Consider the following 41,049-nt stretch of genomic DNA (forward strand, 5'->3'; position numbering starts at 1 on the left):
ATTATAGGGAGTTATTTCAGGCTGACAAGTTAAAAATACAAAAAACTTATCAAACGATTACTTTTCACTCAACCCTTCTATTTTTGCCTGGTTTTTAAACAAAAACGAGCCCCGCAGGGCTCGTTTATTATCGTTTTGTGACTTACTGCACTGCCACGATACGGTCGTCGTTCACTTCCAGGCGAATGGCTTTGCCAGGAATCAGCTCCCCAGACAAAATTTGCTGCGCCAGCGGGTTTTCGATCTGTTGCTGGATAGCGCGTTTCAATGGACGCGCGCCATATACCGGATCGTAACCATTTGCACTCAGCAGTTTGAGCGCTTCGTCTGAGATATGGATTTCATAGCCACGCTCTTCCAGACGTTTATACAGACGCTGCAGTTGGATCTGAGCAATAGAAGCAATGTGCTGCTCACCCAACGGATGGAATACCACAACCTCATCTATACGGTTGATAAATTCCGGACGGAAGTTATGGCTCACAACGCCCAGCACCATATCCTTCATGTGGCTGTAATCGAGCTCGCCAAAACGTTCCTGGATCAGATCGGACCCCAAGTTCGAAGTCATGATGACCACCGTATTACGGAAGTCGACCGTTCTCCCCTGCCCGTCGGTCAGACGACCATCGTCAAGCACCTGCAACAGAATGTTGAACACATCCGGATGCGCTTTCTCCACTTCATCCAGCAGGATGACGGAGTAAGGACGACGGCGCACTGCTTCAGTGAGATACCCCCCCTCTTCGTAGCCGACATATCCCGGAGGCGCACCGACCAGACGAGACACCGAGTGTTTCTCCATAAACTCGGACATATCGATACGCACCATTGCATCGTCACTGTCGAACATAAAGTTTGCCAGCGCTTTACACAGTTCAGTTTTACCGACACCGGTCGGCCCAAGGAACAGGAATGAACCAATCGGACGGTTCGGGTCAGACAGCCCAGCACGGCTACGGCGAATCGCGTTAGATACCGCTTCAACCGCTTCGTTCTGGCCAATCACACGGCTGTGCAACTCCTGCTCCATACGCAACAGTTTTTCCCGTTCGCCTTCCAGCATGCGGGCAACCGGGATCCCCGTCCAACGCGCCAGCACTTCAGCAATTTCTGCATCGGTCACTTTGTTACGCAACAGACGCATAGTTTTACCTTCCGACTGGGTAGCGGCTTCCAGCTGTTTTTCCAACTCCGGGATTTTACCGTACTGCAGCTCGGACATCCGCGCCAGGTCGCCCACACGACGCGCCTGCTCGATGGCGATCTTCGCCTGCTCCAGCTCAGCCTTAATCGTCTGAGTACCGGAGAGCGAGGCTTTTTCCGCTTTCCACTCTTCTTCTAACTCAGAATACTGGCGCTCTTTGTCGTCCAGTTCTTCGTTGAGCATATCAAGACGTTTTTTACTCGCCTCATCAGACTCTTTCATTAATGCCTGCTGTTCCAGTTTGAGCTGGATAATACGGCGGTCGAGTCTGTCCAGTTCTTCCGGCTTGGAGTCAATCTGCATACGAATGCTGGATGCCGCTTCATCGATCAGGTCGATGGCTTTATCCGGCAACTGACGGTCGGCAATATAGCGGTGAGACAGCGTCGCTGCCGCAACAATCGCCGGGTCAGTGATCTGCACATGGTGGTGCAGCTCATAACGTTCTTTCAGACCACGCAAAATGGCGATGGTGTCTTCTACTGAAGGTTCAGCCACAAACACTTTCTGGAAACGGCGTTCCAGCGCCGCATCTTTTTCGATGTACTGACGATATTCATCGAGCGTGGTTGCGCCTACGCAGTGCAGTTCCCCACGCGCCAGCGCCGGTTTCAGCATGTTACCGGCGTCCATGGCACCATCGGCTTTACCTGCGCCAACCATAGTATGCAGCTCATCAATAAACAGAATGACGTTGCCTTCTTGTTTAGAGAGATCGTTCAGCACACCTTTTAAACGTTCTTCAAACTCGCCACGATATTTTGCCCCGGCCACCAGCGCGCCCATATCCAGCGCCAGTACGCGGCGGCCTTTCAAGCCTTCCGGCACTTCGCCGTTGATAATACGCTGCGCCAGCCCTTCAACGATGGCGGTTTTACCGACGCCAGGTTCACCAATCAACACCGGGTTATTTTTAGTACGACGTTGCAGCACCTGAATGGTGCGGCGGATTTCTTCATCACGGCCGATAACCGGATCGAGCTTGCCCTGTTCGGCGCGTTCGGTCAGATCGACGGTATATTTTTTCAAGGCCTGACGTTGGTCTTCAGCTCCCTGATCATTCACGCTTTCACCTCCACGCATTTGTTCAATTGCCTGAGTGATATTGGCGGTCGTCGCCCCTGCTGATTTTAATAAATCGGTCAGCGTACCGCGTGACTCAAGCGCCGCCAGAACGAACAGTTCTGACGAAATAAAGTTGTCCCCTCTTTTTTGCGCCAGCTTGTCGCAAAGATTCAGTACACGCACCAGATCCTGAGAAGGCTGCACATCACCGCCGGTACCTTCTACCTGCGGCAAGCGGCTCAACGCCTGGTCAATGGCTGTACGTAACTGGCCGGCATTAATGCCAGCTGAGGTTAATAAAGGACGTACCGATCCCCCTTCCTGATTCAGCAAGGCGCTCATTAGATGAAGTGGTTCGATGAATTGATTGTCGTGCCCCAATGCGAGTGACTGGGCATCGGCAAGAGCAAGCTGGAATTTATTAGTAAGACGATCCAGACGCATAACTCCTCCCATAACAGGTCAAAATTGCTACTGGAGATTAAATGAGGTCATCCCTCAATTATTCAAGGTGAATGACCTGAATTATGTGAAAAGAAAATTACACGTACCGGATCGTCTTGATTCTTTAGGTTATATCAGCCAAATAAAACTTGCCATACGACCCGTGGTATTGTCGCGACGATAAGAGAAGAAAGTCTCACTTTCGCTGAAGGTGCACCGGTCACCGCCGTAGAGGTGCGTCACGCCGACATTTGCCAGACGCTGGCGCGCAAGCTGGTAGATATCCGCCAGATATTTGTCTGCGCGCGGTACAAATGCGAGGTCCGCCTGCGGATCATGCGCCATGAACGCTGCGCGGACTTCTGGCCCCACTTCAAACGCGTTCGGGCCAATCGCCGGGCCTAGCCAGGCAATAATGTTTTCAGGTTTGTCGGCAAAACACGCCACCGTCTCTTCCAGCACACCGGCGCATAATCCGCGCCAACCTGCATGGGCCGCCGCGACTTCCGTACCTGCACGATTACAAAATAGTACGGGCAGACAGTCCGCCGTCATCACCGCACACACGGTACCAGGCGTATTGCTGTATGACGCATCCGCACGTTTGGAGGAGTACGGCTCGCCCGTCAGTTTCAGGACGTCCTTACCGTGGACCTGTTCCAGCCAGACTGGCTTTGAAGGCAGATTGCCCGCAGCAAACAGTCGTTTGCGGTTCTCTTCGACATGCTCCGGGTTATCGCCGCAATGGGCGCCCAAATTCAGCGAATCATAAGGCGGCATACTGATACCGCCAATACGGGTAGAACTACATGCCGCAACACCTTGCGGTAGCGGCCACTGCGGGACAATTAGCTTACTCATAACCAGGCAATATCATCCTTATGTTCTTCGAAATCAGCGCGCATCACTTCAATCAATCCCACCATATCTTGCGGAATTGGCGCATGCCATTCCATTTCGATACCGGAAATCGGGTGATACAGACGCAGCATGGTCGCGTGCAGCGCCTGACGGTCGAACTTACGCAATACGGAAATAAATTCGTCAGAAGCGCCTTTTGGTGGACGCGGACGACCACCGTAGACCGGATCTCCCACCAGCGGATGAGTGATATGCGCCATGTGCACGCGGATCTGGTGCGTACGTCCGGTTTCCAGACGCAACCGCAGACGCGTGTGCACACGGAAGTGTTCCATAATACGATAGTGCGTCACCGCCGGTTTACCCATCGGGTGTACCGCCATGTGTGTACGCTTGGTCGGGTGACGGCTAATCGGCTCTTCAACGGTTCCGCCCGCTGTCATATGGCCAATCGCCACGGCTTCGTACTCACGGGTAATTTCACGCAGCTGTAATGACTCCACCAGACGCGTCTGCGCCGGAACGGTTTTTGCCACCACCATTAATCCGGTCGTGTCTTTGTCCAGACGATGGACGATACCCGCGCGAGGAACATCCGCAATTGGCGGGTAGTAATGCAGCAACGCATTCAATACCGTGCCATCAGGATTGCCTGCGCCCGGATGCACCACGAGGTCACGCGGTTTGTTGATAACAAGAATATCGTCATCTTCATACACGATATCCAGCGGGATATCCTGAGGCTCAAAACGAACCTCTTCGTCAATTTCTGCATTGATGGAGACCTGCTCTCCACCCAACACTTTTTCTTTCGGTTTATCGCAAAGATTGCCATTTACCAGCACGCGCTGGTCGAGGATCCATTCTTTTATGCGCGATCGCGAATAATCAGGGAACAATTCGGCCAAAGCTTGATCTAAGCGTTGACCGAGCTGATTTTCGGAGACTGTTGCGGTGAGTTCTACTCGTTGTGCCATAAACTGCTTCTTTGTTTAACGTTGGGTTTTACGGCTTTGCCGTTTAATATAGTGTGCTATTGTAGCTGGTCTTAACCGGGAGCAGGAACAGAGAATCTCCCGTAAAACATTTTGAGGAAAGTCAAAACGTCATGACGCGCATGAAATATCTGGTGGCAGCAGCCACGTTGAGCCTGTTTTTGGCGGGTTGCTCTGGTTCAAAGGAAGAGGTGCCCGATAATCCGCCAAATGAAATCTACGCGACTGCTCAGCAAAAGCTGCAGGACGGTAACTGGAAACAGGCAATAACGCAATTGGAAGCGTTGGATAACCGTTATCCATTTGGACCGTATTCTCAGCAGGTGCAATTAGATCTCATCTACGCCTACTACAAAAACGCCGATCTGCCACTTGCTCAGGCTGCCATCGATCGTTTTATCCGTCTTAATCCGACACACCCTAACATTGATTATGTCATGTATATGCGTGGCCTGACCAATATGGCGTTGGATGATAGCGCACTGCAAGGATTCTTTGGGGTTGATCGCAGCGATCGCGATCCACAACATGCCCGAGCTGCGTTTAATGACTTTTCCAAACTGGTACGTGGCTATCCGAACAGCCAGTACACCACTGACGCCACTAAACGTCTGGTGTTCCTGAAAGATCGTCTGGCGAAGTATGAATACTCCGTTGCGGAATATTACACTGCCCGTGGCGCATGGGTGGCGGTGGTAAACCGTGTGGAAGGCATGCTGCGCGACTACCCGGATACCCAGGCAACACGTGATGCTCTGCCGTTGATGGAAAACGCTTATCGCCAGATGCAAATGAATGCGCAGGCAGAAAAAGTAGCGAAAATCATTGCCGCCAACAGCAGTAACACCTGATTTACCTCAGAATGCAAAACGGCAGCCCCAAGGGCTCGCCATAACTGAAGCGGTTTAGCTCCAACGCATCTCATCAAATATGGCCTGCTTTCTGCTATTCCTCAAGTAAAAAATCGCTTGTTCCTGCGGTGCCTCACAAAAAGGTTTTCTTGACAAAAAGCGACAAAATAATGTGATTTAAATCACACATTTTGACATTAGGAACGGTATGCTGGAATCACCAAGACGGGAAAGACAAGAGGTAAAATTTATGACAATGAACATTACCAGTAAACAAATGGAAATTACTCCGGCAATTCGCCAGCATGTCGCAGACCGTCTCGCCAAACTTGAAAAATGGCAAACTCATCTGATTAATCCACATATCATTCTGTCTAAGGAGCCACAGGGTTTCATTGCTGATGCCACCATCAATACACCGAACGGACATCTGGTCGCCAGCGCAAAACACGAGGATATGTACACCGCAATTAACGATTTGATCAACAAGCTGGAACGGCAGCTCAATAAAGTGCAGCACAAAGGCGAAGCCCGTCGTGCAACAACTTCAGTCAAAGACGCCAACTTCGTCGAAGCAGAAGAAGAGTAGTCCCTTACATTGAGTGTATCGCCAACGCGCCTTCGGGCGCGTTTTTTGTTGACAGGGTGAAAACAGTACGGGTACTTTACTGACGTAGCCAAAGGAAAATTACATGAAACTTGTCCCGTTCTTCTTCGCATTCTTTTTTACCTTCCCCTGAATGGGAGGCGTTTCGTCGTGTGATAAAGAATGCGAAGACGAACAATAAGGCCTCCCACAACGGGAGGCCTTTTTTATTGATAACAAGAAAGGCAACACTATGACATCGGAAAACCCATTGCTGGCGCTGCGCGATAAAATCAGTTCGCTGGATGAAAAATTACTGGCCCTACTGGCTGAACGGCGTGGGCTGGCCGTAGAAGTCGGCAAAGCTAAACTGCTTTCACATCGTCCGGTACGTGATATTGACCGCGAACGCGATCTGTTAGACCGGCTGATTCAGCTTGGCAAAGCGCATCATCTCGACGCGCACTATATCACCCGCCTGTTCCAACTGATTATCGAAGACTCCGTCCTGACGCAGCAGGCACTGCTCCAGCAACATCTGAACAAAATTAACCCCCATTCCGCGCGCGTCGCATTCCTTGGGCCAAAAGGCTCATACTCACACCTCGCCGCACGTCAGTACGCTGCCCGTCATTTTGAACAATTCATTGAAAGCGGCTGCGCGAAATTTGCCGATATCTTTAATCAGGTCGAAACCGGACAAGCTGACTATGCGGTGGTCCCGATTGAAAACACCAGCTCCGGTGGGATTAACGACGTCTACGACCTGCTGCAGCACACCAGTCTGTCTATCGTTGGCGAGATGACTATTACAATTGACCACTGCGTACTGGTATCCGGCACAACCGATCTCGAGACCATTGATACGGTATACAGCCACCCGCAGCCGTTCCAACAGTGCAGCAAGTTCCTGAGCCGTTACCCACACTGGAAGATTGAGTACACCGAAAGCACCTCAGCGGCGATGGAAAAAGTTGCACAAGCTAACTCACCGCGCGTAGCCGCATTGGGGAGCGAAGCCGGAGGCGTACTGTATGGTTTGCAGGTTCTCGAGCATATCGAAGCTAACCAGACACAAAACATCACCCGCTTTGTGGTACTGGCACGCAAGGCTATCAATGTTTCCGACCAGGTTCCGGCGAAAACCACGCTGCTGATGGCAACAGGCCAACAGGCCGGTGCGCTGGTTGAAGCGCTGCTGGTACTGCGCAACCATAATCTGATTATGACTAAACTGGAGTCACGCCCGATTCACGGCAATCCATGGGAAGAGATGTTTTATCTTGATATCCAGGCGAATCTGGAATCCCCCCAAATGCAAAAGGCGTTAAAGGAATTGGGGGAGATTACGCGTTCGATGAAGGTGCTGGGATGTTACCCGAGTGAGAACGTGGTGCCGGTCGATCCGAGTTAACGTGACAATGCCGGATGGCGCTAGGCTTATCCGGCATCTTAGTTAAGGACGGCTGTCATTCGCCTGGCGCAACAAAGTACGGCTTTCGCTCTGGAAGCGTTTCGCATAATCGCCAAACCAGTGCTCCACCTTACGGAAGCTGTCGATAAACGCTTGCTTATCGCCCTGCTCCAGTAAACCAATCGCCTCACCAAAACGTTGATAGTAGCGTTTGATCAGCGCAAGGTTGCTCTCAGACGACATAATGATATCGGCATACAGCTGCGGATCCTGGGCAAACAGGCGTCCAACCATCGCCAGTTCAAGGCGGTAAATCGGCGAAGAGAGCGCCAGCAATTGTTCCAGTTGCACGTTTTCTTCCGCCAGGTGCAGACCATAGGCGAAGGTCGCAAAGTGACGCAAGGCCTGAATAAACGCCATATTCTGGTCGTGTTCAACGGCGCTGATCCGATGCAGCCGCGCGCCCCAGACCTGAATCTGTTCCAGGAACCACTGATAGGCTTCCGGCTGACGTCCATCACACCAGACAACCACCTGTTTTGCCAGACTGCCGCTGTCCGGACCAAACATGGGATGTAACCCCACCACCGGACCATCGTGCGCTGCCAGCATCGCCTGTAAAGGACCATTTTTCACCGATGCCAAATCGACCAGGATACAGTCAGACGGCAGACGCGGTAATTTAGCGATCACCTGCTCGGTGACGTGGATCGGCACGCTGACGATCACCATGCCTGCATCAGAGACGATCTCCGACGCGCGATCCCAGTCCTGCTGTTCCAGGATCCGCACCTGATAACCTGACAGAGTGAGCATTTTTTCGAAAAGACGCCCCATCTGACCACCGCCGCCGACGATCACTACCGGTCGTAGGGAAGGACAAAGCGTTTTAAATCCTTTGTCATTTTCACTGGAGTAGGACTCGCGCATAACCCGGCGCAGCACATCTTCAATCAGATCCGGCGGTACGCCAAGGGCTTCCGCTTCCGCGCGGCGTGAAGCCAACATAGAGGCCTCCCGCTCCGGCACGTAAATCGGCAGCCCAAAGCGGCTTTTTACTTCACCGACTTCAGCAACCAGCTCCAGGCGGCGTGCCAGCAAATCCAGCAGCGCCTTGTCGACTTCATCAATTTGATCGCGTAATGCGGTCAATTCAGCAACCATAACCAACCTCTTATGCTACACGCGCCGACAGCTGGCCGTTTAAATCCTGGCTAATTTCACGCAGTAGCGCATCCGTCATTTCCCAGCTAATGCATGCATCGGTTACGGACACGCCGTATTTCATTGCGCTGCGCGGCTGTTCGGAAGACTGGTTGCCTTCATGAATATTACTTTCAATCATCAAACCAATGATCGAGCGATTGCCATCTTTGATTTGCGCAATCACGGATTCAGCCACGGCAGGCTGACGGCGGTAATCTTTATTGGAGTTACCATGACTGCAATCTACCATCAGGGAAGGTCTTAGTCCCGCCTGTTCCATCTCTTTTTCGCACTGGGCAACATCTGCCGGGCTGTAGTTCGGCGCTTTGCCGCCACGCAGGATCACATGACCGTCCGGATTGCCCTGAGTTTGCAGCAGCGCTACCTGCCCTGCCTGGTTAATACCGACAAAACGGTGTGACTGCGCCGCGGCACGCATGGCGTTGATCGCGGTTGCCAGGCTACCGTCAGTGCCGTTCTTAAAGCCAACCGGCATCGAAAGACCAGAAGCCATTTCACGGTGAGTCTGTGATTCCGTGGTACGCGCACCGATTGCCGACCAGCTAAACAGATCGCCCAGGTATTGTGGGCTATTAGGATCCAGGGCTTCAGTTGCCAGCGGGAGTCCCATATTTACCAGTTCAAGCAGCAGTTGACGCGCAATTTTCAGTCCAGCTTCAACATCAAAAGAGCCATCCATATGAGGATCGTTAATTAACCCTTTCCAACCAACGGTAGTACGGGGTTTTTCAAAATAGACGCGCATCACCAGGTAGAGGTTATCGCTGACCTCTGCGGCAAGGGCTTTAAATCGACGAGCGTACTCAATTGCCATTTCAGGATCGTGAATGGAGCACGGACCACATACCACCAGCAGACGCGGATCGCGACCGGAGATAATATCTGAAATGGTTTTACGCGACTGGGCGATTTGCGCCTCTTGTGCCTGGCTCAGCGGAAATTCAGCTTTCAGCTGTTCCGGAGTCATCAGAACCTGTTCGTCGGTAATATGTACGTTGTTCAGCGCGTCTTTTTGCATGATGGTGATCCTGTTTAGCTCGTTTGCGATAGTTGATCCTCAGCGAGGAGGAAATAACGATATCACAACAGGTAAAGATTTCAATCCATAATCCGTAAATTTTAATTTACAGCGCGCTATTAAGTACTAAATAAAGCCTATCTGAGTGTACATTTAAATTTACATCATCCTGATATCAGATCCACTATGCTTAAAAAAACGCGGGAGCACAGGCAATGAAGCAACTCATCAGCACCTTATTAATACTACTTCTTAGCGGATGTCAGATAGACCCCTATACTCACGCCCCTACCTGGACTGGCACCGACTGGTACGATGCCGGGATACGCGATGCCATTTCAGGCTATGCGGTTAAAGATAATGAAATTCTTGCCGACAATTACAATGATCCAGAAGTCGATCGTACGGAATATCTTAAGGGTTACGCCGAGGGACAACGTAAAACCTGCCAGCAGGATTTTGTTTACGCCAGGGGTCTGGCCGGGAAAACCTTTCCCCCAAGTTGCGATACTGTCGAAAATGTTGACCAGTTACACAACGCCTGGCAAAAAGGGGCAAACGAAGGTAATGCCGCTATAAGATTAAATTAAACAATAACTTATATTTTATATGCACATAAGATTTAACTTAAATTATCCATAGCTTTATACCCGGAATAATGACGACTTAGGAAAATAATGTTATTTTGTCTCAAACAATCTTGAGTGTATTTCGACGCTTTACGGCAACCGCTGGTAGGTAACTATTCATGAGCTATTCTTACCGACTCATACTTCTACTGGCACTGCTCCTGACCGGATTACCGCTGTACGCCCAGAGCGTTACGGAAGAAGCAAAATCTGTACGCGCGATGGTTTCCGGCATCGTCAGTTATACACACTGGCCTGCACTTTCCGGGCCACCAAAACTGTGTATTTTCTCTTCATCGCGTTTTTCCAGTGTACTGGGAGATACCAGTACTGGTGCTTTACCCTATCTTCCCGTCATCATTCGTACGGAACAAGAAATATTAGTTTCGCAGTGTGATGGTTTTTATTTTGGAAAAGAATCCCCTGGTTATCAGGTGGAATTAAAGAATAAATATCCGACAAAGGCACTGTTATTAATCGCTGAACAGAATCCCGAATGCGTTATTGGCAGTGCCTTTTGCCTCATAATTAAAGATGAAGATGTGAGATTTTCCGTAAATATGGATTCCCTTTCACGCAGTGGCGTAAGGGTCAGTCCAGACGTATTGATGCTTGCACGGAATAAAAAGCATGGATAAGGGCCATTCTCCCATAACACGCCCGACGTTTAAGCGGACATTACGGCGTATCAGCATAATCAGCGTCCTGGTCACCATGACGTTGATCTGGCTACTGCTTAGCATTTCCTCCGTGCTGGCATTAAGACAGTATGCGCAAAAGAACCTGGACCTGACCGCAGCCACGATGACTCGTACACTTGAAGCTGCATTAGTCTTTTCTGACAGTGTTGCGGCAACAGAAACTCTGGCGGCGCTAGGGCAACAAGGGCAGTTTTCCGTAGCGGAAGTGCGTAATAAAAATCAGAACGTGATCGCCACCTGGCGCTATGACGCGCAGGACACCACTGAAAAGATCAGCGGTTTGATCAGCCACTGGCTGTTTCCGCAACCGGTCACACAGCCCATTTTGCATAATGGCAATGTTATTGGTGAAGTGCGCCTGACTGCCCGCGATAGCGTGATCAGCCATTTCATTTATTTGTCGCTGGCCGTTCTTACCGGATGCATTCTGCTGGCATCAGGCATTGCATTAATGCTCACTCGCTATTTGCACAATGGCGTAGTAGAAGCCCTGCAAAATATCACCGAGGTGGTACATGATGTCCGTACCAACCGTAACTTTTCACGACGTGTTTCAGAAGAACGTATCGAAGAATTTCATCTTTTTGCTCAGGATTTTAATAGCCTGCTGGACGAAATGGAGGAATGGCAACTTCGGTTGCAGGCAAAGAACGCTCAGCTTTTGCGTACCGCGTTACATGATCCTCTGACAGGACTGGCAAATCGCGCCGCATTTCGCAGCAGCATTAACGCCCTGATGAACGACGATGCTGCCCGCAGCAGTTCTGCATTGCTATTCCTTGATGGTGATAATTTTAAATTTATTAACGATACCTGGGGCCACGCAGCGGGCGACCGTGTCCTGATTGAAGTTGCAAAAAGGCTGTCCGAGTTTGGAGGTGATCGACATCACCCCTACAGGCTTGGCGGCGATGAGTTTGCCATGGTGCTGTATAGCGTTCACTCAGAATACGAAGTTCAGCGTATCTGTGCCGCACTGTCACAAGCGTTTAACCGACCTTTTGACCTGCACAATGGTCATCTGGCAAGCATGACACTCAGCATTGGCTTTGCGCTGACGTGGGAACATGCCTCTGCCGAAAAATTACAAGAACTTGCCGATCAAAATATGTATCAGGCCAAACATTTGCGTTCTGAACGCATTATTAAATAAGGAATTACACACATGTTAAAACGTCTATTTTCACCGTTTTTTCTGCTTTTACTGATTGTGGCAGGCTGTCAGGCACCTCAGGGAAAATTTACCCCAGAGCAAATTGCAGCTATGAAATCGTACGGATTTAGCGAAGTTTCAGGAGACTGGTCTCTTGGCCTGTCTGACAATATCCTGTTTGATAAAAACGACTATAAGCTACGTCCGGAAAGTGAAAAGCAGATTCAGGAAATGGCATCCAAACTGGCTGCTACCGGGCTAAACCATGCTCGTCTGGATGGTCATACGGATAACTACGGCGAAGACAGCTACAACGAGGCTCTGTCGCTCAAACGCGCGAATGTCGTGGCCGATGCCTGGGCACAAGGCGCTAATATTCCCCGTACCAATCTGACCACCCAGGGACTCGGGAAGAAATACCCTATCGCCAGTAACCAGACCTCTAAAGGTCGTGCTGAAAACCGCCGTGTCGCGGTGGTGATCGCCACACCGTAATCATCCCGGGCTGACTGTATCCAGAGAGTATGTAAAGTTCCCCGGCAGTCAGTCTGTTCCCATCAGTAAATATCGCGATAAAAAAAGGGCCAGCCTTTCGGCCAGCCCTTTTCTAACAGGATGTCGCTTGCGCGAATCTTAGTTAAGACGCTCTTTGATACGAGCAGACTTACCAGTGCGCTCACGCAGGTAGTACAGTTTAGCTTTACGAACAGCACCACGACGTTTAACAGCAATGCTGTCAACTACCGGAGAGTGAGTCTGGAAGACACGCTCAACGCCTTCGCCGTTGGAAATTTTACGAACAGTGAATGCAGAGTGCAGACCGCGGCTACGAATAGCGATAACCACGCCCTCAAATGCCTGCAGACGTTTTTTGGAACCTTCAACAACCCATACTTTCACTTCCACGGTATCACCCGGACGGAAGGAAGGTACGTCCTGCTTCATCTGTTCTTGTTCAAGTTGCTTAATAATGTTGCTCATAATTTAATCTCTTATCCTGGGTAAACTGATATTGGGGGCTTACGCCTGCCCATCATGTTTATGTTGCTGTTGTGCGTGTTCCTTTTTGAACTCCGCCAGCAACCTTGCTTGCTCTTCAGTCAGAGCCAGGTTTTCCAGAAGTTCAGGTCTTCTAAGCCAGGTCCGGCCCAGCGACTGTTTCAAACGCCAGCGACGTATCTCAGCGTGGTTCCCCGACAGTAACACTGCCGGTACTTCCATCTGCTCTAACACTTCAGGTCGGGTATAGTGTGGACAGTCCAGCAACCCGTCAGCAAACGAATCTTCGATTGCTGATGCTTCATGACCCAGAACCCCCGGAATAAACCGGGAAACGGAATCGATCAGCGTCATTGCTGGTAACTCACCACCGCTGAGAACGTAATCGCCGATTGACCATTCTTCATCAATTTCGGTTTGAATCACGCGCTCATCGATACCTTCATAGCGACCACACACCAGAATCAGCTTTTGATTCGTGGCCAGTTCGCTGACGCCCGCTTGATCAAGCTTGCGTCCCTGAGGTGACAGATAAATCACCTTTGCGCCTTCACCAGCCGCAGCTTTTGCTGCATGAATGGCGTCCCGTAAGGGTTGCACCATCATTAACATCCCCGGTCCGCCGCCGTATGGACGATCGTCCACGGTACGGTGCCGGTCATGAGTAAAGTCTCGAGGACTCCAGCTCTGGATGTTCAGCAGGCCATTTTTTACTGCCCGGCCAGTTACCCCGTAATCGGTAATTGCGCGGAACATTTCAGGAAACAGGCTAACGATACCTATAAACACAAGCCAATCCCCATAACGCCGACTTTTACCGTTTATCCGGTGGTTTAAAAACCAGGATCCCAATCTACTTCGATAGTACGAGTAGCGAGATCGACTTTCTTGATAACCTGCCCATCGAGGAACGGTACAAGACGTTCCTTGATACCAAACGCATCTTTCAGGTTTGCCTTGATGACGATAACGTCATTCGAACCGGTTTCCATCATATCGACGACTTTACCGAGATCGTAGCCTTCAGTGGTCACTACCTGGCAGCCCATAAGGTCTTTCCAGTAGTAGGAACCATCTTCCAGCGCTGGCAACTGCGAGGAATCCACGACAATTTCACAATTGGTCAGTAGATTCGCCGAATCACGATCGTCAACGCCTTTCAGCTTGATGATCAGATCCTGATTGTGGTGCTTCCAGCTTTCCAGCTGTACTTGCTGCCACTGACCCGCCTTCTGGATAAACCAGGGCTGATAGTCAAAAATGCTTTCGGCGTCTTCAGTGGAAGAAAACACTCTGAGCCAACCACGAATACCGTAAGAAGACCCCATTTTCCCCAAAACGATGGGTTCCACAGGAGCCTGCGCGGCGAGTTGCTTGCTCATCATGACCACCGTGACAGATTAAGCTGCTTTGTTTGCTGCTTTGATCAGCGTAGCTACGCGATCAGAAATAGTCGCGCCCTGGCCAACCCAGTGAGCGATGCGATCCAGATCCAGGCGAGTGCCTTCTTCTTTTTCGCTAGCGATTGGGTTAAAGAAGCCAACGCGCTCGATGAAGCGACCGTTGCGTGCATTACGGCTGTCGGTGACAACAACCTGGTAGAACGGACGCTTTTTAGCGCCGTGACGAGCTAAACGAATAGTAACCATAACATCCTCTTGTGTGAATAAAACACCGGGCCCCATCGAGGGAAGGGACCCGGTGTCATATTAAAAGCCCGAAAATTTTACTGATTTCTGGGAAAAAAGCAATCAACATGTGATGAAGCTTGATTCCAGGGCGTGACCGTTGCAGCCAGTTTGGCGTCGGCGTGCGCGCAGAAAGCGGAGCGTACACGCAGTACGTGAGCATTTCGAGCACACCCCGGTGCCGAAGTAGCAAGTGAGCCTGGCCGGGAAATTAGCGGCCCGGGAAGCCTGGCGGCATCATCCCCTTCATACTCCGCATCATCTTCGCCATCCCGCCTTTCTTCATTTTCTTCATCATGCGCTGCATGTCGTCGAACTGTTTCAGAAGGCGGTTAACGTCCTGTACCTGCATACCGCAGCCGGTAGCAATACGGCGTTTACGGGAACCTTTGATGATTTCCGGCTTAGCGCGTTCTTTCATCGTCATCGAGTTGATGATGGCTTCCATACGCACCAGCACTTTATCGTCCATCTGCGATTTCACATTGTCAGGGATCTGCCCCATACCCGGCAGTTTGCCCATCAGGCTTGCCATACCGCCCATGTTTTTCATCTGCTTGAGCTGCTCAAGGAAATCGTTGAGATCGAAGCCGTCGCCTTTTTTCAGCTTGCTGGCTAATTTCTCTGCCTGCGCGCGGTCAACTTTGCTTTCGATATCTTCGATCAGCGACAGCACGTCGCCCATGCCGAGAATACGTGAAGCAATACGATCCGGGTGGAACGGCTCCAGCGCTTCGGTTTTCTCGCCGACACCGAGGAATTTAATCGGCTTGCCGGTGATATGACGAATAGAAAGCGCCGCACCGCCACGAGCATCACCATCAACTTTGGTCAGCACCACGCCGGTTAATGGCAGCGCTTCGTTAAAGGCTTTTGCGGTATTGGCGGCATCCTGACCGGTCATCGCATCGACGACAAACAGCGTTTCTACCGGCTTGATAGAAGCGTGGACCTGTTTGATTTCGTCCATCATCGCTTCGTCAACGTGCAGACGACCGGCGGTATCCACCAGCAGCACGTCGTAGAATTTGAGTTTGGCTTCTTTCAGCGCGGCGTTGACGATATCGACCGGTTTTTGACCGACATCCGACGGGAAGAAGTCCACACCAACCTGCTCGGCCAGCGTTTCCAGCTGTTTAATCGCCGCCGGGCGATAAACGTCCGCGGAGACCACCAGCACTTTCTTCTTGTGCTTCTCACGCAGGAATTTCCCCAGCTTACCCACGCTGGTGGTTTTACCTGCCCCCTGCAAGCCCGCCATCAGCACGACGGCAGGCGGCTGAGCAGCCAGATTCAGGGTCTGGTTTTCTTCGCCCATTGCCGCAACCAGCTCGTTACGGACAATCTTGACGAATTCCTGACCCGGCGTCAGGCTTTTGTTAACTTCATGACCAACCGCTTTCTCTTTTACGCGATTGATAAACTCACGCACTACCGGCAGCGCTACGTCAGCCTCCAGCAGCGCCATGCGCACTTCGCGCAGCGTCTCTTTAACGTTGTCTTCAGTAAGGCGTCCACGGCCACTGATATTGCGCAGCGTGCGCGACAAACGATCGGTTAAATTATCAAACATTGTCTCTCGCCTGGGGTGGAAACGGTCGGTCGCGACAGCGACACATCAACAGAAATTTGTCGCAGTATAACATGAAGCCGCCTTTGTTGTTATGCAACGGTTGGAGCAGCGGTCACGTAACGCTATACTGCTTTTCTTTATCACTGGCCAACTGTCGACACCTAATATGCCCGTTTTTGCTCTGCTCGCCCTTGTCGCCTACTCAGTCAGCCTCGCGCTGATTATTCCCGCTCTGCTGCAAAAAAACAGCGGCTGGCGGCGTATGGCTATTCTTTCTGCGGTCGTCGCGCTGGTAAGCCATGCTATCGCCCTGGAAGCGCGTATCCTGCCCGGCGGTGAAAGCGGACAAAACCTGAGCCTGTTGAACGTTGGCTCGCTGGTTAGCCTGATGATCTGCACGGTAATGACTATCGTCGCTTCACGCAACCGTGGCTGGCTATTACTGCCCATTGTCTACGCCTTTGCTCTGATCAACCTCGCCTTCGCGACGTTTATGCCTAACGAGTTCATCACCCATCTCGAAGCGACACCGGGCATGATGATTCACATCGGGCTATCGCTGTTTGCTTACGCCACGCTGATTATCGCCGCGCTGTATGCACTACAGCTGGCCTGGATCGATTATCAATTGAAAAACAAAAAACTGGCGTTCAGTAATGAAATGCCACCACTGATGAGCATTGAGCGGAAAATGTTTCATATCACCCAGATCGGCGTGGTTCTGCTGACGCTCACTCTGTGTACTGGCCTGTTTTACATGCATAACCTGTTCAGTACTGAAAATATTGATAAAGCCGTTCTTTCTATCGTGGCATGGTTTGTCTATATCGTTCTGTTGTGGGGGCATTACCATGAAGGCTGGCGCGGACGTCGCGTCGTATGGTTTAACGTCGCAGGCGCAGTCATTCTGACGCTGGCCTATTTCGGCAGCCGTATACTGCAGCAGTTCGTGAGTTAAATCTTTAAGGAACCCTACGTGGAACACATCTCCACCACCACGCTCATTGTCACGCTTCTCATCATGGTGGTCATTTCCGCCTATTTTTCCGGTTCTGAAACCGGAATGATGACTCTGAATCGCTATCGTCTGCGGCATCGGGCCAAGCAGGGTAATCGTCAGGCAAAACGCGTTGAAAAGTTACTTCGCAAGCCGGATCGCCTGATAAGCCTGGTACTGATCGGGAATAACCTGGTGAATATTCTGGCCTCCGCGCTTGGCACGATTGTCGGTATGCGCCTGTATGGCGATGCCGGCGTCGCCATCGCCACCGGGGTGCTAACGTTTGTGGTGCTGGTTTTTGCCGAAGTACTGCCAAAGACCATTGCCGCGCTGTATCCAGAAAAAGTCGCCTACCCGAGCAGTTTTTTGCTGGCCCCCCTGCAAATCATCATGATGCCGCTGGTCTGGTTGCTTAATACCATCACCCGTCTGCTGATGCGCATGATGGGTATCAAAACGGATATCGTGGTGAGCGGTTCGCTGAGTAAAGATGAACTGCGAACGCTGGTGAATGAATCACGCTCCCAAATCTCACGTCGTAATCAGGATATGCTGCTGTCCGTGCTGGATCTGGAAAAAGTCAGCGTCGATGACATCATGGTGCCGCGCAGTGAAATCATCGGCATTGATATTAACGACGACTGGAAATCAATCGTGCGCCAGCTTTCGCACTCCCCCCACGGTCGTATTGTGCTGTACCGCGACTCACTCGACGATGCCATCAGTATGCTGCGCGTACGCGAAGCCTGGCGATTAATGGCGGAGAAAAAAGAGTTCACCAAAGAGACCATGTTACGCGCGGCTGACGAAATTTATTACGTCCCGGAAGGTACGCCCCTCAGCACCCAGCTCATTAAATTTCAGCGCAATAAGAAGAAAGTGGGTCTGGTGGTCAATGAATATGGCGATATTCAGGGGCTGGTCACGGTCGAAGATATTCTGGAAGAGATTGTCGGCGATTTCACCACGTCAATGTCACCGACGCTTGCCGAAGAGGTGACGCCGCAGAATGATGGCTCAGTGATCATTGACGGCAGTGCCAACGTTCGTGAAATCAATAAGGCGTTTAACTGGCACCTGCCGGAGGATGACGCACGTACCGTGAACGGTATTATTCTTGAAGCGCTGGAAGAGATCCCGGTTGCCGGCACGCGAGTGCGTATTGGGCAGTACGATATCGATATTCTCGACGTGCAGGACAATATGATCAAACAGGTACAAGTGTTGCCGGTTACACCGCTGCGCGAGAGCGTATCGGACCAGTGAGAGGAGTCCGGACCGGGTAGCGCATCAGCATTACCCGGCCCGAGGCTGATTAGCCTTTGGCTTTCGCCACGGAGACCATCGCCGCACGGATGGTACGTCCGTTCAGGGTATAGCCTTTCTGCATGACCATCAGCACATTACCGGCAGCAACGTCGTCAGACTCTACCATTGCAATGGCCTGATGCACGTTCGGGTCCATCGGCACATCGATATCCGCAACCACCTGCACACCAAACTTCGCCACCACATCCAGCATTGACTTACGCGTCAGCTCAATACCTTCAATCATCGGTGCCATCGCATCATTGTCTTTGTCCGCTACTTCCAGCGCACGATCCAGACTGTCCAGCACCGGCAGCAGCTCGTTGACGAATTTTTCCAGCGCAAATTTATGCGCTTTTTCTACGTCCAGTTCGGTACGACGACGCAGGTTTTCCATTTCCGCTTTGATACGCAACACGCTGTCGCGTTCGCGAGTTTCGGCCTCAGCAAGCTGAGCTTCCAGATTCGCAATTTTTTCATCGCGCGGATCCACCTGCTCAGCAGAAGCGTCTGGTTCAACCGCCTCAACTTCTTCGTGCTGATCCATGATAATTTCTTCCGGGGCTTGCCCCTCAGGCGTTTTCTGTTCTTTACTACTCATGAATTTCTCCGCGTTTTTTTCGCATTCATCTCGCTAACCTGGATTATTATGGGGATAAGATTCAGGGTTTCAAGGGAAGTACTCACATTGTCACTAATCTTCGTTACAAGGACCTCGAGAAAATGAACAATCATTTCAAGTGTATTGGCATTGTGGGGCATCCACGTCACCCCACTGCACTGACAACACATGAAATGCTCTACCGTTGGCTGTGCACCAAAGGTTATGAGGTTATCGTGGAGCAACAAATCGCTCACGAGCTACAGCTGAAAAATGTGAAAACCGGTACGCTCGCGGAGATTGGCCAGCAGGCAGACCTCGCCGTAGTCGTCGGTGGCGACGGCAATATGCTGGGCGCTGCGCGTACCCTGGCACGTTATGACATCAAGGTTATCGGCATTAACCGTGGTAACCTCGGTTTCCTCACCGACCTCGATCCAGACAATGCCCACCAACAATTAGCCGACGTGCTGGAAGGCCACTACATCAGCGAAAAACGCTTTTTACTCGAAGCCCAGGTATGCCAGCAGGATTGCCAGAAGCGCATCAGCACCGCAATCAACGAAGTGGTACTGCATCCAGGCAAAGTGGCGCACATGATTGAGTTCGAAGTGTATATCGATGAAATCTTTGCCTTCTCTCAGCGTTCCGACGGGCTAATTATCTCCACGCCTACCGGCTCTACCGCCTACTCGCTCTCTGCCGGAGGCCCAATTCTGACGCCATCTCTGGATGCTATTACGCTGGTACCGATGTTCCCGCATACGCTTTCTGCGCGTCCGTTGGTAATCAATAGCAGCAGCACCATTCGCCTGCGCTTTTCTCATCGCCGTAGCGATCTGGAGATCAGCTGCGACAGCCAAATCGCCCTGCCGATACAGGAAGGGGAAGACGTATTGATCCGCCGCTGTGATTATCATCTGAACCTGATACATCCAAAAGATTACAGCTATTTCAATACATTAAGTACAAAACTGGGCTGGTCAAAAAAATTATTCTAATTTAACGCCAACCTCTTTACTGTATAAAAAACCAGTTTATACTGTATGTAATTACAGTTATGGTTTTTCATACAGGAAAACAGCTATGTTGGCACAACTGACCATCAGCAATTTTGCTATCGTTCGTGAACTTGAGATCGATTTCCAGAACGGCATGACCGTCATCACCGGTGAGACAGGTGCGGGTAAGTCCATTGCCATTGATGCTCTCGGTTTGTGCCTGGGCGGGCGCGCAGACGCTGACATGGTGCGCGCAGGCGCTGCGCGAGCCGACCTCTGCGCCCGTTTCGCCTTAAAAGACACCCCAGCAGCTCTGCGCTGGCTGGAAGAGAACCAGCTTGAAGATGGCCGTGAGTGCTTGCTGCGTCGCGTGATCAGCAGCGACGGCCGCTCCCGTGGCTTTATTAACGGTACCGCCGTTCCGCTGTCACAGCTTCGTGAGCTGGGCCAGTTGCTGATTCAAATCCACGGCCAGCACGCGCACCAGCTTCTGACGAAATCCGAACACCAAAAATTCCTGCTTGATGGTTACGCCAATGAAGCATCCCTGACCCAGGAAATGACCGCGCGCTATCAGCTATGGCACCAAAGCTGCCGCGATCTGGCGCATCATCAGCAACAAAGTCAGGAACGCGCAGCACGGGCGGAACTGTTGCAATATCAGCTAAAAGAATTGAACGAATTCAACCCGCAGCCGGGCGAGTTTGAGCAAATTGATGAAGAGTACAAGCGTCTGGCTAACAGCGGGCAATTGCTCACCACCAGCCAGCAGGCGCTGGCTATCCTCGCGGATGGCGAAGACATCAATCTGCAGAGCCAATTGTACACCGCAAAGCACCTGGTCACTGAACTCGCAGGCATGGACGGCAAACTTTCCGGTATCCTGGATATGCTGGAAGAGGCAACCATTCAGCTCAGTGAAGCCAGCGATGAACTGCGCCACTATTGCGATCGTCTGGATTTAGACCCTAACCGTTTGTTCGAACTTGAGCAGCGTATTTCAAAGCAAATCTCGTTGGCACGTAAACATCACGTCTCCCCGGAAGCGTTGCCGCAGTTCTATCAGTCTTTGTTAGATGAGCAACAGCAACTTGACGATCAGGCCGACTCGCTCGAAACCTTAACCCTGGCGGTGAACAATCACCACCAGCAGGCGCTGGAAACAGCAAAAAGGTTGCACCAACAGCGCCAGCATTATGCAGAGGAACTGGGACAATTCATTACCGAGAGTATGCATACCCTTTCGATGCCGCATGGTCTCTTTTGCATTGATGTAAAATTTGATGAGCATCATCTGAGCGCTGACGGCGCCGATCGCGTGGAGTTTAAAGTTACCACTAACCCGGGTCAGCCGTTACAGCCGATCGCGAAAGTTGCTTCTGGCGGCGAGCTGTCGCGCATCGCTCTGGCTATTCAGGTTATTACCGCACGTAAAATGGAAACCCCGGCGCTGATTTTCGATGAGGTTGATGTCGGCATCAGCGGTCCGACGGCTGCGGTCGTGGGCAAAATGCTGCGTCAGTTGGGGGAATCAACCCAGGTTATGTGCGTAACTCACCTGCCGCAGGTTGCTGGTTGTGGTCATCAACATTTCTATGTCAGCAAGGAAACTGACGGCGCAATGACGGAAACACACATGCAGCCGCTTGATAAACGCGCGCGTCTGCAGGAGTTAGCCCGCTTACTTGGCGGAAGCGAAGTCACGCGCAATACCCTCGCAAACGCAAAAGAACTGCTGGCGGCATAAACTTTTTTCCCTTGTGAAGGTCTGAGTTCAACATAAAATCGCCGACCGACCCGACAGCAAAAGGTTTTAAAGTGGTGAAAGGTCTATTATCATCGGCATATTACATATGAGCCGCGTACTGCTCGGGCCCGAAAAGGAATCAAATCACTATGCGCTGTAAAACGCTGACTGCTGCTGCAGCAGTACTACTGATGTTGACTGCAGGCTGTTCCACTCTGGAGCGAGTGGTTTACCGTCCTGACATCAACCAGGGAAATTATCTGACACCGACCGATGTCGCCAAAGTGCGTACAGGCATGACGCAACAGCAGGTTGCTTATGCTCTGGGTACCCCGATGATGTCCGATCCTTTTGGCACAAACACCTGGTTCTATGTGTTCCGTCAGCAACCTGGACATGAAGGCGTAACTCAGCAAACGCTGACGCTGACCTTTAACAGCAGCGGCGTATTGACCAACATTGATAACAAACCTGCCCTGACCGACAACAAGTAGGTTTGAGAGATCAAAAAAAGGTGCTCAATGAGCACCTTTTTTATTGTCTGTTATTTTTTAGCGGATTTCTCTGCTCGCTGCCTGCGCAGCTCTTTGGGATCGGCAATCAGCGGCCGATAAATTTCCACCCGATCGCCGTCATGCAGAACATCAGCAAGCTTTACCGGACGGCTGTAGATGCCCACTTTATTTTTGCTGAGATCGATATCATTACGCAATTCCAGCAGCCCGGAAGCGCGGATAGCCTCTTCCACCGTTGCGCCCTGCTGCAGCGTTACGCGCTGTAAATACTGTTTTTCGGGCAGCGCATATGCCACTTCAACGACAATTTTAGCCGACGCTGACACTGTAAACCTCTTTCGCGCGAACCGTGAAAGCCTGCACCATATTCGAAGCCAGCTCTTTAAAGATGCGGCCAAACGCCAGCTCGATGAGTTTATTCGTGAACTCGAAATCGAGATGAAACTCAATGCGACACGCGTCCTGGCTTAACGGCGTAAACTTCCAGCCGCCAATCAGTTTCTTAAACGGTCCATCGACCAGATGCATCAGGATGCTCTGGTTACTGGTCAGTTGGTTACGCGTGGTGAACGTTTTGCTAATCCCTGCTTTGGAGACATCCACTGCGGCAGTCATTTGTCCCGGAGTCGACTCCAGTACGCGGCTACCGGTGCACCCCGGTAAAAACTGGGGATAGGATTTAACATCATTCACTAACTGATACATCTGCTCCGCACTGTAAGGTACTAAAGCGGTCCGGCTAATCTGAGGCATAACAATTTCCATCAATATCAATCACACAAATAATACCATTTATCACTCGCTAAAAAAAACGCTATAGCCCAACTCGTGCTAAGATAGCGCCTTGCGCCCCGCTGGATGAAATGGGGTGTTTTTCGATTCCAGATTACCTATACTGAGCGGCATTATGACGAAGAAAAAAGCACACAAACCTGGCTCAGCCACAATCGCGCTTAACAAACGCGCACGACACGAATACTTTATCGAAGAAGAGTTCGAAGCAGGACTCGCTCTGCAGGGCTGGGAAGTCAAATCCTTGCGCGCAGGTAAAGCTAACATCGGCGATAGCTACGTTATACTCAAAGACGGCGAAGCGTTCCTGTTTGGCGCCAACTTCACACCGATGGCCGTTGCCTCAACACACGTGGTATGCGATCCCACCCGTACCCGTAAGCTACTGTTAAACCAGCGCGAACTCGACTCTTTGTATGGTCGTATGAATCGGGATGGTTATACCGTAGTAGCACTGTCGCTGTACTGGAAGAACGCCTGGTGTAAAGTAAAAATTGGCGTCGCCAAAGGTAAGAAACAACACGACAAGCGCTCCGACGTGAAAGAACGCGAATGGCAGGTGGATAAAGCACGTATTATGAAAAATGCCGGGCGATAACCTTCTTTTCTCTGTGGCCAGTCTATCATCATGATGACTGGCCTTTATTTTTTAGTTATTGAAAGCCGCACAATACATTCATAGTAATTATAGATTCCATTGCTGAATCGTTCAGTTAAAAATACGAACCCCAGCCTGCAGGCAAGCAGTAGTCCAATAAAATAAAACTTCAAGTACTCCCACGCGCTATTTTTCATCTTTCAAAATAGCATTATTATTACTGTTGTTTATTATTAACAATAAATAACAAAAACAACAATTACAGCAACTTATAAATAAAACCTATTTATCGAAACGTTTAACTCATTTCGATGAAAAATATCACCATATGTTTTTAATATCTGGACATTGCAGAAAGTTTTCTTTCTGACTATATCATCTAATACGAAAGAACTATTTTGGTGCTCAGACTACGACTTAATTTTTTTCAGAAACTGATACCAGTAAATCTTATCCATGAAATTACATGTGTAAGTTCATCATTATGATGAACGAGGCACCTGTCTGCTCATTTTCCCGGCACGCCGTTGCGGATTAATACTCCCGACCTGCCATCAGGAGTGAACATATGCGTCTACTCGCCGTTGTATCGAAGTTGACTGGTGTTTCTACCAATGTTGAAGCCTCTGAAATTACACTCAACTCACCTTCTATTGTGAAACTGTCCGTTTCACGTGAGGAGGTCAGCCAGTTGACTCGTGTTAATCAGGATCTGGTTGTCACACTCCGTTCAGGTGAAACCATCACCATTAAAAATTTTTACGTCGGAAAAGGTGATGCGCAAAACCAGCTCGTTCTGGAAGACAGCAATGGCGCGCTATGGTGGGTTCAGGATACGGATGGTGCTTTCCATTTTCAGCACCTGGACGATCTCACGCCGCTGATGACGGCCGAAGGCAGTCATGACGGAGGCGCAATCTGGCCCTGGGTCCTTGGCGGGGTTGCGGTCGCTGGCGGAATTGGCCTCGCTGCAGGAGGTGGCGGTGGTGGCGGTGGTGGCGGCGGCGGTGGCGGTGGCAGCGGCGGGAGCGATAATAATGCCGGAAACGGTAATGGTAGCGGCGGCAACGATAATGCCGGAAACGGCAATGGTAACGGCGGCAGTGGTAGTGGCGATGGCGATAACGGCGCGCCGCCAACAACAACCCCCAATATGCCAGACATGCCCGTCATCACCAGCGTAATTGACGACCAGGAGCTTATTACCGGCCTTGTCAATCAACAGGAGTCCACCAACGATAATACGCCTGAACTCCAGGGTACCGGCCCGGCAAATGCCACATTACATATTTTTGATAACGGCGTCGAAATAGGCCAGGTTACTATCGATGCCAACGGCCACTGGTCGTTTACCCCCTCATCCCCTCTTGCAGACGGCACTCACCAGTTTACCGTCAGCGCGTCAAATAATGCGGGTAGTAGTGGGATGTCAGACAGTTGGGTGATTATTGTCGATACGCTTGCCCCTGATACCCCCGTGGTTACTCAGGAAATCGACAATGTCGGTTCCATTACCGGTCTTATCGCCAATGACGGCCAAACCGACGATGCCACGCCAACTCTCACTGGTACTGGCGAAGCAGGGAGTACCATCAGCATCTATGACAATGGCATCCTGATTGGTATGGAGCCAGTAGATGACAATGGTAACTGGACCTTTACGCCTGATACGCCACTCAGCGACGGCGTTCACAATCTGACGCTGACGCAAACTGACGCCGCAGGTAACGTGAGCGCGGAAACGAGCCTGCCGACATTTACCGTTGATACGACCGCGCCTGCAGGCGCGGTGATTTCCGCCGTAAACCTCGAAGGCACCACGGTAACGGGTAGAGCGGAAGCAGGAAGTCTGGTCACTATCATTGGTAGTAATAGCCAGGTTTTAGGTGCAATAACGGTCGATCAAACCGGCAATTTCGTCATCGCGATTTCCCCCTCACAGACGCACGGCGAAGCGTTGCTCGCGAAGATTCAGGATAAGGCGGGCAACATCGGGCCAGATACCCCATTTTATGCCACAAATTCCGGCTATCCGGGCGTACCCGTTATCGTCAGCGTTATGGATGATGCCGCACCGTCAATCGGGTTATTGAGCAACAATCAGGCCACCAACGATCAAACCCCAACGCTCTCTGGCACTGCGGACGCTAACAGCACCGTTAACATTTATAACAATGGTACGATTATCGAAAGCGTGGTTGCCGACTCCAATGGCAACTGGAGCTGGACATCCGCCACGCCGTTGCCGGAAGGGCCGCACGCTTTCAGCGCCACGGCAACAAACCAGCTAGGGACAGGCGGTATGTCGCCAACATTTAATATTAGTATCGACATACAGCCGCCGTCGCCACCAGACGAGCTCAGCGTCTCCGCAGACGGCAGCGTTGTCACCGGGACGGCCGAACCGAGCAATATTGTCGTTATCACCGACAGTAATAACACTCCGATCGGCAGCGGCGTCGCCGGAGAAGATGGATCATTTACCATCCCCATCACCCCGCCACAGACCAATGGCGAAACGATTACCGCCATCGCGACCGATCCGGCAGGTAACCCAAGCCAGCCAGAAACCACGCTCGCGCCAGATATCACGGCCCCGCAGCCGCCCGCTAACCTGATGGTTAATCCTACGGGCGATCAGGTTACCGGCACCGCAGAACCCAACAGTACGGTACATATTCTGGATCCAGATGGCGCGATCATTGGAACAGCAACTGCTGGCCCGAGCGGAGATTTCACCGCCACGCTGGTTCCGCCGCAGACTAACGGTGAACGCCTTAACGCGAATGCAACGGATGCAGCAGGCAATACCAGCGGTAACACTCCGATTACCGCACCAGATACCACAGCACCTGATGCGCCAACCGGCGTCATCGTCGCTGGGGACGGCGGTTCTGTAAGCGGACATGCCGAAGCGGGAAGCACCGTCACTGTCAAAGACAGCAACGGCAATCAGATTGGTGTTGGTCAGGCTGACAACGGTGGCAACTTCACCGTGTCGATTACACCGTCGCAAATGAACGGCGAAACGGTAAAAGTCACCGCAACTGACAGCAATAATAACGAAAGTCTGCCAACCTCGGCGCTGGCACCGGATATCACCGCACCAAACCAGCCGATTATCATTGCCGTGACGGATGATGTTGCGGATGTCATCGGCCCCATCAGTAACAACGGCTTAACTAACGACGATAAACCTAAACTCGAAGGCACTGCCGAGGCCGGAGCTCAGGTTAAAATTTACGATAACGGCGAACTGTTAACGACCGTCAACGCTGATCTCAACGGTAACTGGAACTACACGCCCACAACAGCGTTGACCCAGGGCGCGCACATATTTACGGTGACGGCAACCGATGCCGCCAGCAATACCAGTAGCGCCGCAAGCTGGAAAATAATTGTCGATAGTCTCGCTCCAACCGTCCCCGTGATTACGCTGATTAACGATGATGTCGGCAGCATCACAGGTAGCGTCGCGAACAACGGTTGGGTCACCAACGATAATACGCCAACCATATCAGGCACCGGTGAACCCGGTTCTTTGGTGAGCCTGTACGATGGCAGTTTCCTGATGACAGTCATGCTTGTCGATAGCACGGGAACCTGGAGTTATACCGTTCCGGCAAATCAGGCGCTCAGCGACCGCATCCACCAGTTTACAGTCTCTGCTACAGATGCCGCTGGTAACCTCGTCACCTCCTCCACCGTGGTCAGCGTTACCGTAGATACCCAACCGCCAGGCAATCCTGTCATTTTGACTGCCACCGACGACGTCGGGAATGCGCCGATTGATCTGTCCACCGGTAGCCGCTCAAACGATACTTTGCCGCTGCTGAAAGGGACCGGGACAGCCGGTTCTACCATCACCCTCTATGATGGCGCCACGTCGATTGGTAGCACAACGGTATTACTTGATGGCACCTGGAGTATTCAACTCAGCCAGCCGCTCAGTGAAGGTCCACATAGCTTGTCAGCAATTGCGACAGACGTTGCAGGCAACGCCAGTAACCCAGGTAATTTCACGCTGACCATTGATACCACCCCACCGCCAGCCCCGGTTATCAGCTCAGCAGAAGGTCTGATTGGCACAAGCCTTCAAACGTTGAGCAACGGTGGCAGTACCAAGAGCACGACCCCCGAACTGTCCGGAACCGGCGAGCCAGGCGCGACGATTACCCTTTACGATAACAACGCTTTTCTTGGTACCACCACCGTTCAGCCAAATGGAAGCTGGACATATACGCCGACAGGTCCACTGCCGGACGGTCCGCACAAATTTACGGCGACGGCGACCGATGTGGCTGGCAACACGGGGATCCCGTCAGCAGGCTTTACGCTGACGGTAGATAACCTGCCGCCAGCAAAACCAGAGCCGCCAACCATAACGGATGACGTCAACCCGATAACCGGCATCATCACTAACGGCATCACTAACGATACCACGCCAACCTTTAGCGGCACGGGCAACCCTGGCGATCTTATTTCTATCTACCTTGATGGCAACACTTCACCGCTGGGTACTGCGACCGTTGGCGCAGATGGCTCCTGGAGCTTTACGCCCACCAGCCCCATTAATCCGGACAATTATCAGGTCACCCTCACTGCAACCGATCCTGCTGGTAACGTCAGTCCACGTTCGGATGCTGTTGCCCTGGGGATTGATACGACACCTTCAGCGCCGCCGGTGATTATCGCCGCTAACGATAATGTCGGCGACGTCCAGGGCGATGTTGCGGCTAACGGCGTGACCGATGACACCACGCCAACCATTCGAGGTACTGGCACCGACGGGGATATCATTACGCTGTATAACGGCGGTACGGTGCTCGGCACAGCAACGGTGGCAGGCGGAACCTGGAGTATTACGCCCGGGACGGCACTGACCAACGGGAGCTACACGCTGATCGCCACCGCAACCGATCCGGCCGGTAACATCAGCGACAGCTCAAACAGCATTTCGTTTACGGTTAACAACACGAAGCTGACCCTACCGCTGGTCACGGATATTCAGGATAACGTCGGCGTCTTTACTGGTTCGCTAACCAGCGGCAGCGTGACGGACGATACAATGCCAACCATTAGCGGGACCGGCACGCCGGGCAGTACGGTGTTAATTTACGATGGCAACAATCCCATCGCCATTGCGACGGCTATCGTTGCCGCGAACGGCAGTTGGAGTGTCGAAGTTCCTCTTACGCCCAACGCTACTCACACATTGACCTTTGGTGCCCAGGATGGGGCAGGTAACGTACTGGCGGCAGATAATCCGCTAACGTTGATTGTCGATACGCAGCCTCCTGCCATTCCAGTTGTTACCAGCGTAGATCCTGATGGGACGAAAGTAAGCGGCACAGCAGAAATTGGCAGCACGGTAATTATCCGTAGCGGCAACACCGTTCTTGGTCAGGGAGTGGCTGACGGTTTAGGGAACTTTACTGTCACGATTTCACCGGCACAAACAACGGGTCAGGCGCTCACCGCTATTGCCCAGGATCCTGCAGGCAATCCGAGCGATCCTGCGCCGTTTAACGCCACCATCTCCAACGTGCCACATCCCCCGACTCTTGAGATTGTCGATGACATCGCGCCCATCATGGGGGTGATTGGCAACGGTAAAACCACTAACGACACCTTACCGCTGCTGCAAGGAACAGCTACCGCAGGGGCGACTGTTAATATTTATATAGATGGTGTTTTGCAATCCCCCCCGGTGATAGCCGACACCGTTTCTGGTGCATGGAGTTATCAGTTACCCACTGCGTTGACTAACGGCACAACCTATAACTTTACGGTGTCACAAACTGTAGGCGGCACCACCAGCGGTTTATCGCCCAACTACGCCATCACCATCGACACCACCGCTCCGCAGGTGCCAACTATCACCAGCATCATTGACGATGTTGCCCCTGGCACCGGATCGTTGGATAAAGGGCAAATCACCAACGATTCACGCCCAACATTCAACGGAACCGGCGAAGCAGGCGCAACCATCACGCTTTACGATAAAGGCGTTGCTTATGCCACAACCACGGTAAACAGCAACGGTTTCTGGAGCTTTACCCCGACCGATCCTCTGGGAGAAGGCGACCATCTCTTCACCGCTCGCGCAACAGATGCCGCAGGCAACCAGGGAGATCCGTCCAGTGACTTCCGGATCATTGTCGATACCCTGGCGCCGGATGCACCCTCCATTGTGACGGTCACAGACAACGTTGGTACAACTCAGACCCTGACCTCCGGACAGTTGACCAACGATAATACCCCAACGCTCGCGGGCACCACTGAAGCGGATTCGGTTGTGACCATCCGCGATAATGGCGCAGTGATTGGCACAACCACCAGCGATGAAAACGGCAACTGGAGCTTTACGCCTGCGCCTGCTCTCGGTGAAGGCAGCCACTCACTGACCGCCTCCGTCACGGATGGCGCGGGCAACACCAGCCCGGCCACGCCACCGTTTGTGGTCGTCGTCGACACGCTTCCCCCTGCTGCGCCAGTCATCACCTCGGTGATTGACGATCAACCCGGTAATACGGCGCTAACTAACGGACAGTTGACCAACGATGCGTTGCCAACGCTGAACGGTAAAGGTGAGATCGGCGCCATCATCACGATCCGTGATAATGGTAGCGACTTAGGGACAACTCAGGTGGATGCGTCGGGCAACTGGAGCTTTACGCCAGAAACGCCCCTGGGCCAGGGTCAGCATATTTTCACCGCCGTTGCCACCGATCGGGCAGGAAATACGGGCGGAGTATCATCATCGTTTACGATTGAACTGGACTCTATTGCCCCGTCAATACCGGTCATCAGCACGGTGCAGGACAACACCGCCCCGACAACAGGCCCAATAACAAACGGCCAGACCACGAATGAATCCCGTCCCGCCCTGAGTGGCACCGGTGAAATTGGCGCGACGATTACTGTCCTGAGCGACGGTCTGCCCATCGGCACTACGACCGTTGGCGCGAACGGTACCTGGAGCTTAACCCCAACGGCTGCACTCAGTAACGGGCCACATACGCTGACCGTCACCGCTACAGACAGTGCGGGTAATACCAGCCCTCCATCCAATGGCTTCGCACTTATCATCGACACGGTGTTGCCGGGGACGCCGGTCATTACTCAGGTTGCGGATGATGTCGGTCCGGCAACCGGTAATCTGAATAACGGCCAGGCCACAAACGATACACAACCCACACTCAACGGCACAGCTGAAGCCAATTCGACGGTCAAAATTTACGATAACGGAACGTTTATCGGTTCAACCACAGCGGATGGGACGGGCGCCTGGAGCTTCACGCCGCCAGCTCTGGGCAATGGCAACCACGCGCTGACAGCAACCGCGACGGACGCTGCCGGAAACGTCAGCCCAGCGTCCGCTGGATTTAACATCGTTGTTGATACCGTCGCTCCCCTGGCGCCAACCATTATTCAGGCTTTTGATGACGTGCTGCCGGGTACCGGAACGCTGTCGAACGGAGCCTTTACTAACGACACCCGTCCGTTACTCAACGGCTCGGCGGAAGCGGGCGCCCGAGTGGCCATCTACGATAATGGCACGCTGCTGGCGACGGTGACTGCGGCGATAGACGGCACCTGGGAATATCTGCCCGCCACGCTGGGCAACGGTCAGCATGTGTTTACCGCCATTGCCACCGACGCCGCCGGCAACGTCAGCCCGGCGTCGAGTGGATTTACTATTAATGTCGACACGCTTGCGCCAACTACCCCGATACTGGTCTCGGTGGTCGATGACGTCGCAGGCGGCGTGTTCAATGCGGCGCTCAGCAACGGGCAACTCACTAACGATGCGCGCCCAACGCTGAACGGCACCGCTGAAGCAGGCAGCACCGTCAGTATCTATGACGGGAGCACCCTGCTGGGAACGGCACTGGTGCAGAGCAATAACAGTTGGTCGTTTACCCCAACCACGCCGTTGGCGAGTGGATCGCACACCTTTACCGTCACCGCCACCGACGCGGCGGGCAATACCAGCGGCGCGACGGCCGGTTTTAGCGTCGTGGTGGATACTACCGCCCCGACGCTGCCTGCAATCAGCAGCATTATTGATGATGTCGGACCAAACACCGGCGCGATTGGCAATAATCAGCCAACCAATGACGCACGCCCAACGTTAACCGGCACCACCGAAGCCAATGCGCGGATCGATATTTATGATAACGGCATCTTCGTCGTCAGCGTGACGGCGGACGGCAGCGGCAACTGGAGTTACACCCCGCCCACCGAGCTGGCACAAGGTCCCCACTCCTTTACCATCACCGCAACGGACAGTGCAGGTAACACCAGCGGCACATCGGCTCCCGCAGCGATAGTGGTCGATACCGTCGCGCCAGGCATTCCTGGCGGACTTTCAGTAAACGCCAACGGCACGACGCTCACAGGCGTTGCCGAGCCCAACAGCACGGTCATCATTACCTCTAACGGCGGAACGGTGCTCGGTACGGCAACCGCGAACGCCTCCGGTAACTTCACCTTCACGCTGAACCCACCGCAAATCAGTGGGCAAACGCTGTTGGTTAGCGCACAGGATGCCGCGGGCAACATCGGTACAGCAGGCAACGTTCTGGCACCCTTTACCGGTGTACCGCCTGCGCCCGTTATTGCCAGCGTGTTCGATGACGTCGGCTCGGTCACTGGTCTGGTCACGGCGGGCAAAACCACCAATGACACCCTGCCAATGCTCAGCGGAACGGCGCAGGCTAGCGCCGTGGTCCGACTGTATAACAACGGGGTGTTCATGGGCGCCACGACCGCAGATGGCAATGGACTCTGGAGCTTTACCCCAACCGGCGCGCTCAGCGAAGGTAACCACGCGTTTACCGCCACGGCAACAAATGCCAACGGCACCAGCGGATTGTCCGGTTCGTTCAGCGTGATTGTGGATACCACCCCGCCATCCGCGCCAACAATACTGATCAGCGCCGATGGCGGAACCGTAAGCGGCGTCGCCGAAGCGGGAAGCACGGTCACGATCTCTCTACCCGGCGGCACCAGCGTGACGGCCATCGCCAACAGCAGCGGTGTCTATAGCGTCAACTTGCCGGTTCGCCAGATTGAAGGTCAATCGCTGTCCGCCACGGCGACCGATGCAGCGGGTAATACATCATCGCCTACAAGCGTTATCGCCCCGGTATTGCCGTTGCTGGCCGAAGACAACATTACCCGTCTGCCGCTACAGACTGATGTGACCGTCAGCACCGAGCATAAAAGCGATTATGGTTTCCTGTTGGTCAACGCGCTGGGTAATGTGGCGAACGTGCTGGGGGACGATACGGCAACCGTCAATTTTAATATCGTCTCTGGCGGCAGCGGATCCATTACGATCAATGCAGCCGCGACCGGCGTGGTCCTGTCACTGCTAAACACGCTGGAGATCGTGATCCAGCGCTTTGACAGCTCGCTGAATGCCTGGGTGACGGTAGTGGATACCGGCCTACCCAACTTTGCCAGCCTTCTCACCTTAGGCGCTTCTGGCGTAACGCTTAATTACAGCGGACTGACGGGGGGTGATTACCGTGTCGTAAGCTATAACACCAACCTGCTGGCAACGGGCTCTTACACCAGCCTTGATGTCGCGGTGGCGAAAAGCAGCGCCGGGACCATCATCGGCGGTACGACGGAATCTGGCAACATCATCACGGATATCGATCCCACCAACGGGCAGGATAACGCGCCGTCTGGCACGCTGGTCACCTCCGTAACCGACGGTAACGGCAACATCGTGAGCGTCCCGGCGGGCGGTATTGATGTGCAGGGGAAATACGGCATCCTGCATATTAATCAGAACGGTAGCTATACCTACACCCTGACCAATACGTCAATTTCAGTGTATGGACGCTCCGAAAGTTTCACCTATACGCTGACGCATGGCGCAGATAGCTCATCGGCAAAACTGGTGGTAACGCTGGGCCAGCCCCCAGCAACCAGTACAGTCACAGCAGCAGATGATATTGCCGCGCTGACTTACGGGACACAGGTCATTGCGATCGATAATGGAACGTCAAAACAAACCGGCTTCACGCTCGTTAACGTTGGACTGGGTAATGTGCTGGACGTCAGTCTGGTTAACGGCCTGACCAACCCTATCAAATTCAACGTGGATGATGGCGCAACCCGCACGCTGACCGTGCAGGCGAATGTTCTCGGCGTGACGGTGGGCGGTTTTGATCTCTACATTTATCGCTTCAATGAGTCTATTCAACAATATGAACAGTTCCGTGTGAAGCCCAATTGGGTCACCGCGGTGTTAGCCGGCGGCTCTACGGAATACACCATCACGCTGCCTGGCGGAGACTATCTGTTCCTGCTTAACGCTTCCGGCGGTCTGGCTCTGGCAACCACTTATACACTGGACATTAAGGCGGATCATACCTACGCCGTAGACAGCCTGAGCGCGTCGACCAACGGAAATCTGTTGGTCAATGACTCGGCTCCGGCCAATACCGTTATTACCGAGGTGAACGGAGTCGCCATTAACGGGACGGGCATCACAACCATAAACGGGCAGTACGGCACGCTGACTATTGATGCGAAGGGGAACTACACCTACACGTTAAAAAGCGGGCTGGGCGCGGACGGCATCAACACCCCTGACAGCTTCGTGTATAAGGTCCGGGCGCCAAACGGCGACACCGGCAGCGCGTCACTGAACATTACGGCAACCCCGCAGGCACTGGATGCCGTCAATGACATCAGCCCCCTGATGGCGGTCACCACGCAGGCGGATACATCCCGGTCGTTCACCGATAATAGCGTCGGTAACGCCAGTTGGAACGCCCAACTCTTGTCAGCAACGTCACAAAATGGCACAGGAACTATTGAGGTTGCAGCGGGAACGGCGGTGCAAAACGCCATCCTGCATTTTAACGTCGCTTCAGGTCTGACGCTGGGCGGACTAACCGTCACCTGGACACTGTACGACAGTAATAACGTCAAGGTGACTAACGGCTCGTTCAACGGCGGATTGCTGGTTGGCGGCAATATTGATATTGCCCTGAGCGGGATCGTACTGCATAGCGGTAACTACCGCCTCGACTACACCGGCAGCGTCGGGGCCCTGGGCTTGGGGAATATCACCATCACCCCAAGCGTAAAAGGCACGATAATCGATCTGCAAAACTTCGAGACCTCCGCCGCAAACAGCGTCACGGGCAATATCTATGACGGAGACCATATTGCCAGCGTGCATACCCTGCTGACGGTGAACGGCACTGGCGGTAGCACTGCCACATTGGATCCGCTTGGCAACACGACCAGCGCCATCATTAACGGTCTGTACGGCAAACTGACCATCGGCATAGACGGCCATTACACCTATGCCCTCAACAGCGATGTATCACTGGCCTCCATCACGACCAAAGAGACGTTCAACTACACCCTCAACGACCAGCAAGGCCATACCGATACTGCCACGCTGACCATCGACATGAATCCGCAGGTCGTGAGCACCGTGGATGCCGATCGTCTGACCGGCAGCGCATACGGCGATACGCTGATTTATCACCTGCTTAATGCCAACAACGCAACCGGAGGGAACAACAGCGACAGTTGGACCAACTTCTCGATGGCCCAGGGCGACAAGATCGATATCCACGAACTGCTGAGCGGATGGAACCATCAGGCTTCTACGCTTGGGAACTACGTACAGGTCACCACCAACGGATCCAACACCGTGATTGCCATCGACCGCGACGGCACGGGGGGAACTTATCAATCCACCAACCTCATCACCCTGGAGAACGTCAACACCACGCTGAATGAACTGCTACAGAACAACCATCTCATCACGGGTGGTTAATCCATAAAGCTCCGGGCGCCATGACGCCCGGAGCAACTGCCGTAACGGTTGTATTTTGAAAGGGATGAGATATGGGAAAAGTCATGCCCGTGGCATTACTGCTGGCATTAACACTGTGTTCCATGCGGGTGAATGCCGAAGATGAGCCGCAAGTTATTACGCCGGAAGGGTTGGCAAACAGCCAGATGCTTCCAAGCCTTGACGGCTCCGTCGCCGATCTGCCGCTAAGCCCTGCCGCCCCCGGTACTCTGACGCTGAACGATGCTGTGAATCGTGCCGTGAGTTGGCACCCTTCCATTCGTGAATCTATCGGCAAACTGCTCTCACAGAATGAGCAGATAGACGTAGCGAAATCGAAATATTACCCGCAGGTAACTGCCGGAATGAACAACGGCTACAGCAATACTTACACCGACCACGGTTTTAGCCCGGCCCTGGTTATTTCGGTGTCGCAAATGCTGTATGACTTCGGCAAAGTTGCCAGCCAGGTCCGCGCTGAAACCGCAGGATCCGCGCAACAACAGGCTAATGTGTTACTCAGTATTGATACCATCGCCCACGCGACCGCCAACGCGATAGTCCAGGTGCAGACGTGGCAGCAAATGGTGGACGCCGCCGAGGAGCAACTCTCCGCTCTGAACGACATTGGCCGATTGACCCGGCAACGCAATGATGAAGGCGCAACCTCACTATCAGACGTGGTGCAAACCGATGCGCGCATAGAGTCCGCACGTTCGCAACTGGCGCAGTATCAGGCCAATCTCGACAGCAGCAAGGCAACGCTGATGAGTTTTCTCGGCTGGAACTCGCTCAACGGCATCAGCAATGAATTTCCCGGCAAACTGGACAGCAGTTGTGATGTCGTTAAACCCGACGATAAGCTGGTTCCTGCCGTGCTCGCGGCGTGGGCGCAGGCGAATGTGGCGCAGGCCAATCTCGACTACGCCAACGCGCAAATGACGCCGACTATCTCTCTGGAGCCGTCGGTTCAGCACTATCTCAACGACAAATATCCCAGCCATGAGGTGCTCGACAAAACCCAGTACTCCGCATGGGTAAAAGTTGAAATGCCGCTGTATCAGGGAGGCGGACTTACCGCCAGACGCAACGCCGCCAGTCATGCGGTTGAGTCAGCCCAGTATTCCATTCAACGAACCCGGCTTGAGGTACGGCAGAAATTACTGGAATCCCGCAGCCAGGCGATGAGTCTCGCCACCGCTCTGCAAATTCTGCGACGCCAGCAGCGACTGAGTGAACAAACGCGCGAGCTGTATCAACAGCAGTATCTGGATCTTGGCTCTCGCCCGTTGCTCGATGTGCTTAACGCCGAGCAGGAGGTGTATCAGGCGCGTTTTGCTGAACTCCAGACCCAAAACCAGCTACGCCAGTTACAGCTGAACTGCCTCTACAACACCGGCTCGCTACGCCAGGCATTCGCTTTAAATAACCGCAGCATTCAATCGGTGGAGATACAGCTATGAGCGACGTCGATTCACATGCGGAAGAGGCCATTGGCGAACAGGCCCTGAGCCAGTGGGCGCAGGCGATGACGTATATTGCCAGCCACTATCGCGTTGCCTGCTCCCCCGGCGCAATCCAGGCCAACGCTCCATGGTTTGCAGGAAAAAACCGCACCCTCGCGCTGACGCAACTGGCGCGCCAGGCAGGCCTGTCATTTCACGCACTGGATACCACAAAGCAGGCGTTCAGCCAGTGGCGTTTACCGGTAGTGGCTGAACTGCGCGACGGCCAAATCATGGTGCTAGAACATTTCAACGGTGACGATGCGCTGGATGTTTTTATCATCGCCGAAGAGGGGCAGCGTAACCGGCTGACGGTTGCAGAGCTTGTGCCGGAGATCGTAAGCATTACCGCGCTGCGTCCGCTTTCGGCGCTAAAAGACAGTCGGGTAGACCGCTATATTTCTCGCTTTAAGCCCGACTGGATGCGCGAACTGGTTTTACAGGATATCCGCCCTTACCTGCCGGTGATGGTTGCCGCTTTTCTGATTAACGTTCTGTCGCTCGCCGGGATTATCTTTTCGATGCAGGTCTACGATCGGGTGATTCCGGCCCAGTCGTATCCGACGCTGTATGTTCTCTCAACCGGCGTTCTGGTGGCGGTACTGTTTGGCTTTCTGCTGCGCGAAGCACGTACCCACATTATGGATCTGCTGGGTAAACGCGCCGATATGCGCATTTCCGATCGGGTGTTCAGTCATGCCCTGCGGCTGCGTAATAGCGCCGTACCTCGCTCTACGGGGAGCTTTATTTCTCAACTCCGCGAGCTGGAGCAGGTTCGCGAGATGATCACCTCCTCGACCATGTCGACTATTGTCGATCTGCCTTTTTTCTTTCTGTTTATCGTGGTATTGGCCTGCATTGCCCCGCCGCTGGCATGGATAGCGCCCGTCGCCGCCCTGCTGATGATCCTGCCTGGTTTACTGTTACAGAAGAAGCTGGCGGTGCTCGCCAACCAGGCCGCACATGAATCAACCCTGCGCAACGCGGTACTGGTTGAAAGCGTTCAGGGGCTGGAGGACATCAAGCTGATGCAGGCGGAAAACCGCTTTTTACAGCAGTGGAACAGCTACATCCGCATTACCGGAGAGTCCGGACTGCGCACGCGCAAGCTGACTCAGGGGCTGATTGGTTGGGGCATGTCGGTACAAAGCCTGGTCTACGCCGCCATTATTATGTTCGGCGCGCCGATGGTCATTGAAGGCACGATGACCACCGGGGCCGTGGTGGCCGCCTCCATGCTCGGTTCCAGAATGATTGCCCCAATGGCTAACCTGTGCGGCGTGCTGGCCCGCTGGCAGCAGGTCAAAGCAGCGAAGATGGGGTTGGACAGCATCATGCAGCTCCCCACCGAAACGCAGTACGATGAAGATCGGGTACATCAGGAAATTCTTCACGGTCATTATCTCTTTGAAAACGCGCACTTTCGCTACCACAGCGACGATCAGCGCGTGCCGCTGCGTATCTCACGTCTGGAGATCATGCCCGGGGAACGAATAGCGCTCCTCGGTCGTAACGGCGCGGGGAAATCAACGCTGCTGCAGGCCATGGCGGGCGGCGTAGAGATTATTCAGGGCGAGGTCCGACTCGATAACCTGAGCCTGGCGCAAATCGATATGGCCGATTTACGCCGCAACATCGGTTTTCTCAGCCAGAATGCGCGGCTGTTTTTCGGCACCCTGCGTGAGAACCTGACCCTTGGCGCGCCGCATGCCAGCGACGCGCAGATATTCGACGCGCTGGAGGTCAGCGGCGCAGCGGCTTTCGTTAAACAACTCGCCAAAGGGCTGGCGCATCCGATTATGGAGGGCGGCAACGGTCTGTCCGGTGGACAGCGGCAGTCGATTTTGCTGGCAAGAATGCTGCTGCGCTCACCCAATATCGTGCTACTGGACGAACCCAGCGCTTCACTGGATGAACATACCGAGCGGGAGTTTATTCAGCGGCTAAACCTCTGGCTGGGCAACCGTACACTGATTGTCGCCACCCATCGCGTGCCGGTTCTGGAGCTGGTCGAGCGCGTGGTGGTATTGAAAGAAGGTCAACTGGTGATGGATGCCCCGAAAGCGCAGGCATTGAGTGCAAGTCGGGCACCTGTACCTACTCACGGTCGGGAGTGGAAAAATGAAAACCAATCCGCATGACGCCGCCATGGACGATCTGGATATCCGCCGCGAACACCATTTTTCCGGGGCCAGCCGCATTATTCTGCTCAGCACGCTGTTATTTGCCGTGCTGGGTATCTGGGCGTATTTCGGTAAACTTGATGAAGTCTCGACCGGCAGCGGGAAAGTGATCCCCAGCTCACGTGAGCAGGTATTGCAGTCGCTGGATGGCGGGATCCTCGCCGAGCTGACGGTACGCGAGGGCGATAAGGTGCAGGCCAATCAAATCGTAGCGCGCCTCGATCCTACCCGCTCTGAGTCCAACGTTGGGGAAAGCGCCGCCCGCTATCGCGCCTCGCTGGCTTCCAGCGCGCGGCTTAATGCTGAAGTTAACGATCTGCCGCTGACCTTTCCCGATTCACTACGCGCCTGGCCGGATCTCATCGCCTCCGAAACGCGTCTGTATAAAAGCCGCCGCGCGCAGCTTGCTGATTCCATGGCGGAACTGCAGGACGCGCTGGTCTCAGTCAATAAAGAGCTGACTATTACCCAACGTCTGGAGAAAAGCGGCGCCGCCAGCCATGTGGAAGTGCTGCGCCTGCAACGACAAAAAAGCGATCTGGGATTAAAAATCACTGACCTGCGTTCCCAATACTTTGTGCAGGCGCGTGAAGCGCTGTCTAAAGCCAACGCCGAAGTGGATATGCTGGCGGCCATTTTGAAAGGACGTGAGGATTCCGTCACCCGGTTGACCGTGCGCGCGCCCATGCGCGGCATCGTGAAAAATATCCAGGTCACCACCATTGGCGGGGTTATCCCACCCAATGGCGAAATGATGGAAATCGTGCCAATAGACGATCATCTACTCATTGAAACCCGTCTGTCGCCGCGTGATATCGCATTTATTCACCCAGGCCAACGAGCGCTGGTCAAGATAACCGCTTATGACTACGCCATTTATGGCGGTCTGGAAGGCGTAGTTGAAACCATCTCTCCGGACACTATTCAGGATAAAGTGAAACCGGAAATCTTCTACTACCGCGTGTTTATCCGTACCCATCAGGACTACCTGGAGAACAAACTGGGACGCCAGTTCTCCATCGTACCGGGCATGATTGCCACAGTGGATATAAAAACAGGTGAAAAAACCATCGCCGACTATTTAATCAAACCGTTTAATCGGGCTAAAGAAGCGCTACGCGAGCGGTAAATCCTTGAGGATTAGGGGTTGCGGGGGCTGGTCACGCGTGTCACAAGTCTGTTATACTTGCTCTAACACATTGGGGCTGATTCTGGATTCGACGGGATTCGCGAAACCCAAGGTGCATGCCGAGGGGCGGTTGGCCTCGTAAAAAGCCGCAAAAAAATAGTCGCAAACGACGAAAACTACGCTTTAGCAGCTTAATAACCTGCTCTGAGCCCTCTCTCCCTAGCTTCCGCTCTTAAGACGGGGATCAAAGAGAGGTCAAACCCAAAAGAGATCGCGTGGATGCCCTGCCTGGGGTTGAAGCGTTAAAACTAATCAGGCTAGTCTGGTAGTGGCGTGTCCGTCCGCAGGTGCCAGGCGAATGTAAAGACGAACTAAGCATGTAGTACCGAGGATGTAGGAATTTCGGACGCGGGTTCAACT

The 41,049-nt window shown here is 53.1% G+C and carries 31 protein-coding genes, 1 other RNA gene and 1 other annotated feature; of the genes, 19 read left to right on the forward strand and 13 right to left on the reverse strand.

Annotated features, from left to right (window positions below; all coding sequences use genetic code 11):
* Positions 1 to 142 precede the first annotated feature (142 nt).
* The 3 genes from clpB to rluD all read right to left on the reverse strand — a co-directional run bounded on the left by clpB (position 143) and on the right by rluD (position 4,554).
* Entirely contained in the window at positions 143 to 2,716 is a 2,574-nt protein-coding gene (gene clpB, locus FDX09_RS23470) for an ATP-dependent chaperone ClpB (protein ID WP_038642736.1), read from the reverse strand.
* Between the two features lie 129 nt (positions 2,717 to 2,845).
* Positions 2,846 to 3,577, reverse strand: a complete 732-nt coding sequence (gene yfiH / locus FDX09_RS23475) for a purine nucleoside phosphorylase YfiH (protein WP_110497124.1) — start codon at positions 3,575 to 3,577, stop codon at positions 2,846 to 2,848.
* The gene (gene rluD, locus FDX09_RS23480; RefSeq protein ID WP_137347946.1) at positions 3,574 to 4,554 is read right to left on the reverse strand and encodes a 23S rRNA pseudouridine(1911/1915/1917) synthase RluD; all 981 of its coding nucleotides are present in this window, start codon (positions 4,552 to 4,554) and stop codon (positions 3,574 to 3,576) included. The genes yfiH and rluD overlap by 4 nt, the downstream gene beginning before the upstream one ends.
* Before the next feature lie 131 nt (positions 4,555 to 4,685).
* On the opposite strand from rluD, the gene bamD reads away from it, so the two are divergent.
* From bamD to pheA, 4 genes are all read left to right on the forward strand, one after another.
* On the forward strand, positions 4,686 to 5,423 hold the full coding sequence (gene bamD, locus FDX09_RS23485; protein ID WP_005130417.1) for an outer membrane protein assembly factor BamD: 738 nt from the start codon (positions 4,686 to 4,688) through the stop codon (positions 5,421 to 5,423).
* A gap of 250 nt (positions 5,424 to 5,673) precedes the next feature.
* A complete protein-coding gene (gene raiA, locus FDX09_RS23490) occupies positions 5,674 to 6,012 on the forward strand; it encodes a ribosome-associated translation inhibitor RaiA (protein WP_003031244.1) in 339 nt (112 codons plus the stop codon).
* A gap of 102 nt (positions 6,013 to 6,114) precedes the next feature.
* Positions 6,115 to 6,240: a sequence feature (Phe leader region), on the forward strand.
* Entirely contained in the window at positions 6,116 to 6,163 is a 48-nt protein-coding gene (pheL, locus tag FDX09_RS23495; RefSeq protein WP_100250063.1) for a pheA operon leader peptide PheL, read from the forward strand. (Overlaps the previous feature by 48 nt.)
* A gap of 22 nt (positions 6,241 to 6,262) precedes the next feature.
* The gene (pheA, locus tag FDX09_RS23500) at positions 6,263 to 7,423 is read left to right on the forward strand and encodes a bifunctional chorismate mutase/prephenate dehydratase (RefSeq protein ID WP_038642743.1); all 1,161 of its coding nucleotides are present in this window, start codon (positions 6,263 to 6,265) and stop codon (positions 7,421 to 7,423) included.
* Between the two features lie 42 nt (positions 7,424 to 7,465).
* Here the strand turns inward: pheA and tyrA are convergent, their stop codons facing one another.
* The gene (tyrA, locus tag FDX09_RS23505) at positions 7,466 to 8,587 is read right to left on the reverse strand and encodes a bifunctional chorismate mutase/prephenate dehydrogenase (RefSeq protein ID WP_038642745.1); all 1,122 of its coding nucleotides are present in this window, start codon (positions 8,585 to 8,587) and stop codon (positions 7,466 to 7,468) included.
* A 10-nt stretch (positions 8,588 to 8,597) separates the two neighbouring features.
* Entirely contained in the window at positions 8,598 to 9,668 is a 1,071-nt protein-coding gene (aroF, locus tag FDX09_RS23510; RefSeq protein WP_042313300.1) for a 3-deoxy-7-phosphoheptulonate synthase AroF, read from the reverse strand.
* Between the two features lie 215 nt (positions 9,669 to 9,883).
* On the opposite strand from aroF, the gene FDX09_RS23515 reads away from it, so the two are divergent.
* From FDX09_RS23515 to FDX09_RS23530, 4 genes are all read left to right on the forward strand, one after another.
* A complete protein-coding gene (locus FDX09_RS23515) occupies positions 9,884 to 10,258 on the forward strand; it encodes a DUF2799 domain-containing protein (RefSeq protein ID WP_038642749.1) in 375 nt (124 codons plus the stop codon).
* Between the two features lie 158 nt (positions 10,259 to 10,416).
* Positions 10,417 to 10,935, forward strand: coding sequence for a YfiR family protein (locus FDX09_RS23520; RefSeq protein ID WP_038642751.1), 519 nt, complete (start codon positions 10,417 to 10,419; stop codon positions 10,933 to 10,935).
* A complete protein-coding gene (gene dgcN, locus FDX09_RS23525) occupies positions 10,928 to 12,151 on the forward strand; it encodes a diguanylate cyclase DgcN (protein WP_038642753.1) in 1,224 nt (407 codons plus the stop codon). Before FDX09_RS23520 ends, dgcN begins: the two co-directional genes overlap by 8 nt.
* A gap of 12 nt (positions 12,152 to 12,163) precedes the next feature.
* A complete protein-coding gene (locus FDX09_RS23530; protein ID WP_038642755.1) occupies positions 12,164 to 12,646 on the forward strand; it encodes an OmpA family protein in 483 nt (160 codons plus the stop codon).
* A 138-nt stretch (positions 12,647 to 12,784) separates the two neighbouring features.
* On the opposite strand, the gene rplS is transcribed toward FDX09_RS23530, so the two are convergent.
* From rplS to ffh, 5 genes are all read right to left on the reverse strand, one after another.
* The gene (gene rplS / locus FDX09_RS23535) at positions 12,785 to 13,132 is read right to left on the reverse strand and encodes a 50S ribosomal protein L19 (protein WP_006687325.1); all 348 of its coding nucleotides are present in this window, start codon (positions 13,130 to 13,132) and stop codon (positions 12,785 to 12,787) included.
* A 39-nt stretch (positions 13,133 to 13,171) separates the two neighbouring features.
* The gene (gene trmD / locus FDX09_RS23540; RefSeq protein ID WP_003031232.1) at positions 13,172 to 13,939 is read right to left on the reverse strand and encodes a tRNA (guanosine(37)-N1)-methyltransferase TrmD; all 768 of its coding nucleotides are present in this window, start codon (positions 13,937 to 13,939) and stop codon (positions 13,172 to 13,174) included.
* A 44-nt stretch (positions 13,940 to 13,983) separates the two neighbouring features.
* Positions 13,984 to 14,532, reverse strand: a complete 549-nt coding sequence (gene rimM, locus FDX09_RS23545) for a ribosome maturation factor RimM (protein ID WP_003031230.1) — start codon at positions 14,530 to 14,532, stop codon at positions 13,984 to 13,986.
* An 18-nt stretch (positions 14,533 to 14,550) separates the two neighbouring features.
* The gene (gene rpsP / locus FDX09_RS23550) at positions 14,551 to 14,799 is read right to left on the reverse strand and encodes a 30S ribosomal protein S16 (protein WP_003031228.1); all 249 of its coding nucleotides are present in this window, start codon (positions 14,797 to 14,799) and stop codon (positions 14,551 to 14,553) included.
* A 250-nt stretch (positions 14,800 to 15,049) separates the two neighbouring features.
* Positions 15,050 to 16,411, reverse strand: coding sequence for a signal recognition particle protein (gene ffh / locus FDX09_RS23555; RefSeq protein WP_006687321.1), 1,362 nt, complete (start codon positions 16,409 to 16,411; stop codon positions 15,050 to 15,052).
* A gap of 166 nt (positions 16,412 to 16,577) precedes the next feature.
* Here ffh and FDX09_RS23560 point away from each other — a divergent pair, with 166 nt between their 5' ends.
* On the forward strand, positions 16,578 to 17,369 hold the full coding sequence (locus FDX09_RS23560) for an inner membrane protein YpjD (RefSeq protein WP_042313291.1): 792 nt from the start codon (positions 16,578 to 16,580) through the stop codon (positions 17,367 to 17,369).
* 18 nt (positions 17,370 to 17,387) lie between these two features.
* The gene (locus FDX09_RS23565; RefSeq protein ID WP_038642758.1) at positions 17,388 to 18,677 is read left to right on the forward strand and encodes an HlyC/CorC family transporter; all 1,290 of its coding nucleotides are present in this window, start codon (positions 17,388 to 17,390) and stop codon (positions 18,675 to 18,677) included.
* Positions 18,678 to 18,726: 49 nt separating this feature from the next.
* Here FDX09_RS23565 and grpE read toward each other — a convergent pair whose 3' ends face one another.
* Positions 18,727 to 19,320 carry a nucleotide exchange factor GrpE gene (gene grpE, locus FDX09_RS23570; protein ID WP_038642760.1) on the reverse strand — a complete coding sequence of 198 codons (594 nt, stop codon included), beginning with the start codon at positions 19,318 to 19,320 and terminating at the stop codon, positions 18,727 to 18,729.
* A 122-nt stretch (positions 19,321 to 19,442) separates the two neighbouring features.
* On the opposite strand from grpE, the gene nadK reads away from it, so the two are divergent.
* From nadK to bamE, 3 genes are all read left to right on the forward strand, one after another.
* The gene (gene nadK / locus FDX09_RS23575; protein WP_038642764.1) at positions 19,443 to 20,321 is read left to right on the forward strand and encodes an NAD(+) kinase; all 879 of its coding nucleotides are present in this window, start codon (positions 19,443 to 19,445) and stop codon (positions 20,319 to 20,321) included.
* Positions 20,322 to 20,406: 85 nt separating this feature from the next.
* Complete coding sequence (recN, locus tag FDX09_RS23580; RefSeq protein WP_137347947.1) at positions 20,407 to 22,068, forward strand: DNA repair protein RecN; 1,662 nt, start codon at positions 20,407 to 20,409, stop codon at positions 22,066 to 22,068.
* A gap of 149 nt (positions 22,069 to 22,217) precedes the next feature.
* On the forward strand, positions 22,218 to 22,562 hold the full coding sequence (gene bamE, locus FDX09_RS23585) for an outer membrane protein assembly factor BamE (protein ID WP_003826401.1): 345 nt from the start codon (positions 22,218 to 22,220) through the stop codon (positions 22,560 to 22,562).
* Between the two features lie 50 nt (positions 22,563 to 22,612).
* Here bamE and FDX09_RS23590 read toward each other — a convergent pair whose 3' ends face one another.
* The gene (locus tag FDX09_RS23590; RefSeq protein WP_038642768.1) at positions 22,613 to 22,909 is read right to left on the reverse strand and encodes an RnfH family protein; all 297 of its coding nucleotides are present in this window, start codon (positions 22,907 to 22,909) and stop codon (positions 22,613 to 22,615) included.
* Entirely contained in the window at positions 22,893 to 23,336 is a 444-nt protein-coding gene (gene ratA / locus FDX09_RS23595) for a type II toxin-antitoxin system toxin RatA (RefSeq protein ID WP_038642770.1), read from the reverse strand. The genes FDX09_RS23590 and ratA overlap by 17 nt, the downstream gene beginning before the upstream one ends.
* 154 nt (positions 23,337 to 23,490) lie before the next feature.
* Between ratA and smpB the strand changes: the two genes are divergently transcribed.
* The 6 genes from smpB to ssrA all read left to right on the forward strand — a co-directional run.
* Positions 23,491 to 23,973 carry an SsrA-binding protein SmpB gene (gene smpB, locus FDX09_RS23600; protein ID WP_043017973.1) on the forward strand — a complete coding sequence of 161 codons (483 nt, stop codon included), beginning with the start codon at positions 23,491 to 23,493 and terminating at the stop codon, positions 23,971 to 23,973.
* A 568-nt stretch (positions 23,974 to 24,541) separates the two neighbouring features.
* Positions 24,542 to 35,794 (forward strand): BapA/Bap/LapF family large adhesin, encoded by an 11,253-nt coding sequence (locus tag FDX09_RS23605; RefSeq protein ID WP_137347948.1) that lies wholly within the window; start codon positions 24,542 to 24,544, stop codon positions 35,792 to 35,794.
* Positions 35,795 to 35,865: 71 nt separating this feature from the next.
* Positions 35,866 to 37,275, forward strand: a complete 1,410-nt coding sequence (locus tag FDX09_RS23610; RefSeq protein ID WP_137347949.1) for a TolC family outer membrane protein — start codon at positions 35,866 to 35,868, stop codon at positions 37,273 to 37,275.
* Positions 37,272 to 39,458 (forward strand): type I secretion system permease/ATPase, encoded by a 2,187-nt coding sequence (locus tag FDX09_RS23615; RefSeq protein WP_085048914.1) that lies wholly within the window; start codon positions 37,272 to 37,274, stop codon positions 39,456 to 39,458. Before FDX09_RS23610 ends, FDX09_RS23615 begins: the two co-directional genes overlap by 4 nt.
* 7 nt (positions 39,459 to 39,465) lie before the next feature.
* On the forward strand, positions 39,466 to 40,629 hold the full coding sequence (locus FDX09_RS23620) for an HlyD family efflux transporter periplasmic adaptor subunit (protein WP_087856253.1): 1,164 nt from the start codon (positions 39,466 to 39,468) through the stop codon (positions 40,627 to 40,629).
* Between the two features lie 72 nt (positions 40,630 to 40,701).
* Positions 40,702 to 41,049, forward strand: a transfer-messenger RNA (tmRNA) gene (gene ssrA, locus FDX09_RS23625); the annotation flags it as partial.

This window comes from Citrobacter sp. wls717 (assembly GCF_005280955.1).
In the GTDB taxonomy this organism is placed as follows: domain Bacteria; phylum Pseudomonadota; class Gammaproteobacteria; order Enterobacterales; family Enterobacteriaceae; genus Citrobacter; species Citrobacter werkmanii.

Coding starts and splice junctions, on each gene's coding strand:
- clpB (WP_038642736.1), bottom strand. CDS start 2,716: ATGCGTCTGGATCGTCTTACTAATAAATTCCAGCTTGCTCTTGCCGAT.
- yfiH (WP_110497124.1), bottom strand. CDS start 3,577: ATGAGTAAGCTAATTGTCCCGCAGTGGCCGCTACCGCAAGGTGTTGCG.
- rluD (WP_137347946.1), bottom strand. CDS start 4,554: ATGGCACAACGAGTAGAACTCACCGCAACAGTCTCCGAAAATCAGCTC.
- bamD (WP_005130417.1), top strand. CDS start 4,686: ATGACGCGCATGAAATATCTGGTGGCAGCAGCCACGTTGAGCCTGTTT.
- raiA (WP_003031244.1), top strand. CDS start 5,674: ATGACAATGAACATTACCAGTAAACAAATGGAAATTACTCCGGCAATT.
- pheA (WP_038642743.1), top strand. CDS start 6,263: ATGACATCGGAAAACCCATTGCTGGCGCTGCGCGATAAAATCAGTTCG.
- tyrA (WP_038642745.1), bottom strand. CDS start 8,587: ATGGTTGCTGAATTGACCGCATTACGCGATCAAATTGATGAAGTCGAC.
- aroF (WP_042313300.1), bottom strand. CDS start 9,668: ATGCAAAAAGACGCGCTGAACAACGTACATATTACCGACGAACAGGTT.
- FDX09_RS23515 (WP_038642749.1), top strand. CDS start 9,884: ATGAAGCAACTCATCAGCACCTTATTAATACTACTTCTTAGCGGATGT.
- FDX09_RS23520 (WP_038642751.1), top strand. CDS start 10,417: ATGAGCTATTCTTACCGACTCATACTTCTACTGGCACTGCTCCTGACC.
- dgcN (WP_038642753.1), top strand. CDS start 10,928: ATGGATAAGGGCCATTCTCCCATAACACGCCCGACGTTTAAGCGGACA.
- FDX09_RS23530 (WP_038642755.1), top strand. CDS start 12,164: ATGTTAAAACGTCTATTTTCACCGTTTTTTCTGCTTTTACTGATTGTG.
- rplS (WP_006687325.1), bottom strand. CDS start 13,132: ATGAGCAACATTATTAAGCAACTTGAACAAGAACAGATGAAGCAGGAC.
- rimM (WP_003031230.1), bottom strand. CDS start 14,532: ATGAGCAAGCAACTCGCCGCGCAGGCTCCTGTGGAACCCATCGTTTTG.
- rpsP (WP_003031228.1), bottom strand. CDS start 14,799: ATGGTTACTATTCGTTTAGCTCGTCACGGCGCTAAAAAGCGTCCGTTC.
- ffh (WP_006687321.1), bottom strand. CDS start 16,411: ATGTTTGATAATTTAACCGATCGTTTGTCGCGCACGCTGCGCAATATC.
- FDX09_RS23560 (WP_042313291.1), top strand. CDS start 16,578: ATGCCCGTTTTTGCTCTGCTCGCCCTTGTCGCCTACTCAGTCAGCCTC.
- grpE (WP_038642760.1), bottom strand. CDS start 19,320: ATGAGTAGTAAAGAACAGAAAACGCCTGAGGGGCAAGCCCCGGAAGAA.
- nadK (WP_038642764.1), top strand. CDS start 19,443: ATGAACAATCATTTCAAGTGTATTGGCATTGTGGGGCATCCACGTCAC.
- recN (WP_137347947.1), top strand. CDS start 20,407: ATGTTGGCACAACTGACCATCAGCAATTTTGCTATCGTTCGTGAACTT.
- bamE (WP_003826401.1), top strand. CDS start 22,218: ATGCGCTGTAAAACGCTGACTGCTGCTGCAGCAGTACTACTGATGTTG.
- ratA (WP_038642770.1), bottom strand. CDS start 23,336: ATGCCTCAGATTAGCCGGACCGCTTTAGTACCTTACAGTGCGGAGCAG.
- smpB (WP_043017973.1), top strand. CDS start 23,491: ATGACGAAGAAAAAAGCACACAAACCTGGCTCAGCCACAATCGCGCTT.
- FDX09_RS23605 (WP_137347948.1), top strand. CDS start 24,542: ATGCGTCTACTCGCCGTTGTATCGAAGTTGACTGGTGTTTCTACCAAT.
- FDX09_RS23610 (WP_137347949.1), top strand. CDS start 35,866: ATGGGAAAAGTCATGCCCGTGGCATTACTGCTGGCATTAACACTGTGT.
- FDX09_RS23615 (WP_085048914.1), top strand. CDS start 37,272: ATGAGCGACGTCGATTCACATGCGGAAGAGGCCATTGGCGAACAGGCC.
- FDX09_RS23620 (WP_087856253.1), top strand. CDS start 39,466: ATGGACGATCTGGATATCCGCCGCGAACACCATTTTTCCGGGGCCAGC.